This window comes from Streptomyces hundungensis (genome assembly GCF_003627815.1).
Lineage (GTDB): Bacteria > Actinomycetota > Actinomycetes > Streptomycetales > Streptomycetaceae > Streptomyces > Streptomyces hundungensis_A.
In genome coordinates this window covers 5999439-6055590 of the sequence record NZ_CP032698.1, presented here as the reverse complement: position 1 = coordinate 6055590, position 56152 = coordinate 5999439, and the positions used below count along the sequence as shown (strand labels likewise).

The following is a 56152-nucleotide window of genomic DNA, read 5'->3' as shown; positions in this document are numbered from 1 at the left end:
GGATCTCGCCGAGGCGCTGGCCGCCCTGGACTGGCGGGCCGAGGAACTCGACAGCGCGATCCCGCCCAGGATCGCCTTCGCCGGCGCCCGCCATCTCGTCCTGGGCGCGGCCACCCGCGAGCGTCTGGCGGACCTCGCGTACGACTTCGACCGGCTGACGGCGCTGATGCTGCGCCTGGACCTCACCACCGTCCAACTGGTGTGGCGGGCCTCGGATTCGGTCTTCCACGTCCGGGATCCGTTCCCCGTGGGCGGGGTGGTCGAGGACCCGGCGACGGGGGCCGCGGCCGCCGCGTTCGGGGCGTACGCGAGGGAACTCGGTCTGGTGGACGCGGAGTCTGAGCTGACGCTCCATCAGGGCGAGGACCTGGGCCGCCCCGGCGTGCTCACGGTGACACTGCGCGCGGGTGACTCACGGGTCCGGGTGAGCGGGGCGGGGACACGTATCGCCGGATGACGGGGGGGGTCGCCGCTGGGCCCGCAGCGCGGCGGGCGGGGCCCCTGCCCCCCGGGAGAGTCCGTCCGCCCCGAAGGGGGCCAGTACCCGGCGGCGACACGACCTCAGGCCTGCCCCGTTTCGAAGCGGCTGACCTTGCCTCCGTCCACGGTGAAGCGCCAGGACGTACGCATCTCGCCCCACGTGTCGTTGCGGTAGTTGGCGACCAGGCCGAGCCCGTCATGCGTCTGCTTCTCGATGTCCATGTGGCCGCCGGAGGAGAAGATCTCGCGCTCGGTCCAGTCGGCGACGTCACGGTCCGCGCCGTCGTCGGACATGGTGGCGTCCGCCGTCAGGGCGGCGGAGAAGGCCTCTCGGTCACCGGAGTTGAGCGCGCCGACGAAGGCGCGTACGGCCGGATCGGTCAGCTTGTCGAGGGCGATGGTCACGGTCTCTCCCGGTCGGTGGGCATACGGAACCTTCACCCCTCAGAACACCCCAGGACCCGGCACCGCGCCACCGGTGCGCTGCCGGATGACACCGTGGGCGCATGGACGACGCAAGCTGGCACTCCCCCTGGCCCACGATCACCGCGCTGCACGCCTGGCTGACCGAGCACAGCCCCGTACCGCCCGAGCAGCAGACGCTGCTCAGGATGCTCAAGCTGTCCGAGGAGGTGGGCGAGGTCGCCCAGGCCGTCATCGGCGCGACGGGCCAGAACCCCCGCAAGGGCGTCTCGCACAGTTGGCAGGACGTCGAGTCGGAGCTGTGCGACGTGATCGTCACCGCGATGGTGGCGCTGACCACCCTCACCCCGGACGCGGCGCACGTCTTCGACGCCCATCTGGCCAAGGTCGCCGCACGCTCGCTGACCGCCGACCAGCGGCGTCAGCCGAGTTGACGTCAGCCGAGTTGTCCGAGCATGCCGGTGACGGAGTTGAGCGCTGTGTGCAGCGAGGGGGCGACCGCCGTATCGGCGAGATAGAAGCCGAACCCGGCGCAGATGAGGGCGTGGGACAGCTTGGTGCCGCCTTTGCGGCAGAGGAAGAAGGCGCCCGCTGTGAGCGCGAGCATCACGGGAAAGTGCAGGGAAGGCACGGCGTTTCACCTCGTGTCCCCGAGTCGACGTGTGCGGTACTCCCGCCGCCTCGAAGGAGCGCGGGCTTCCGGTCGGTACCGGGAATCACGCTACGGCCACGGCTCGCGTTCCGCCACACGGAGGATGAGCAAACGACTACAAAGGGCGATGACCCCAGGTCAGGGCGGTAATCCCGGGTCAGGCGAGCGCCGAGCCTCCCGGCCAGGAAGGTCGCCAAAAAGGTCGCCGGGGAAGGGGGAAGGAGGTGGGGGTGGGTGGGGCAGACGAGTCGGGCTGTACGCCGGGTTCTGTACCCCGGGACCTCGCGGTCGTCGGGGTGACGGCCATCCATCTAGGACCGGCGTTGCCGCCGGCCTCGTGCGGTCTACCCGCGGACTCGGGCAGGCTGCCCTCGATCGTCCGCGCAGGGCCGCTTTTCACGGCGGCCCCTCTTGACCTTGCTCCGGGTGGGGTTTACCTAGCCGCCTGAGTCACCTCAGGCGCTGGTGGTCTCTTACACCACCGTTTCACCCTTACCGAGGACCGAAGTCCCAGGCGGTCTGTTCTCTGTGGCACTGTCCCGCGGGTCACCCCGGGTGGCCGTTGGCCACCACCCTGCCTTGTGGAGCCCGGACGTTCCTCGGGAAGATCGAAGATCTCCACGCGGCCGTCCGCCCGGCTCGTCTGCCGTACCGCCATGCTACCCGGCTCGGGACCGCACCCCCGCCGCCGGACCCGCCGCGGACCGGGGGCAGCGCGTACCGCTCAAGGAGGCCACCGCCCGCAGCCCCGGTCGCGGCGATCAAGGACGTTCGCCCTTGACCCTGCCGCAGCGTCAACGTTTCTAATGAGGCCATGCGGATCTCGGAGATCGCCGCGCTGGTAGGGGTGACCACGCGGGCCGTCAGGCACTACCACCACCTCGGGCTGCTGCCGGAGCCGGCCCGGCTCGCCAACGGCTACCGGCAGTATTCGGTACGGGACGCCGTGGCGCTCGCCCGGATCCGGCGCCTCACCGAGCTGGGCCTCGGCCTGGACGAGGTGCGGGACGAGATCGCCGACGACGCCGGGCACGAACTGGCTGACGTGCTGGCCGAGTTGGACGCGGATCTGGCGCGCCAGGAGAACGAGATCCGGGCCCGCCGGGCCCGCCTCGCCGCGCTGCTCGCCCGGGCCGCCGAGGGGCCGTTGACGACCGAGGACGAGCTCTCCCCCGAACTGGCGGCGTTCTTCGCGGAGTTGGGCCCCGGGGAGTCCACCTCCCCGATGGCCGCCAAGGACCGCGAGCTGCTGGCCCTCCTGGAGACGGCGGCGCCCGCCGAGGAGCGGGACCGGCTGATGGCCGCCGTACGGTCCACGGCCGCGTCACCCGGCGCCGTCGCGCAGGCGCACCGGGTGTACGCGCTGCTTGACGAGTTGGCGGACGCGGAGCCGTCGGACGCCCGGGTGGAGGTGGCGGCGCGGGCTCTGGCCGACTGCCTTCCGCCCGAGCTGACGGCGCAGATCACCGCGAACGCGGGGGCCGTCGCCACGGCCGACCAGGGGTTCCTCAAGGCCTTCCTCGCCGACTTCGCGCCCGCTCAGGCCGCGGCGGTCCGGCGGGCGATGGTGATCGTTTCGCAGGAGGGCGGATGAAGCCGATGGTGACGGACAAGAACGGGGGCGGCTGGATGAGACGATTCCTCCCCGAGCCGATACGACGACTGGCCGCGCACGAGGGCCGGGTCCTGGGAAGCTTCCCCCTCTGGATCGGCCGCCGGCGCCATCAAGTGGGGCCGGACGAGCGGGCGTTCGGGTATGCGAGCCCTCAGGCGGCGACGGTGTACGGACTGGCCTTCGTCTGCGTCGTCGAAACGGTGGGGGTGTCCTTCCTGGTGCGGGAGTGGCCCGCGGTGCACGCCGTCCTGCTCGTGCTGGACCTCTACACGGTCCTCCTGGTCCTGGGCATCCAGGCCGCCGCCGTGACCCGTCCGCACGTACTGACCGCACGGTCACTGCGGGTGCGCGCCGGCGCCCGGGTTGACCTGACCATCCCCTTGCACCAGATATCCGGCGTACGCAGGGAGTTGAGGTTCCAGGCGTCGGGCGGGGAGGCGCGGGACGACGTCCTGGAGCTGGCCGTCGGCGCCCAGACCTCCCTCACGCTGGAACTGACCGAGCCCGTCACTCACGTACCGCTCGTGGGAAAGCCGCGGGAGGTGACGACCGTACGCTTCCACGCGGACGAGTCCGGGGAACTGGCAAGGGCGCTGCGGTCGTTGGTCGCGTAGGGGCGGGGTCAGGCGGGGGTGAACAGGACCTTCGTGCTGCCGGGGTCGGCCTGGGCGAGACGGACCCTCAGGCGCTCGCCGAGCGGGAGCGGGCCGCCGCCCTCGACGCGGGCCACCACCGCCGGATCGCTCAAGTGGACTGTCCCGACGCTCGGTTGCTGCTCCTTCACGTCGACGACGGTCGCCTCGAACAGCTCGCCCACCCGGTCCTTGAGGAGCGCCGCCTCGACGATGTCCACGCACTCGCGCTCCACGGTGTTGGCGCGGCTGGTGCCGCGCGCCATCTCCTGGGGCAGCTCGGCGAGCGCGGACGTCACCCACTCCGGCGGATCCTGTCCCGCGACGGCCGCCAGGCACAGCTCGCCCGCGTACCGGTCCACGAGCCGGCGCAGTGGGGCGGTGCAGTGTGTGTACGGGGCGGCGACCGCGGCGTGCACGGCGAGCTCGGGCGCGGTGTGGCCGGTGAACACGGTGTACCCGGCGCCGCGCAGCAGCGTCGTGCACTCCTGGAGGAAGGCGGCGTGGTGCGGCCGGCGCGGGTCGAGGGAGCGGACGACCGCCGCGTACGGAACGTGGTGGGGCCAGTCGATGCCCAGCGCCTTCGCCGAGCGGCGCAACCTGGCGACCGCGCCGTCCGGGGCGCTGGGCAGGGTCCGCAGGATCCCGGTGCCGTACGTCAGCATGAGCTCGGCGCCGGCGATGCCGGTGAGCAGGGAGATCTGGGCGTTCCAGCCGTCGGCGGGCAGGGGCGCGCGGTAGGTGAGGTCGTAGCGGTGGTCGTGCTCGACGATCTCCTGCTCGGGGACGTTGAGCGAGATGCCGCCGCGGGCGACCTCCTGTTGTTCGCGCAGGGTCCCGATGTCGCGGAGCAGGGCGAGGGAGTCGGGGGCGGTACCGGCGTCGATCTGTTTCTGGACGCCCTCATAGTCGAGTTTGGCGCGGCTGCGGACCAGCGCGCGGCGCACGTCGGTGGCGGCGGTCGCGCCGTCCGCGTCCAGGTCGATGCACCAGAGCAGCGCGGGGCGGGCCCCGTCGGGGAGCAGGCTCGCGGCGCCCTCGGACAGGACGGCGGGGTGCAGCGGAGTCTTCCCGTCCGGGAAGTAGAGGGTGGTCACCCGGCGGTGCGCCTCGGCGTCCACGGCGCCGCCCGGCGTGACGAACGCGGCGACGTCCGCGATGGCGTAATACACCCGGTATCCGCCGCCCGCCCGGCGTTCCAGGTGCATGGCCTGGTCGAGGTCGGTGGAGGTGGGCGGGTCGATGGTGAAGAGCTCGATGCGGGTGGCGTCATAGGCCGGCAGCCGAGGCGCACCGGCCGCCCGCTCCGCCTCGGCGAGAACGTCGGCCGGAAACCCCGAGGGAACGTCCAACGAGGTCCGCAACGCGCTGAGCGCGGCGCGCAAGGGGGCTTGGGCGGCGCCCTGTACGTGGAGATGACGGCGGGGCATGTCTCCGAGCGTAGGGGCGGGCAGGGGGCCCGGCATGTCGTGCGGGTTCCCCTACGGGGTGGTGTGCTCGCGGTGGGGGCGACCTTTCTCCAGTGCCGGTGGTTCTTTGCGCAGTGCCGGTGGGCCTTTCCCTAGTACGGGTGGGCTGTGTGCGGCACGGGGAAGCCGAATCAGCCCCTCCGGCGTTTGAGGAGCGGGGTCCGGGGCGGAGCCCCGTGGGTCCTGGGAGCCGTCCCGCCTCCGGAGGCTCGGGAAGCCAATTCAGCCCCTCCGGCGCTTGAGGAGCGGGGTCCGGGGCGGAGCCCCGTGGGGTCCTGGGAGCCGTCCCGCCTCCGGAGGCTCGGGAAGCCGAAGCAGCCCCTCCGGCGCTTGAGGAGCGGGGTCCGGGGCGGAGCCCCGTGGGTCCTGGGTGCCGTCCCGCCTCCGGAGGCACGGGAAGCCAATCCAGCCCCTCCGGCGTTTGAGGAGCGGGGTCCGGGGCGGAGCCCCGTGGGGTCCTGGGAGCCGTCCCGCCTCCGGAGGCACGGGAAGCCAATTCAGCCCCTCCGGCGCTTGAGGAGCGGGGTCCGGGGCGGAGCCCCGTGGGGCCCCCGGAGGCTCTCCGGTGCTGGGCACCCCCGGCCAGGTCAAGCCCAGCGCAGCGCCCCCGTACCCTGGCCGCAAGGGGCCGCACCCCCTCCCCGTACGTACAAGAAGGAGAATCGCCGTGCTGGTGCTGTTGCCGCCCTCCGAAGGAAAGGCCGCGTCGGGGCGCGGGGCGCCCCTGAAAGCGGAGTCGCTGTCCCTGCCCGGGCTCGCACAGGCCCGCGCGGCCGTCCTCGACGAGCTCGTCGAGCTGTGCACCGGGGACGAGCACAAGGCCCGCGAGGTACTCGGTCTGAGCGAGGGCCTGCGCGGCGAGGTCGCCAAGAACGTCGAGCTGCGCACCGCTGGCACCCGCCCGGCCGGGGAGATCTACACCGGCGTGCTGTACGACGCCCTCGACCTCGCCTCCCTGGACGCGGCCGCCAAGCGCCGCGCCGCGAAGTCGCTCCTGGTCTTCTCGGGGCTGTGGGGCGCCGTGCACACCGGCGACCGGATTCCGTCCTACCGCTGCTCGATGGGCGTGAAGCTGCCTGGCCTCGGCGCGCTCGGTACGTACTGGCGTGGCGTGATGGACCCGGTGATGACCGAGGCCGCGGGCACGGGTCTCGTCCTCGACCTGCGCTCCGCCGCGTACGCGGCCGCCTGGAAGCCGAAGGGCGCCGTCGCGAGCCGCACCGCCACCGTCCGGGTGCTGCACTCGGCGGTCGTGGACGGGGTGGAGAAGCGGTCGGTGGTCAGCCACTTCAACAAGGCGACGAAGGGCCGGATCGTACGCGATCTGCTCACCGCCGGGGCCGCGCCCGCCGACCCGGCGGAGCTGGTCGAGACCCTGCGGGGCCTGGGTTACGTCGTGGAGGCGGAGCCTCCCGCCAAGCCGGGCCGGGCCTGGTCGCTGGACGTGGTCGTGACCCAGATCCACTAGGCCACTCATCTTCGTTGCACCATGCGCAACGACCGTTGCGCACTCCGCAGGGCCCCGGCAGGATGGCCGCATGACGCCGCCCGCCGTGCCCTCCCCCGCCGCTGCCTCCGTGCTGGATCTCGCCCCGGTCGTCCCCGTCGTGGTGATCGACGACGCCGCCGACGCCGTGCCGCTCGCGCGGGCGCTGGTGGCGGGCGGCCTCACGGCGATCGAGGTGACCCTGCGTACGCCGGCCGCGCTCGACGCCATCCGGGCCATCGCCGCGGAGGTGCCCGACGCGGTCGTCGGGGCGGGCACGGTGCTCACGCCGGGCGCGGTCGCCGACGCGGTGGACGCGGGGGCCCGCTTCCTGGTGAGCCCGGGCTGGACGCCGGGGCTGCTCGCCGCGATGCGGGCGTCCGGCGTGCCGTTCCTGCCCGGGGTCTCGACGACCTCGGAGGTCGTGGCCCTGCTCGAACAGGGCGTGCGCGAGATGAAGTTCTTCCCGGCGGAGGCGGCGGGCGGCACGGCCTACCTCGCCTCCCTCGTCTCACCGCTCCCCCGGGCCCGCTTCTGCCCGACCGGCGGCATCACCCTCGCCTCGGCCCCCGCGTACCTGGCGCTGCCGAACGTCGCGTGCGTAGGCGGAAGTTGGATGCTCCCCCGCCACGCACTGACCTCCCACAACTGGCCCCACATAGAAACCCTGGCCCGCAACGCCGCAGCCCTACGCCCCTGAACCCCCATACCCACCAAGGGAGTTGCTAGCGGGCGGCCCAAGGGGCGCGAGGAACTGCGCGACCAGCCCACCACGGCCCGAGGCCGAAAACGGGTGTCTTGGGGGCGCGAGGAACTGCGCGAGAAGCAAACACGGCCCGCAGACGAAAGCGGGTTGAAGGGGCGCGGGGAACTGCGCAAGAAGCGACCACGACCCGCGGCCGACAACGGGTTGAGGGGCGCGGGGAACTGCGCAACCCGCCCAACCGGCCCGCACCCGAAAGCGACAACCCGCCCCACCCCCAAGGCCCTACCGCAGGTGCCCCGTATCGTTCAACCCCCGCACCGACGCATTGCCATCCCCGTAATACGCCACCGTCGAGATCGAGGCCGCCGAGAGCTCCATGCGGAACAGGGACTCCGGGGGCGCCCCCAGGGCCAGCCTGACCAGGGTCTTGATCGGGGTCACATGGGTCACCACGAGCACCGTGCGCCGGGGATGCGCGGCGATCACCCGGTCCCGGGCCGCCGCGACCCGCCGCGCCACCGTGGCGAAGCTCTCGCCCCCGCCCGTCGGGGCCGCCTTCGCGGAGCCGAGCCAGGCGTCGAGGTCGTCGGGGTAGCGCTCGCGGACCTCGCCGAAGGTCAGCCCCTCCCACGCCCCGAAGTCCGTTTCGCGCAGGCCGTCTTCGATGCCCACGTCGAGTCCGAGGCGGGCCGCCACCGCGGCCGCGGTCTCGCGGCAGCGCCGCAGCGGGGAGGAGACGATCGCCTGGACGGTGCCGTGCTCGGCGAGGGCGGCGGCGACCCGCTCGGCCTGGCCGCGCCCGACGGCCGACAGCTCGGGGTCGGTACCGCCGCTGCCGGAGAACCGCTTGGAGGGCGTGAGCGCCGTCTCGCCGTGCCGCAGCAGTACGAACGTGGCGGGCGCCCCGAGATCGGCGGAGGCACCCCAGCCGACACTCGACGTGGCGTTCTCAACAGGCTTGCCCAGCACGGAAGTCGGGGCTACTCCCCCGACGCCGGCCGCCCCCGCCAGCGCCGCCCGAGCCCGCGCCGCGCCCGCCGCCGCATCGCCCACCACCCGAGCCGCGCCCGCGTCGGCCGCGTCGGACGTGGAGGCCAGGTCCGCCATGGAGGCCAGGTCCGCCATGGAGCGCGACGGCGACCACCGCTCGCCCCGCCCGCCCGCATCCATCGCCTCGTTGGCGAGCCGGTCCGCGTGCTTGTTGCGCTCGCGCGGGATCCACTCGTACGACACCTGCGAGGGCGGCAGGACCCGGGCCGCCTCCGCGGCGAGCGGCCTCATGTCCGGGTGCTTGATCTTCCAGCGGCCCGACATCTGCTCGACGACGAGCTTGGAGTCCATCCGGACCCGCACCCGCGCCGCCGGATCGAGCTCGCGCGCGGCACGCAGGCCCGCGATGAGGCCCTTGTACTCGGCGACGTTGTTCGTGGCGACGCCGATGAACTCGGCGGCCTCGGCGAGCGTCTCGCCGGTCGCCGGGTCGAGGACGACCGCCCCGTAGCCGGCGGGGCCCGGGTTGCCCCGGGAGCCGCCGTCGGCCTCGACGACGAACTGCCGGCCCACGACGGGCGAGGACGGCACTTACAGACCCGATTCCGAGGTGCGCACCAGGATGCGGCGGCAGTTCTCGCAGCGCAGGACGGTGTCCGGGGCGGCCGCCTTGACCTCGTTGACCTCGGTGATGTTGAGCTCCAGGCGGCAGCCCTCGCAGCGGCGCTGGAAGAGGCGGGCGGCGCCCACGCCACCCTGCTGGGCGCGCAGCTTGTCGTAGAGCTTGAGCAGGTCGGCCGGCACGGAACCGGCGACGACCTCGCGCTCCTTGGTCGTCGAGGCGATCTCCGCGTCGAGCCCGGCGAGCGCGGTGTCTCGGCGGGCGGTCGCGTCGTCGGCCTTGGCCTGGACGGAGGAGACCCGCTCGGTCAGCTCGGCGGCGCGCTCCTGCGCGGCCTCGCGGCGCTCCATGACTTCGAGGACGACGTCCTCCAGGTCACCCTGGCGCTTGGCGAGCGAGACGATCTCGCGCTGGAGGCTCTCCAGGTCCTTGGGCGAGGAGACCGCGCCCGAGTCCAGGCGCTGCTGGTCGCGGGCGGCGCGCTGGCGCACCTGGTCCACGTCCTGCTCGGCCTTGGTCTGCTCGCGAGCGGTGTCGCTCTCCTCGGTCTGCGAGGCGACCAGCAGGTCACGCAGTTGCGTGAGGTCCTTGTTGAGCGATTCGATCTCGGCGTGCTCGGGCAGCGACTCCCGCTTGTGGGCGAGCTGCGACAGGCGTACGTCCAGCGCCTGTACGTCGAGGAGGCGGATCTGGTCGGCGGGCGCGGCGTTCAGTTGGGGGCTCCATCAATAGAAGGGGAGGTGTGGTGGGCGGACCACGGGTCCGTGACCGTCTTCGAGACGTGGACCCTCAGGTCCCAGCCGTGGCGGTCGGAGATCTCGTCGAGCTGGGCGGCGGCCTGCTCGCACCAGGGCCATTCGGTGGCCCAGTGCGCGGCGTCGACCAGGGCGAGCGGTCCGTGCTGCACGACCTCCGACACCGGGTGGTGGCGCAGGTCCGCGGTGAGGAAGACGTCGGCTCCCGAGGCGCGTACGGCGTCGAAGAGGCTGTCGCCGGAGCCGCCGCTGACGGCGACCGTCCTGACCGGCGCGTCGGGGTCGCCCGCGACGCGCAGGCCCTGCGCGGTGGCCGGCAGCCGGGCCGCGGCGTGCGCGCCGAACTCGCGCAGCGTCATCGGGTGGTCGAGCTCGCAGACGCGGCCGAGTCCGCGACGGCCCGCGGGGTCGCTCGCGTCGGGCACCAGCGGACCGCAGACGCGCAGGTCGAGGGCGCCCGCGAGGGCGTCGCTGACGCCGGGGTCGGCGGTGTCGGCGTTGGTGTGGGCGACGTGCAGGGCGATGTCGTGCTTGATCAGGGTGTGCACCACGCGGCCCTTGAAGTGGCCGGCGGCGACCGTGGTGGTGCCGCGCAGATAGAGCGGGTGGTGGGTGACGATCAGGTCGGCGCCCAGCTCGACGGCCTGGTCGGCGATCTCCTGGACGGGGTCGACGGCGAACAGGACCCGGCGCACCTCGGCGTCGGGGTCGCCGCAGACGGTGCCGACGGCGTCCCACTTCTCGGCCCGCTCGGGTGGCCAGAGGGCGTCGAGCGCGGCGATGACTTCAGACAGACGGGGCACGCACACAGGTTACCTGCGCTCCGCGCCCCGCCGGTCGGCCGCCGGTGGCTACGCCCCGAGGACGTGGCCGCCGCGTCCTGTCGGCCCCTTTCGCGGGGGCGGATCCGGGACGACGGCGCCGCGGAGGAGGGTCGCTCCGGTACGTCCGACCTCGCCCTGATCGTTCCTGCACATCCGCCTCCCCGGCTACCGGCGAATCGCCCGACCGCCACCCTTTGGTGTGAAGCCAGTGGTCTCGTGTTGTCCGGCTCGCCGGGCGAAACCTAGCTTCGGTGGCCGGAGGTGAGCCATCTGATGACGGCTTTGGCCATCGAGACCGCTGCCGAGGGCGGTGCGGTCAGGAGTACGGGATTCGCGATCACGGCGAACGGTGCGTATGCCGCGAGGCTGGTGCGCGACGAGGGCGGGAGTGCGGCCTGGTTCCCGGAGCGGTGGACGCTCGACGGGCCCGAGCCGTACGCGGTGCCGCTGCCCGGCAACCAGCCGGAGGAGCCGGACACCGGGGTGCTGCCGATGGCGGACGGGCGGGTGCTCATCCACCGCCGGATCGGTGACCGGCACTCCTTCGCCCTGCTCTACCCCACCGGCCCCGCCACCGGCGAGCTGCCGCTGGGCGCCGTCGACGCCGGGGCGGGCGCGCTCACGCTGCTGCCCCCCTCCCCGGACGGCAGCTGTGCCTACGCGCTCGCGGTGGGCCCCGACTCCACCGCGCTGTGGCTGGTGGCCGGCGGCGCGTTCGGGCCCGAGCTGGTGGCCACGGTCGGCGGACGCTGTTCGGGCGGGGTGTGGCTGGACCGCACCGGCCGGATGCTCGCCCTCGACCGGGAGCTGGGGGGCCGTACCAAGACGGTCGCCGTCGACCTGGAGCGGGGCGGGGAGGTCACCGAGCTGCTCCAGATCACCGAGGACAGCGACGACCGGCTGCTGCTCGCGGACCCCGACAGCGGACTGCTCCTGATCCGCTCGAACGCCCCCGGCCACGACCGGCTCGGCTGGGGGGTGCTCGGCTCGGCGCTGCCGGTGCGCTTCCCCGAGTGCCTTCGCCTGGCGGACGCGGCGCTCACCCCGTTCGCCGTGCAGCCGGGCCAGGTGCTGATGCCGGAGTCCTGCGCGGTGGCCCTGCGCATCGACGCGGCGGGCGGCACCTGGGTCGGCGTGTGGCGTCCCGCGGGCCGCCATCTGCATCAACTGGCCGCCCCCCAGGGCTGGTTGGCGGGGGCCGGGGTCTGGACGTCCCAGGGCGTGCTGAGGCTTCCGTACGCCACGGACACGAACCCCTGCGCGGTGCTCGACCTGCCCGCCCCGCCGGATCCGCCGCCGGCTGCGGCCACCCCGTCGGCCGGGCCCGTGCGGCCCGCCGCGGCCAAGCCCGTACCGCTGGGACAGGCACCGCTGACCGGCCGTCGGCCGCCGTCGGGTGATCGTTAGAATCTGCGCGCAGTACCAGGCACACGCAAGACGACTACGGGGTGACCACAGCTCATGTCCAACCAGATCGACACCCGTCCGCAGGAGACGGGGTCCGACAGCGCGGGCCGGCACCGGGGTGGTGCGGCCTCCACCGAGGACTCGGCGACGCCGGCCCACGGCCGCCACCGGCGCGAGGAGAACGCGTCCGGGCGCGCCTGAACGGGCGCCGGCAGAGGCCCCCGGGGTGACCGTCCCCGGGGGCCTTTCGCATGGGTCCGGCCCGTTCAGCCCCGCTTGAGGGCGAGCACTTCGGCCGCCGCGAAGGTCTCGCCCGAGGGCCTGTCCGCGTAATAGGGGGTGAGCGACTCGTCGAGTTCCTCGTACGAGAAGACCTCCTTGGCGGTGTCGAACTTGGCGGCCACCCGCGGCCGTTCGACGATCGCGACCATCCCGCCGTGCACCACCAGGAGCTGCCCGTTGATCCGGCCGGCCGCGGGCGAGGCGAGATAGCCGACGAGCGGCGAGACGTGCTCGGGCGCCAGCGGGTCGAGCTGCCCCTGTTCCGGCTCCTGGAACCCCTGGAAGACGTCCTCGGTCATCCGGGTGCGGGCGCGCGGGCAGATCGCGTTCGCGGTGACGCCGTACTTGGCGAGCGCGAGGGCGGTCGAGGTGGTGAGGCCGACGATGCCGCCCTTGGCCGCCGCGTAGTTGGGCTGTCCGGCCGAGCCCGCGAGGAAGGCCTCGGACGAGGTGTTGACGATGCGGCCGTAGACCGGGCCGCCCGCCGCCTTGGACCGCTCGCGCCAGTGCGCGGCGGCGAAACGGGTGGTGTTGAAGTGGCCCTTGAGGTGCACATGGATCACCGAGTCCCATTCGGACTCGTTCATCGAGAAGATCATGCGGTCCCGCAGGATGCCCGCGTTGTTGACCAGGATGTCGAGCTTTCCGTAGGTGTCAATCGCCAACTGGACTAATTCTTGGGCCTGTTGGTGGTCGGCGACGTCGCCGGTGTGGGCGGTGGCCCGGCCGCCCGCGGCGCGGATCTCGGCGGCCACCTCCTCGGCGGGGCCCTTCGACGCCTGGCCGGTGCCGTCGCGGCCCGGCTGCCCGAAGTCGTTGACGACGACGGCCGCGCCGAGGCGGGCGAGTTCGAGCGCCTCGGCCCGGCCGAGCCCGCGTCCGGCCCCGGTGACGATCGCGGACAGGCCTTCAAGTGGCAGTGCTGCCATGCCGGTCGGTTCCTCTCGCAAGGGGGGTGGGGGCGGGTCAGATCTCGATGCAGGTGCGCAGGGCCTCGCCGCTGCGCATCTGGTCGAGGGCGTCGTTGATCTCGGCGAGCCGCACCCGGTGGGTGATCAGGCCCTCCAGGTCGATGCGGCCCGCCCGCCACAGCGCGATGGCCCGCTCGTAGGAGCGCAGCACGTCTCCGCCGCCGTACATGGACGGCAGGATGCGCTTCTCGTCGAAGAACAGCTCGAACATGTTGACCTGGAAGTAGTCGTCCATGGCGCCCGCGCCGACCACGCACAGGGTGCCGCCGCGCCGGGTGTTCTCGTACGCGGTGCGGGCGGTCGCCGAGCGGCCGACCACCTCGAAGACGTAGTCGAAGCCCTCGCCCGCGGTGATCCGCTGCCTGGCGTCGGCGAACTCCTCGGGAGAGACCGCCTCCGTGGCCCCGAACCTGAGCGCCGCCTCGCGGCGTGATGCGACCGGGTCGACGGCGACGATCTGGGCCGCGCCCCGCACCCGCGCGCCCTGGATGGTGGAGATGCCCACGCCGCCGCAGCCGATGACCGCCACGGAGGAACCGACCGCCACCTTCGCGGTGTTGATGGCCGCGCCGAGCCCGGTGGTCACCCCGCAGCCGATCAGCGCGGCGATCTCGTACGGCACGTCGTCGGGGATCGGGACGGCGCAGCCGGCCGCGACGACGACCTCCTCGGCGAAGGTCCCGGTGCCCGCGAAGCCGAACACATCGCCGCCCGAGCGACGGAAGTTGGGGGTCCCCGCGTTCATGAATCCGGCCAGACAGAGCTGGGTCTGACCGCGCTTGCAGGAGGGGCACGCCCCGCACGCGGGCAGCCAGCACATCAGGACCCGGTCGCCCTGCTTCAGGCCGGTCACCCCGTCACCGACGTCGATGACCTCGCCGGCCCCCTCGTGGCCGGGCACGAACGGCGCGGGCTGCGGCAGCACCCCGCTCATCGCCGAGAGGTCGGAGTGGCACAGGCCCGTGGCGCGGACGCGCAGCTTGACCTTGCCCGGGCCGAAGCCGGTCGCCTCCATGTCGTCGACCACGTCGAGCTTGTCCTGGCCTATCTCGTGCAGTACGGCTGCGCGCATGGTGCGGCTCCCCTCAAGTGCCGGAAAACATGGCTCAGTTGTGTTCCACGATCGTGTCGGCGAGGACCGGCGCGTCGTCGCGCTCGACGGCCGTGACCGTCACCTGGACGCGGCCGGGGCCCGACCACATCCGGATGCGCAGGGTCTCGCCCGGGAAGACGACTCCGGTGAAGCGGGTGGCGTACGACAGGACGCGGGTCACGTCCCCGTCGAGCGCGGTGTCCACGACCGCCTTCAGCGTCATCCCGTACGTGCACAGACCGTGCAGGATCGGCCGGTCGAACCCGGCGAGCTTGGCGAAGTCGGGGTCGGCGTGCAGCGGGTTCCAGTCCCCCGACAGGCGGTAGAGCAGCGCCTGTTCCTCGCGGACGGGGCGCTCGACGACCCGGTCGGGGGCCCGGTCGGGCTGCTCGACGCGGGCGGAGGGCCCCCGGTCCCCGCCGAAGCCGCCCTCGCCGCGCACGAAGATCTGCGCGTCACTGGTCCACAGCGGCCCGTCCGCGTCGGCCGCCTCGGTGCGCAGGACCAGGATGGCCGCCTTGCCCTTGTCGTACACGGCGGCGACCTTCGAGGTCGAGGTGGCCCGGCCGCTCACCGGCAGGGGCCGGTGCAGGGTGATGGACTGCCCGCCGTGGAGCACCGCCGCGAGGTCCACGTCGATGCCGGGCGCCGAGAGCCCGCCGACCACGCCCATGCCGGCGCCCGCGACGGTCGCGAACGAGGGCAGCACGTGCAGCCGGGACTCCAGGGTGTAGCGCAGCTCGTTCGGATCGGTGGCGGGGACGCCGGCTCCCAGGCCCAGGTGGTAGAGCTGTACGTCCTTGTGGTCCCAGGCGATCTCGGTGGACCGGGGCTCGGCGGCGACCGCCTTCGCGGCGTCAATGGGCATGTGGATGCTGCTCCTTGAGCGTTGTGCGGGCACGGAGGAAGACCTCGGTGCGGCCGTCCGCACCGTCGGCCGCACCGAGGTCGTACTGGACCGGACCGAGGACCCGCCCCTGGGTTCTAGAACGCGTTCTAGGCCGATGGCCCCCAGGTATAGCGCACGCCCCGGCAGTTGTGAAGGCTCCTGACGCCACGTCAGATCCGGTGGCGGGGCCGATGTCTGCCGGCTTGGGCGCGCCCGGCCCCTGCCGGATCCGGCGCGGCCGGCCCCGTGACATTTGTCCTGCCCGGCTCCGTACAAGCGGATCTGGGGCGGACCCCCTGCCGCTCCGTAGCGTTCGGGACATGACGCAGACGACGACACAGAGCGCCACCGCGGTCCGCTTCAGCGGGGTGGTCAAGTCCTACGGGGCGGTACGGGCCGTGAACGGGGCCGAACTGACCGTCGGGCGCGGCGAGACCGTGGCGCTGCTCGGCCGCAACGGGGCCGGCAAGTCCACCACCATCAGCCTGCTGCTCGGCCTGAACGAACCCGACGCGGGCGAGGTACGGATCTTCGGGCGGAGCCCCGAGCGGGCGGTGCGGGACGGACTTGTGGGGGCCATGCTCCAGGAGGGCAGCCCGATCCCCCGGGTGACCGTGCGGGAGCTGGTGTTCTTCATCGGCAGCATGTACCCGAAGCCGATGCCGGTCGCCGAGGCGCTCGCGTTCGCCGGGCTCACCGAGTTCGCCGACCGCCGGGTCGACAAGCTCTCCGGCGGCCAGACCCAGCGCGTCCGGTTCGCCATGGCCCTCGCGGGCAACCCCGAACTGCTGCTCCTGGACGAGCCGACGGCCGCGCTCGACGTCGAGGCGCGCCGAGCGTTCTGGGAGTCGATGCGCACCTATGCGGCCCGCGGCAACACGGTGATGTTCTCCACCCACTACCTGGAGGAGGCCGACGACAACGCGGACCGCATCGTCGTCATCGACCAGGGCCGCATCGTCGCCGACGGGCCCGGCGAGGCCGTCAAGCGGGCGGCGGGCGGCAGCCTCGTCTCCTTCGACCTGGCGGGCATGGCGACCGAACCCCTCTCCCTGCTGCCGGGCGTCGTCGCCGTCGAGGTCCACGGCGACCGGGCCCGGCTGCGCACCGACGACTCCGACGCCACCGTCGTCGCCCTCGCCGCGATGGGCGCCGTCCGCCGCCTCGAAGTGGCCCCGGCCAGCCTCGAAGACGCCTTCCTCTCCCTCACCACCCACGAAAGCGAGACCGCCCGATGATCGAGTACATCAAGCTGGAGATGCGGCGCACCCTCCGTGACGCCTCCTTCGTGATCTTCGGTATCGGCATGCCGGTGCTGATGTATCTGCTCTTCACCAACATCGGCGGCGGCCAGAACGACGGCGACGCGTGGAAGGTCTCCTCGATGGTGGGCATGGCCGCCTACGGGGCGCTGGGTTCGGCCCTCGGCATCGGCACCGGTGTCGCCTCCGACAAGTCGATCGGCTGGCTGCGGCAGATGCGGATCGCCCCGCTCCCGCCGGCCAAGGTGGTGGCCGGGCGCGCGATCAGCGGCTCGGTGACGGTGCTGCCCGGCATCCTCGCGGTGCTCCTGTCCGGTGCGCTGATCAACGGCGTACGCCTGGACGCCTGGCAGTGGGGCGCGCTCACGCTGCTCCTGTGGGTGGGGGCGCTGCCCTTCACGATGCTCGGCCTCGGCAACGGCTACCGCCTCTCGGCGCAGGCCACCGGCGTCGTCAACGTCGCCTGTCTGATGGGCCTCGCGATCCTCGGCGGCCTGTGGTTCCCGGTGTCCGCCTTCCCCGGCTGGCTGCGAAAGATCGCCGAGTACACTCCGACCCACCGCTTCGCCGACCTCGGCTGGACCACCTCGCAGGGCCACGCGCCGGGCGTCGTCACCCTTGTCTCGATGGCCTTCTGGCTGGTGGCCTTCGGCGGTTACGCCGTGGTCTCCTACCGTCGGTCCGCTCGGACCGCGTGACCCGCGGGCACCGGGACGGAGAAGTCCATGCACTGTCAGTACGGGGAGAACGCCATGCCATCACTGCTGCCGAAGCTGCCCCCGCGGGGCGCGAAGGGTGACGAGTTCCCGGGGCCGCCGTCCAACGGCTACACCTTCCTGCCCTGGCTGCTCATGGGCACCGGCGCGGCCGTCGCGGTGGCCAAGGGAGAGGTGGCCCAGCCGGTCCTCGGCGGCCTCGGCATCCTCGCCTTCGCCGTCCTGTACGCCCTCGTCGCCTTCCGCGCCTTCGACAAGCAGCAGCGCGCCGAACGCTCGACCCTGGTCATGCTCGGCGCACTCGCCGCCGTCACCTACGCACTCGGGCTCGGCTACGGCGGGGTCTGGCTGCTGTTCTTCCCCCTGCTCTCCCTGACCTGCGGCGCGGTGCTGCGGGACAGGCGGCTCGGCTATGTGATCATCACCCTCGCCGGCTCGGTGGGCATCATCTCGGGCGTCAAGACCGGCGACCCGTGGGACAACATGACCATCGCGTACGGGACGTTCCTGTCCGGCATGGTGATCGCCGCACTGCTCTCGCTCTCCGAGACGGTCCGTGAACTGCGCGATACCCGGCAGGAGTTGGCGCGTACCGCGGTGGAGAAGGAGCGGCTGCGCTTCTCGCGCGATCTGCACGACCTGCTCGGCCACACCCTGTCCGTGATCGTGGTCAAGTCGGAGGCCGCCCGCCGCATCGCGCCGCGCGACCTGGACGCGGCGCTCGGCCAGGTCGCCGACATCGAGTCGGTCGGCCGCCAGGCCCTCACCGAGATCCGCGAGGCCGTCACCGGCTACCGCGAGGGCAGCCTCGCCACCGAGCTCGACCGGGCCCGCTCGGCGTTGGGCGCCGCCGAAGTCGAGCCGGTGGTACGTCAGTCGGGGCCGCCGCTGCCCGCACAGGCCGAGGCGCTGCTTGGCTGGGTGGTCCGCGAGGCCGTCACCAATGTGGTGCGGCACAGCGCGGCGACCCGCTGCGAGATCGTGGTGGACGGCAGCGCGGAGCGCGTCACCCTCACGGTCACCGACAACGGGCGCGGCGCCCCCACCGAGCCCGCCCCCACCCCCCGCATCGGCGGCACCGGCCTGAAGGGCCTGACCGAACGCCTCGGAGCGGCAGGCGGCTCCCTGACCACGGGCCCCGCCCCCCGCACGGGCTTCCGGGTGAGCGCCGAACTCCCCGTGGACCCCGCGGACTCGGCGCTGGACGCGGAGCTGACCTGCGCACCCGAGCGCTCGTAGGACACCCGGCCCCCTGCCGCCGCGCCGGTGGGACGGGCCGTAGCCTGAGCCCATGGACGAGATGCCCCAGGACCACCGCGCCGCCAAGTCCGTACGCGTTCTCCTCGCCGAGGACCAGGGGATGATGCGCGGTGCGCTCGCCCTGCTGCTCGGGCTCGAGGAGGACATGGAGGTCGTCGCGCAGGTGTCCGCGGGCGACCGGATCGTCCCCGAGGCGCTGGTGTCGCGGCCCGACGTGGCGTTGCTCGACATCGAACTGCCGGGCATGAGCGGCCTGGACGCGGCCGCGGAGTTGCGCAGTGAGGTGCCCGACTGCCGGGTGTTGATCCTCACCACGTTCGGCCGGCCCGGCTATCTGCGGCGCGCGATGGAGGCGGGGGCCGCCGGGTTCCTCGTGAAGGACGGGCCGGTGGAGGATCTCGCGGAGGCGATCCGCCGGGTGCTGCGCGGCGAGACGGTCATCGACCCGGCGCTCGCCGCGGCCGCCCTCAGCGCGGGGCCCAGCCCGCTGACCGCGCGTGAACGCGACGTCCTGAACGCCTCGGTGGACGGGGCGACCGTCTCCGACATCGCGGGCAAGCTGCATCTGTCGGAGTCGACCGTACGCAACTACCTGTCGTCCGCCATCGGCAAGACGGCCACCCGCAACCGCATGGAGGCGGTGCGCTCCGCCCGTCAACAGGGCTGGCTGTAGCCCTCAGGCGCGGCGGGCCGGAACCGCCGCGCGGGGCAGCCAGACCAGGGCGATCAGCACGCTGGCCAGCAGGACGAGGCCGCCGACGCGGAAGGCGAGCGCGTATCCGGCGGTGAGGTTCTCCGCGCTCTGCACCGCCCCGGTGCGCGAGGCCGCGACCGTCGACAGCACGGCGAGGCCCAGTGCTCCGCCCATCGTCCGGGACGTGTTGATGAGCCCCGACACCAGCCCCGCCTCACCCGGCTCGGCCCCCGAAGTGGCCAGCGAGGCAAGGGGAGTTGTGGCGAGTCCGGCACCCGTCATCATCAGGATGCCGGGCACGAGGATGGACATCCAGTACGGGTCGTCCGCACGCATCGTGGACTGCCAGCCGAACCCGGCCGCGGTCACCAGGACACCCAGCACCGTCAGGTTCCGCGCGCCGGTCCTCGGCATGAGGCGCGGCGCCAGCTTCGAGCCGGCGACGACGCTGAGCGAGCTGGGGATCAGAGCGAGACCCGCGCCGAGCGGGGTGTAGCCCAGCACGTTCTGCGCGTACAGCGTCATGAAGAACCAGGTGCAGAACATCGCGGAGCCGCACACGAACATCACGGCGTTGGCGGCGGAGACGGCCCGCAGCCGGAACAGACGCAACGGCATCAGCGGCGCCGCGGTCCGGCCCTCGACGCCGAGGAAGGCCAGCAGCAGCGCGGCCCCGCCCAGCAGCGGAACGAGCGTCGCGGCGGCGCCCCAGCCCGAGGCCTCGGTCTGCACGATGCCGTACGAGAGGGTGGCGAGGCCGGCCGTGACGAGGACGGCGCCGGGCAGGTCCAGGCGGTGGCGCCGGCCGGCCCGGGACTCGGTGATCCACAGCGTGGCGCCGAGCAGGACGAGGGCGCCGATGGGGACGTTGATGAGCAGCACCCAGCGCCACGACAGGGCGTCGGTGAGCACTCCGCCGACGAGTCCTCCCGCGGCTCCGCCGCCCGCGCCGACCGCGGCCCAGGTGCCGATCGCCCGGGTGCGGGCGGCGCCCTCCGGGACGGCGGCGGTCAGGATGGTGAGGGTGGCGGGCGCGAGGACCGCCGCCCCGAGGCCCTGGGCGGCGCGGGCCGCGAGCAACTGCCAGCCCTCCTGGGCGAGTCCCCCGCCGAGGCTGGCGGCGGTGAACAGGCCGAGCCCCACGAGGAACATCCGCTTGCGTCCGTACAGGTCGCCTGCGCGGCCGCCGAGCAGCATGAACCCGGCGAAGGCGATGGCGTACGCGTTGACCACCCACTGCAATCCGCTCGCGCTCATGCCGAGGCCCGTCCGCATGGAGGGGAGGGCCACGTTGACGACGGACACGTCCAGCACGACGAGGAACTGGCCTGCGCAGGCGGCGAGGAGGACGGGCCAGGTGCGGGGGGTTGTGGCAGGGGTGGATATGTGGGTGTCTGGGGACGCGTGAGCCATACGAGCCATGCTCGCACGCCCGCCCCCCTGGGGCTCCGCCCCAGACCCCGTTCGCGCCTAAAGGGCGCTCGTCCTCAATCGCCGGACGGGCTGGGGTGCTGGCCAGCGCCGAGCATTTAAGGGGCGCGGGGAACTGCGCGACCAGCCACGCACGGCGTGCAGACAAAAACGGGTTTAGGGGCGCGGGGAACGGCGCGAGAAGCGACCGCGGCCCGCAGGGGCGTCGCTGCCCCCGGAGGGTCTCGGGAAGGGGCGGGGTGGGGAATGACCTACCGGCGCAGCACCGTCACCACCGCCGCGCCCCCCAACCCGATGTTGTGCGCGAGCCCAACCCCCGCCCCCTGGACCTGCCGACCCCCCGCCTCGCCCCGCAACTGCCACACCAGTTCCGCCGCCTGCGCCAGCCCCGTCGCTCCGAGCGGGTGGCCCTTGGAGATCAGGCCGCCGGAGGGGTTGACCACCCAGCGGCCGCCGTACGTCGTCGCACCGGATTCGATGAGCTTTCCGGACTCCCCCACCCCGCACATCCCCAACGCCTCGTACGTGAGCAGCTCGTTGATGGAGAAGCAGTCGTGCAGCTCGATCACGTCGACGTCCTCGATGCCCACGCCCGCGCGGGCGAGCGCCTGGCGGCCGGCCTCGCGGGACATGGGCGCCCCCACCGCGTCGATGCAGCTGCCCGACGCGAAGGACTCCTCGGTGTCGGTGGTCATCGCCTGGCCGGCGATCTCGACCGCCTTGTCGCCCAGACCGTGCCGCTCCACGAACCGCTCCGAGACGACCACGGCCGCCGCCGAACCGTCCGACGTCGGTGAGCACTGGAGTTTGGTCAGCGGCCGGTGGATGGTCCTGGCCGCAAGGACCTCCTCCACCGAACAGGGCTCCTGGAACTGGGCGTTGGGGTTGTTGACCGAGTGCCGGTGGTTCTTGGCGCCCACCGCGGCGAGCTGCGCCGCGGTCGTCCCGTACCGCTCCATGTGCTCGCGCGCCGCGTTGCCGAAGATCTGTGCGGTGGGCGGGGTCATCTCGAAGCCGTGGCGGGCCGCCATGACGCCGTAGTGGCGGGCCACGGGTGAGCTCGCGAAGTCGCCGCCGTCCGAGCCGCCGCCGAGCGCGCCCCGCTTCATCTTCTCGAAGCCGAGCGCGAGGACGCAGTCGCTGGCCCCGCCCTCCACGAACTGCCGCGCCAGCATCAACGCGCTGGCCCCGGTCGCGCAGTTGTTGTTGACGTTGTAGACGGGGATTCCCGTCAACCCCAGTTCGTAGACGGCTCGTTGGCCTGCCGTGGAGGGCTGGAAGCAGTAGCCGACCGGGACCTGTTCGACGAGGTCGTAGGCGAGGCCCGCGTCGGCCAGTGCCGCGCCGCCCGCCTCCTTCGCCATGTCCCAGTACTGCCAGTCGCGGGACTCCGGCTTCTCGAACCTGGTCATGCCCACACCGACGATGTAGCTCTTTCCGGCACTGTTCCCGGCACGCTTCGCGGCACTGTTCACGGCAGACGGACCCTTCAGTCTCGGGGCAGGCCGAGGATGCGCTCGGCGACGACGTTGAGCTGGACCTGGGTGGTGCCGCCCGCGATGGTCAGGCAGCGCGACATGAGGAAGCCGTGCATGGCGCGCTCGGCGGGGCCTTCGGCGGTGGCGCCGAGCGGGCCGAGGAGTTCGAGGGCGAGCTCGGCGATCTTCTGCTGGTGCGGGGTCTGGACGAGCTTGCGGACGCTGGCCCCCGCGCCGGGTTCCAGGCCCGACACCTGCTGCATGGTGGTGCGCAGCCCGATGCAGGCCAGCGCGTGCGCCTCGGCGGCCAGCGCCCCGATCCGCGCCCGGTACGCCCCGTCGAGCTCCCCGGCGCGGGCGATCAGCGCTTCGAGCCCGGTGTCGAAGGCGACCTGGTCGGCCATGTGGACGCGTTCGTTGCCCAGGGTGGTGCGGGCGACGGGCCAGCCGCCGTTCACCTCGCCGACGACGGCGTCGGCGGGCAGCAGCGCCCCGTCGAAGTAGACCTCGTTGAACAGGGAGTCCCCGGTGATCTCCTTCAGGGGGCGGATGTCGATGCCCTCGGTCCGCTTCATGTCGACGAGGAAGTAGCTGAGCCCCTGGTGCTTGGGGGCCGCCGGGTCGGTGCGGGCCAGCAGGATGCCGTAGTCGGCCCACTGCGCGGCGCTCGTCCACACCTTCTGCCCGGTGACGCGCCAGCCCCCGTCGGGGGTGCGCTCGGCCCGGGTGCGCAGCGAGGCGAGGTCGGACCCGGCGCCCGGCTCGGAGAACAGCTGGCACCACAGGATTTCGCCGCGCAGGGTGGGGCCGAGGAAGCGGTCCTGCTGGGGTCCCGTGCCGTGGGCGATGAGCGAGGGCACCACCCAGGTGGCGATCCCGAGGTCGGCGACCTTGACGTCGGCGCGCCTCAACTCCTCCTGGATGACGAGCTGTTGGACAGGTCCTGCGCCCAGGCCGTACGGGGCGGGCAGATGCGGGGCCGCGTACCCGGTGGGGGCCAGCGCCCGGCGGGCCGCGCCCGGATCGAGGCCGCGCGCCCTCTCGATCGCCGCGCGGGCGGGGGCGCGGAAGTTCTCGGCCTCGGGCGGCAGCTCCATGCGCAGCTCGCGGCGGGCGCCTTGACTCGCCAGGCGTACGGCCCGCAGCCGGTGGGTGTCCCCGGCGCCGAGGAGCTGGCGGGCGACCAGGGCGCGGCGCAGATACAGATGGGCGTCGTGCTCCCAGGTGAAACCGATGCCGCCGAGGATCTGGATGGCGTCCTTGGCGCAGGAGCAGGCGGCGTCCACGGCGGTGGCGGCGGCGAGCGAGGCGACCAGGCCCCGCACCTCGGCGGGCTCGTCCACGGCCCGGGCCGCGTCCCACACCAGGGCGCGGGCCTGTTCGAGGCGTACGAGCATGTCCGCGCAGAGGTGTTTGACCGCCTGGAACCGGCCGATGGGGCGACCGAACTGCTCGCGGACCTTGGCGTGTCCGGTGGCCGTCTCCAGGGCGCGGGCCGCCGTGCCGCAGGACTCGGCGGCCAGGACCAGGGCCGCGAGGTCCTGGACCAGGGCCAAGTCCAGGTCCAGTAACCGGTCTTGGGGAACGACGACGCCCTCGGCCCGCACCTCCGCGGTGGGGCGCGTCGGGTCGGCGCCGCGGTGCGGGCGTACGACCAGCGCCTCGGCGTCCACCACGAACCAGAGCGTGCGGTGGTGCGCCTTCGCCGCGAGGACCACCAACTCGGCCTGTCCCGCTGCCAGTACGGGCGGCGCCGTACCGTCGAGCAGCCAGCCGCCCGCATCCTCGACGGCGGTGAGCGTCCCGGCGCCGAGCGCCACGGCCGCGGTCGCGCGCCCCTCGGCGATGTCCGCGACCAGGGCCTCGTGGCGTCCGTCGCGGCGCAGCAGTTCGGCGGCGAGCACGCCCGGCAGATAGGGCCCCGGCAGCAGGCCGCGTCCGGCCTCCTCCAGGACGACGGCGAGCTCGATCAGCCCGCCCCCGCCGAACTCCTCGCCGAGATGGATGCCGAGCAGCCCCTGTTCGGCGAGCCCGTCCCAGAACGGCGGGCGGCCGACGGCGGCCTCGGGCGCGTCGAGGAGCTTGCGCGTCTGCTCGACGGGCACGGTCCGCGCCAGCCAGCCGCGCACCGCCTCGGCCAGCTCCCGCTGTTCTTGTGTGATCGCGATGCCCATGGAGGCCCTCACCCCGTCGCCGGTCCCGGAACGGCGCAAGAGTAGAACACGTTGCAATCTGACGGAAGGTCAGATGACGATTATGCCCGGGCCCCCTCACGCCCGGCAGGTCACCCCCGCCCGCCCGGACCGGCCCCCACCGCGTACGGCACCATGGATCGCCCACACACCTATGACCCCAAGGAGCCGGGCCGTGGCCTCTCCCCAGCCTCAGATCCTGGCCGCCTTCGAGGCGGCCAAGGGCTTCATGCCCGTACGGGAAGGCCTCGCGCTGTACGAGGCGGCGGTCGCCGCCGGGGCGCTCGGGCTGCCGCTCCTGGAGGTCGGCACCTACTGCGGGCGCTCCACGATCCTGCTCGCCGACGCCGCCCGCGCGAGCGGCACCGTCGCCGTCACGGTCGACCACCACCGCGGCAGCGAGGAGCAGCAGCCGGGGTGGGAGTACCACGACACGACGGTCGTCGACCCGGAGGTGGGCCGCATGGACACCCTGCCCACCTTCCGGCGCACCCTGCACGCGGCCGGTCTCGAGGACCACGTGATCGCGGTGGTCGGGCAGTCTCCGCAGGTGGCGCGGGTGTGGGGCGGGCGGCTCGGCTTCGTCTTCATCGACGGCGGCCACACCGACGAGCACGCGAGCGCCGACTACGAGGGCTGGGCGCCGAAGCTCGCCGAGGGCGGCACGCTGGTGATCCACGACGTCTTCCCGGACCCGGTCGACGAGTTCACCGGCCAGGCGCCGTACCGCGTCTATCTGCGGGCGCTGGAGTCCGGCGCGTTCACCGAGGTCTCGGCGACCGACTCGCTGCGGGTGCTGCGCCGCACCTCCGCCGCGCTCTGACACGTCGCGGCGCGCTGGGACACGTCGTGGCGCGCAGCGCCCGGGCCGGGCGGGGCCGCGCGGTTAGCATCGCCCTCGTGTCGTACGACAGCGAGTCATCGAACCCGGACAGCCGGTCGCGCCGCGTGCGCGGGCGGGCCCTCCTCACCCTCGCCGCGCTCGCGCCGGCCGCCCTCGCGGGATGGCTCGTGTGGCAGGCGGCGGGCGGGCCCGGCGAGCAGGACGACAAGCCGCCGAGCGCGCTGCCCAGCCGTGGCGAGCGGCCCGCACCTCCGGGGGCGGGCGCCGCGACCATGACGGTGTCGGGCACCCCCCGCCCCGTCTCTCCCGGCGCGCCCTCGCCGTCGGCCCCGCCGGCGGGTGGATCGGGTGCCGGATCGCTCGCCGGAAAGACCGTCGTCATCGACCCGGGTCACAATTCGAATAATTTCCGGCATACAACAGAGATCAATGAGCCGGTGGACATCGGAACGAACAAGAAGGAATGCGACACCACCGGTACCGAGACCAACGACGGTTATACGGAAGCCGAGTTCACGCTCGACGTGTCGCACCGAATCCGGGCGATCCTCGAAAAGCAGGGCGCGAAGGTCGTCTTCACCCACGACGGCGACCGGGCCTTCGGGCCGTGTGTGGACGAGCGGGCCCGCATCGGAAATCAGGCGAAGGCGGATGCCGTCGTGTCGGTGCACGCGGACGGCGCCGCCGAGGGCCAGCGCGGATTCCACGTCATCCTGCCCGCCAAGGTGAAGGGCGGCGCGGCCGACACCGCCCCGATCGTGGGGCCTTCGCGTGAACTCGGTGTGCGGATCGCGGGGAAGTTCGTCCTGGACACGGGCATGAACGCGTCCAACTACGTGGGTGAGGGCACCGGCCTGGACACCCGTAGCGACCTCGGCGGGCTCAACCTGTCGACGGTTCCCAAGGTGTTCATCGAGTGCGGCAACATGCGCGATTCCCGGGACGCGGCGCTTCTGAAAAGTGCGGACTGGCATCAGAAGGCGGCCCGGGGCATCGCCGACGGCATTACGGCGTTCCTCGGCGGGTAGGCTCCCGACCCGCCGTACGGCCCACAGGCGCAGACGATAGATTCTTCCGCACAGGGGGAACCACCTAGAGCTTCACGCCGTGTGCACGTACACCGGCGGCAGCGATGACCGCCCCGACGAGACGACATAAAAGAGGACTTTTACGTGAACATCCGCTCCCTCACACGAGGCGACGGCGTGGTGATCGGCGCAGCGGTGGTGCTGTTCATCGCCTCGTTCCTGAGTCTCACGTCCGCTCCGAGCTGCGCCGGCCAGTTCTGCCCGCGCGCCGACGAGCCGAACGCCTGGGACTCTCTCTCGCTCCTGATGAGCATGTTCCTGGCCGGCATCATCGGTGCGGTGCTGGTCGTCGTCGGCCGTTCGCTGCCGCAGCCGAAGAAGGTCGCGGGTCTGGACCTCACCCAGTTCGGTGTCGCGTTCACGATCTTCGCCGCGTGGACCGCCTTCTGGACGATCATCGACGCGCACGGCTCCGGCGCCGGCATGATCCTCGGTCTCATCGCCACGCTGGTGCTGGCCGCGGCCGCCGTCGCCTCGCCGCTGATCGGCGCGTTGAAGGCGCCGCTGATGGGCACCCCGAGCCCGGCCGCCCCGCAGCCCTACGGCTACCCCGGCGTGGCCCAGCCGGCCGGTGGCTACGGCTACCCCGCCGCCCAGCAGCCCTACGGCGCCCACCCCGGCGACCCGAGCCTCGGCGGTCAGCCGGCGGCCCAGGCCCAGCCGTTCGGCGCGCAGGCCCCGGCGGCCGACCCGAACAAGGACAGCCAGGCGCAGCCCGCCGCCGCCCCGGCCGGCGACTTCGCCCCGTTCTGGTTCGCGGTCCCGGTGGCCCGTCCGCTGTACGCGGAGGACGGCTCGCCCACCCCGATCGCCGAACTCGCCCCCGGCACCTGGTACCTGGCCGTCGACCAGCGCGGCCCCGCCCTGGTGGCCCAGACGCAGGACGGCCGGCGCGGCGTCCTCCAGGACACCACCGGGATCCAGCGCGGCTGATCCCCCGGCGTCACGACGGCCCCTCGCCCTTCCGGGCGGGGGCCGTTGCTCTACAGTCCCCTGACGGTTCGTCAGATCTGGTGGAGGGGACGGCACATGCGCCTGGGTCTCGCACTCGGCTACTGGGGGCGGGGACCGAACCCCGCCCATCTCGAACTGGCGCGGGCCGCCGAGGAGTTCGGCTACCACTCGGTGTGGACGGCCGAGGCCTGGGGCTCGGACGCCTTCACGCCGCTGACCTGGATCGCCGCCCACACCTCGACGATCCGGCTGGGCACCGCGGTCGCGCAGATGGCCGCGCGCACCCCCACCGCAACCGCCATGCACGCCCTCACCCTCGACCACCTCTCGGGCGGCCGGATGATGCTGGGCCTCGGGCTCTCGGGGCCCCAGGTCGTCGAGGGCTGGTACGGGCGGCCCTTCCCGTCGAGCCCGCTCACCGCGACCCGCGAATACGTCGAGGTGATCCGCCAGGTGCTGCGCCGCGAGGGTCCGGTGGAGCTCGACGGGCGCTTCCACGCGCATCCCTACGGCGGCGCGGACGGTACGGGTCTGGGCAAGCCCCTCAAGGCCATCACCCACCCCCTGCGCCCCGACCTTCCCGTACTCCTGGGCGCCGAGGGCCCCAAGAACATCGCGCAGACGACCCGCATCGCGGACGGCTGGCTCCCGCTGTACTGGTCGCCCACCCGCACGGACGTCTACGAGGCCTCGCTCACGGGGCTGCGCGAGGGCTTCCTGGTGGCCCCGATGGTGCGGGCCCAGGTGTGTGACGACGTCGCCGAGGGTCTGCTGCCGGTGAAGGCGATGCTGGGTTTCTACATCGGCGGCATGGGCCACGCCGCCCGCAACTTCCACGCCGACCTGATGGCCCGCATGGGGTACGGGGACGCGGCCCACCACATTCAGGAGCTGTTCCTGGCGGGCCGGCGCGACGAGGCCGTACGGGCCGTGCCGGACGCCTTCGCCGACGAGATCTCCCTGGTGGGCCCGCGTCAACGCATCGCGGAGCGGCTTGAGTTGTGGCGTGCGGGCCCGGTGACGGACCTGCTGGTCACCTCACCGGACCCCACGACCCTGCGCGTCCTCGCGGAGCTGAACACATGAGGACGCGCCCGCTCAGCCGCCGCTGAGCTGCCCGGCCGAGGGCACCTGGTCCTTGACCGGCGCACCCGCCTTCTGGCCCGCGTCCTTGACGCCGTTGATCATCTTCTCGAACATGCCGACGTCCGCGTCGCCCGCGTCGCCCTTGCGCAGCTTGCCGCCCAGGCCCTTCAGCGATTCGATGCCGGAGGTGAGCGGGGCGACGGCCTTGGAGAGCAGCGGGTCGCCCTTGGCGTTCTCGGAGGCGGCCTTCAGACGGTTGTACGTGAACGCACCGGCCAGGCCCGCCTTGACGAGGGCGAAGGTGCGGCCCTTGGCGCCCTTCTTGAACTTGCCCGCCTTGTACGGCTTGACGATCCATTGATAGGCGGCGCCGGCGGCGAGTCCCGCGTTGGCGACGAAGCGGGTCTTGGCGAGCTTCTGCCGCTCGGCCGACGCGCTCGGCGAGGGGCTGCTCTCCGCCGCCGTGAGGGCGGCGCTCTGGGTGGACCGGGTCTCTCCTCCGCAGGCGGTCGTCGACACCAGGACGGCGCAGGAAAGGACGACCGCCACGACTATGCGGCGGATGGGGAACGTACTGGCCACGATGACCTCCGGGGGGGATGTGTCGGCCTCCCCGGCAGCCTCACCCGGCCCGCCGCACTGCGCCACCCGGGCGACTCCGTACGGGCGGGGGCGCCTCAGCCGCAGCAGTAGGGCGCCAGGCCCCGGGGCAGCCGTTCCCCGCCGAAGACGGCGCCGGTCGCCTCGTCGCCGCCGAGCGCCGCCACCGCGAGCAGCAGCGAGCCCGCCGTCCACGTCGTGAGCTCCTCCGGCCAGACCGCACGGTTGCCCTCGAAGACGTACCCCGTCCAGTACATGCCGGTCGCGGGGTCGCGCAGGTGCTGGATGGACTGGAGGATCTCCAGGGCCCGGTCGGACTCGCCCGTCGCCCAGAGCGCGAGGGCCAGCTCGCAGCTCTCGCCGCCGGTCACCCACGGGTTGGGCAGCACACAGCGCACCCCGAGGCCGGGCACCACGAACTCCTCCCACCGGGAGTCGATGCGGGCCGTGGCGGCGGCGCCGGTGACCGCGCCGCCGAGGACCGGGTAGTACCAGTCCATCGAGTAGCGCGCCTTGTCGAGGAAGCGCTCGGGGTGGTGCTGGATGGCGTGGGCGAGGGCGCCGGTCGCCAACTCCCAGTCGGGCTGCGGCTCTTCGCGCTGTTCGGCGATGGCGAGCGCGCAGCGCAGCGCGTGGTGGACGGAGGAGCTGCCGGTGAGCAGCGCGTCGGTGACGGGCGTGCCGTCCTCCTCGCGCTTCCAGCCGATCTGCCCGCCGCCCTGCTGGAGGGCGAGGACCCATTCCACGGCCGCGAAGACGGTGGGCCACATCCGGTCGAGAAAGGTGTCGTCGCCGGTGGCGAGGTAGTGGTGCCAGACGCCGACCGCGACGTACGCGACGAAGTTGGACTCCCGGCAGCCGTCGGTGACCCGGTCGTGCTCGCCGTCGTGGTAGGCGGCGTACCAGGATCCGTCGGTGTTCTGGTGCCGGGCGAGCCACTCGTAGGCGCGCTCGGCGGCGGCGTGTTCGCCCGCGGCGTCCAGCGCCATCGCCGCCTCGGTGTGGTCCCAGGGATCCAGGTGGTGCCCGCGGAACCAGGGGATCGCGCCGTCCGCGCGCTGCGCGTCGAGCAGGGCCGAGACCGTCTGCCCGGCCTGTTCCGCGGTGAGCACCCCGGGAAGCACGAGGTGTTCGGTGCGCTCCGGAGAGGTCACTTGGCGGCACTCTTTTCCGGCAGCGCGGGCAGGTGCGGCTTGGTCGCGTACGCCACGAAGCTCTTGCCGACGACCGGGTTGAGGGCCCGCTCGGCGAGCCGGGTGACGGTGCTGATGCCGGGCGTCTTCATGATGTCCCAGACCAGCAGCTGGTGGTACGCCCGCACCGGCAGCGCCTTGTCGTTGTCGACGCCGAAGGCGCACTTGAGCCACCAGTACGGCGAGTGCAGCGCGTGCGCGTGGTGGGTGCCGTACGGCTTGAGTCCGGCCTGCCGCATCTTGCCGATGAGCTCGTCCGCCTTGTAGATGCGGATGTGGCCGCCCTCGACCTCGTGGTACGCGTCGGACAGCGCCCAGCACACCTTCTCGGGTCCGTAGCGCGGCACGGTGACCGCGATGCGGCCGCCGGGCTTGAGGACGCGGACCATCTCGGCGAGCACGCCCTTGTCGTCAGGGATGTGCTCCATGACCTCGGAGATGATCACGACGTCGAAGGACTCGTCGGGGAAGGGCAGGTTGAGCGCGTCGCCCTCCATCGCGGTGGCGGTCGCCCCCTCGGGTGCCTCGCCGGCCTCCTTCATTGCGGCGAACCACGTGGCGACCTCGCGGATCTCCTCGGCGTTCTGGTCGAGCGCCACGACCTGGGCGCCGCGCCGGTAACACTCGAAGGCGTGCCGGCCCGCGCCGCAGCCCAGGTCGAGCACACGGTCGCCCGGGGCGAGCGGGAAGCGGGAGAAGTCGACGGTCAGCACGGAGGCCTGCTTTCGCGGACGGGGGGATGGGGTCGGCCGGGGTGTGGGGGGCGCCGCGTCACCAGGCACCCCCCGGGGCCGCGGTGCGGCCGCACACCGGGGACGCGGGGCGGCACCGGGGGTCGGGCGCGGGGCGCCCGGGGTTCGTGCTCCGGCTCACCTGGCTGCCTTCCGGGCCGAGCGGCCCTGGGCGGCGATGGCGGAGCGGTAGAGGTCGGCGGTGCCGAGGGCGGCGCGGCGCCAGGTGAAGCGCTCCAGGACCCGCTCGCGTCCGGCGGCGCCGAGGCGGCGGCGCAGGGCCGGGTCGCCGAGGAGGCGGGCGAGTCCGGCGGCCAGCGCCCCCGCGTCGCCGGGCGGCACCGCGAGGCAGGTCTCGCCGTCGGGGCCGGCCACCTCGGGGATGGCGCCGCCGGTGGTGGCGAGGAGCGGGGTGCCGGTCGCCATGGCTTCGGCTGCGGGCAGCGAGAAGCCCTCGTACAACGAGGGCACACAGCTGACCTGCGCGGAGCGTACGAGGTCGACGAGTTCGGCGTCGGTGATGCCCTTGACGAACTCCACGGCGTGGCCGAGCCCGTACTTCTCGATGGCCTGGGCGACGGGTCCGTCCTCGGCGCGCTTGCCGACGACGACGAGATGGGCGTCGGGGTGCTCGGTGCGCAGCTTGGCGAGGGCCTCGACGAGGAAGACCAGGCCCTTGAGCGGCACGTCCGCGCTGGAGGTGGTCACGATCCGGCCGGGCACCTCGGCGACGGCCGCATCCGGTGACCACAGGCCGGTGTCGGCGCCGATGTGGACGACCTCGATGCGCTCCTCGCGCACCCCCAGGTGGTCGACGATCTCGCCCTTGGAGGTGCCGGAGACGGTGAGCACCGAGGGCAGCCGGCGGGCGACCCGCTTCTGCATCTGGGTGAAGCCGTACCAGCGGCGCACCGAGGCGCGGCGCTTCCAGTCGGGTGCGGCGTCCAGTTCGAGCCTGCGGTCCACGGTGATGGGGTGGTGGATCGTGGTGACCAGGGGCGCGCCGACGTCGCCGAGCAGTCCGTAGCCGAGCGTCTGGTTGTCGTGGATGACGTCGAACTCGCCCCGGCGGGCGGCCAGATGGCGCCGGGCGCGCAGCGAGAAGGTGAGCGGCTCGGGGAAGCCGCCGGTGCGCATCGCCGCGACTTCCAGGCGGTCGATCCAGTCCCGGTACTCGTCCCTCGCGGGCGTACGGAACGGGTCGGGCGAGCGGTAGAGGTCCAGGCTGGGGAGCTCGGTGAGCGGGACGCCCTCGTCGAGCACCGGGTAGGGCTGGGCGCCGATGACCTCGACGCTGTGCCCGAGCCGGGCCAGTTCGCGCGAGAGGTGGCGCACATAGACGCCCTGGCCGCCGCAGAACGGGTTGCCCTTGTACGTCAGGAGCGCGATCCTCAGCGGACGCTCGCCCGCGCGGTCGTCGCCCCCGGTGCGGGGGCTTGCCTCTATGGCCTCAGCGGTCACTCGCGGCCCCCTTCATCACTGCGTTTCGCCGGAGCGTAACCGCTGGCGCTAATCTAGAACAAGTTCCAGACTTGATCCTTCTCGAGCGTTCGTCGATCACTCGAGAAGCTTCGAATCTACCGGCAGGTAGCGCGACTGTAAGAGCCGGATCAGGTGATTCGCGCCACGACGGGGCCCCTGCCATGCTGGGCCGCCGAACACCGTGGTGGAGAACGCCGGAGAACCGGACAAACGGAACGGGACACATGACAGCGGAAGCCAAGGCGGCCATCCCGGCCACCCCTCCCCTGACGGAACGCCAGGAGGCCCGGCGCCGGCGCATCCTGCACGCGAGCGCCCAGCTGGCCAGCCGCGGCGGCTTCGACGCGGTCCAGATGCGCGAGGTGGCCGAGGCGGCGGGCGTCGCGCTCGGCACGCTGTACCGCTACTTCCCCTCCAAGATCCACCTCCTGGTCGCCACCATGCAGGACCAGCTCCAGCATCTGCACGGCACGCTGCGCAAGCATCCGCCTTCGGGCGCGGGGTCGGCGGAGCGGGTGGCCGAAACCCTCATGCGGGCCTTTCGCGCGCTCCAGCGCGAGCCGCATCTGGCGGACGCGATGGTGCGGGCGCTCACCTTCGCGGACCGATCGGTCAGCCCCGAGGTGGACACGGTCTCGCGGCAGACCACGGCGATCATCCTGGACGCGGTGGGGCTCGAACACCCCACGCCCGAGCAGCTTTCGGCGGTACGGGTCATCGAGCACACCTGGCACTCGGCGCTGATCACCTGGCTGTCGGGGCGGGCGTCGATCGCGCAGGTCAAAATCGACATCGAAACGGTCTGCAAACTCATCGACCTCACGACCCCGCCCAACCCCTGACCCCGCGCCCGGGTCGGCCTGCGCCTTATGACCGCGCCGACCCCCACCCCGCCAGGGGGCGCCCGGTCCTGGCCCGCCCTCACGAACGCGCCAACCACCAGCCCTGCCAGGGGCGCGGGGCCGGCCTGCGCCTTATGACCGCCCCGCCCCCCACCCCCTAGGGGCGCGGGGAACTGCGCGAACGGCCCCCACCGGGCCGCAGGTGAAAGAGGGCTTGAGGGTCCGGTGCCCCAGGAGGGGGCGACTTCTTCGTCCGCGGACCGTGCGTGGCTGGTCGCGCAGTTCCCCGCGCCCCTAGGGGGTTGCGGGGGGCCCGGGGGGGTTAGTCCTCGGGTGGGAAGACGGTTTCGCCGGAGCCGAGGAGGGTGATCAGGATGGCCTCCACGGGGCAGCCCTCGGCCGCGGCCAGGACCTGTTCGCCCGCGTCGGTGTCGGGCTCGCGCGGCTGGGACTGCCGTGCGGAGTCGAGCTCGAACGCGGCGGGGGCGTGGTTCACACACATGCCGGAGCCGATGCACACACTCCGGTCGACCTCCACGTGCCAGCGGTCGCCCATCACTCGCCCCCGTGGCCGGCGGGCAGGTGGATCATCTTGTGCTCCAGGTACTCCCCGAAGCCCTCGGGCCCGAACTCCCGGCCGAGACCGGAGGACTTGTAGCCACCGAACGGGCCCAGCATGTCCAGGCTGAAGGTGTTGACGTTGAAGGTGCCGGTGCGCACCCGGCGCCCGAAGTCGATGCCGTGCTCCACGTCCCCGGTCCACACGCTGCCGCTGAGCCCGTACTCGGAGTCGTTGGCGATTCCGAGCGCCTCCGCCTCGTCCCCGTACGGCAGGAGGCAGATGACCGGCCCGAAGATCTCCTCCCGGGCGATGCGCATCGTGTTGTCGACCCCGCCGAAGAGGGTGGGCTCCACGTACCAGCCCCGCTCCAGACCGGCCGGACGCCCGCCGCCGCTGAGGATCTTGGCGCCCTCCTCCTGGCCGATGCGGATGTAGTCGAGCGAGCGCTGCCGCTGCCGCTCGGCGACCAGCGGGCCGACCTGGGTGGCCGGGTCCAGCGGGTCCCCGACGACCAGCGCCCCCGCCGCCGCCGCGAACGCCTCCGCGAACTCCTCGTAACGGGCGCGCGGCGCCAGGATGCGGGTCTGGGCCACACAGGCCTGCCCGTTGTTCATCCAGGCGGCCGAGGCCACGCCCGCCACCGTCGTCTCCAGGTCCGCGTCGGGCAGGATCACCGCCGCGGACTTGCCGCCCAGCTCCAGGGTGACCCGGGTCAGGTTGCGCGCGGCGACCTCCATCACGCGCTTGCCGGCCGCGACGGACCCGGTGAAGGACACCTTGTCGACGCCGGGGTGCCCGACGAGGTATTCACTGACCTCGCGGTCCGCGGGCAGGATGGAGAGCACGCCCTCCGGGAGCCCGGCCTCGGCGGCGATCTCACCCAGGATGTAGGCGTCCAGGGGGGTTTCGGGGGACGGCTTGAGGATCACCGAGCAGCCGGTGAGCAGCGCGGGCCCCAGCTTGGCGGCGGCCACGAACTGCGGCACGTTCCACGGCACCACGGCGGCCACCACCCCGACCGGTTCGCGCCGCACCAGCAGGGGGCCGAGCGCACCCGACCGCCGCTCCTCGTAAGGGAATCGGCGGGCTACGGTAATGGCGGAATCCCACACCATCATCGCGCCGAGCGCCTGGGCGAGCACGCTCCAGGAGTACGGGGAGCCGTTCTGCGCGCTGATGCAACGGGCGATCTCCTCGTGCCGCGCGAGGATCGCGTCCTTGATGCGGGACACCACCTCGATGCGCTCCTCGGGTGTGGCCCGCGCCCAGGGGCCCGTGTCGAATGCCGTGCGGGCGGCGGCCACGGCACGGTCCACATCCGCCCGGCAGGCGTGCGGGACGCGGCCGATGACCTGCTCGGTGTGGGGCGAGATCACCTCGATGACGTCGGAGCCGAGGGGGTCGGTCAACTCCCCGCCGATGAAAAGCTGTCCGTGTTCCACGAGCTCGGTCATGCCGGGTGCCTCCTGCGGCGCGGGCTTGGCTGCTGCCTGGACGTGCGGGTGCGGTGCGGGATGTGCGGGGCGGGCCCCCTCCCCAGAACTGATACCAGTTCTAGTTGCAGGAGTCCACGGGTGGAGCGGGGCCGGGGCGGGAGCGGTCAATGAGGGGTCCGGCCGGGGCAGTTGTGTGATCGGGGCGTGGATTGAAACCGGTTCTAGTTATAGTGACCGGGAGGGCGGGCCGCCGGACACGCACCCCTGGGGTCCCGCCGCGAGCCCCGGAGAGACGAGGACTCCATGCCGCAGGAGCCAGCCGCGCCTCAGGTGAGCGACCACGGGGGCGGGGTCCACTCCATCAAGGTGCCGATCCCGGACAACCCGCTCGGGCACACCCTGGTGCACCTCGTCGACACGGACCGGGGCCCGGTACTCATCGACACCGGCTGGGACGACCCCGCCTCCTGGAACACCCTGACCGCGGGACTGCGCGCCCTCGGTACGGACGTCTCCGCCGTGCACGGGGTGGTCATCACCCACCACCACCCCGACCACCACGGGCTCTCCGGCCAGGTCAGGGAGGCCTCCGGCGCGTGGATCGCGATGCACGCGGCCGACGCGGCCGTCGTACGCCGCACCCGGGAGGCCCAACCGGGCGTCTGGCTGGACTACTTGTGCGCCAAACTCACCGCGGTCGGCGCGCCCGACGAGCACATCGCCCCGCTGCGGCAGGCCCGCGCGTCCGGCCGTGCGCGCACTCTGCCCGGGCTGCGGGCCGCGCTGCCGGACCGCGAGATCGTGCCGGGTGACCTGCTGCCGCTGGCCGGGCGCCGACTGCGCGCGATCTGGACGCCGGGGCATACGCCGGGCCATGTCTGCCTGCACCTGGAGGAGGCGCACCCCTCCCAACTCCCGGGCCACGGGCGGCTGTTCAGTGGGGACCATCTGCTGCCCGGCATCACGCCGCACATCGGCCTGTACGAGGACCCCGACGACGGCGAGTCCACCGACCCGCTCGGCGACTACCTCGACTCCCTCGAACGCGTCGGCCGGCTCGGGGTGGCCGAGGTGCTGCCCGCGCATCAGCACGCGTTCGCCGAACCGGGGGTGCGGGTGCGGGAGTTGCTGGCGCACCACGAGGAGCGGCTGGCGGGGCTCCTTTCCCTCCTTTCCGCACCGCTCACGCCGTGGGAGCTGGCGGAACGCATGGAGTGGAACCGGCCCTGGGGGCAGATTCCGGACGGGTCGCGGACGATTGCGGTGTCGGAGGCGGAGGCGCATGTGCGGCGCCTGGAGAAACTGGGCCGCGTCGTGCGGGTGGGTGGCAGCCCGGCGCGCTACCACGCCGTGTAGCCCCGGGGCCCGTTTGCCCACCCACCCGCCCGTTGGACAGCCCGGCTCCCTGGGGCTCCGCCCCAGACCCCAAGGCACCTTCCCCACCCACCCGCCCGTAGGCGCAGGGTTGGATGGCCCGGGCCTCCTGGGGCTCCGCCCCAGACCCCGTTCGCGCCTTAAGGGCGCTCGTCCTCAATCGCCGGACGGGCTGAGGTGCTGGCCAGCGCCGAGTAGTTAAGGGGCGCGGGGAACTGCGCGACCAACCCTCACGCGGGCCAGCACGAGTACTGCCAGGGGCGCGGGGAACTGCGCGAGAAGCGGGCACGGTCCGCACACGAAGGCGGGTTTCATGGGGGCGCGGGGAACTGCGCGGGACAAGGGGTCTCGGGGGGCGTGTCCCCGGGGGGATCGGGGTGGAAGGGGGGCGGGTAGGGTGGGTGGGTCGTCGTCGTGCCCGTACGGGGGGAAGCCGGGGCAATCCCGGCGCCGAGATCTCGGCTCAGCCCGAGCAGAGGCGATCCGTAACGCCGCCCACCACGGCGACCGCGGAACGCCCCGTCACCGCATGACAGGCTCACCGTCACCCGCACACCGCAGGTGACCCCGCACCGTCGAGGCATACGGAGCAGAGCCGGGTGCAGCGCGCCCGTGCCCGCGCTCCACCGCAGGAGAGGCACCGCCCGCCATGACCGTACGCCGCAGCGCCGCAGCGCTCACCGCCGCGCTCGCCGCCGCCACCGCCGTCCTGGGCGGTGCCGCCCCGGCGGCATTCGCCGACGGCACGCCCTCCCCCGCGGCGCTCCCGCCGGGCCTGTACGGCACGAAGGACCCCCAGTTCGACGGCGTCTTCCGGCAGTCCCTCGCCTTCCTCGCCCAGGAGAAGACCAACGTCAAGCCCGCCGAGCAGGCCATCGCCTGGCTGGCCGGGCAGCAGTGCGCGGACGGCTCGTTCACGTCGTTCCGCGCGGACACCGCCACGGCGTGCGACCCGAAGAAGCTCGACACCAACGCCACCGCCGCCGCGGTGCAGGCGTTCGTCGCGGTCGGGGGTCACGCCGACGCCATCAAGAAGGGCGTCAGCTGGCTGAAGTCGGTCCAGCAGGACGACGGCGGCTGGCCGTACACCCCGGGCATGGGCGGCAGCGACTCCAACTCCACGGCCATCGTGGTCGGCGCGCTCGCCGCCGCGGGCGAGAAGCCCGCCGACGTGAAGTCGGCCAAGGGCGGCAAGACCCCCTTCGACGCGCTGCTCACCTTCGCCCTGCCCTGCGACGACCCCGCCGGCCCGGGCGCCTTCGCCTTCCAGCCGGACCCCAAGACGCAGAAGCTGTACGCCAACGCGGACGCCACCGCCGCCGCCGTGACCGGCGCGCTCGGCAAGGGCCTCACCGCCGGCGCGGGCCCGGCCGACGCCAAGGGCACCGCCTGCGAGAGGGCCACCACCCCCGAGCAGGCCGCGCACAACGGATCCGCCTACCTCGCCAAGACGCTGGCCCCGACCGGGTTCCTGAAGTCGGCGATGCCGGGCGCCACCGACCAGCCCGACTTCGGCAACACCGCGGACGCGGTGGTCGCCCTCGCCGCGGCCGGCCAGACCCAGCAGGCGAAGGCGTCCGCCGACTGGCTGGCCAAGAACGCGGGCGCCTGGGCCAAGGAGAACGGCCCCGCCGCCTACGCCCAGCTCGTCTTCGCCGCGGACGCGACCGGCGCCGACCCGAACAACTTCGGCGGCCTGAACCTGGTCACGTCCCTCAACGCCACGGGCCCGGCGCCGCAGACCGCGGTCACCTCCACCCCTTCCGCGCAGACGTCGCACTCCAAGGACGACGACGGCATCTCCGTCTGGTGGATCGTCGGCGCCGGCCTGGTCGCCGGCATCGGCGTCGGCTTCCTGATCAGCGGCCGCAAGAAGAACCAGCGGCTGTGATGCGGACGCGACTCGCCGCGTTCGCCGCGCCGCTCCTCGCCCTGGTGGTCCTCGCCACCGGCGCGGGACCGGCGCAGGCGGCCGGCTACCGGTACTGGGCGTTCTGGGACCTGGCGGGCGACGCGTGGACGTACGCCACCCAGGGCCCGGCGTCCGCGCACCCCGGCGACGGCTCGGTGCAGGGCTTCCGTTTCGCGGTGAGCGCGGACTCCAGGGACGCCTCCCAGCCGCGTACGGCGCCCTCCTTCGAGGCGGTGTGCGGTACGACGCCGACCAAGGACGGCACGAAGCGGGTCGCGCTCGTCATCGACTTCGGCACGCCCGAGGACGCCACCCCGGGCGAGACCCCGCCCGCCGCGCGCAACGCCTGCGCCCAGGTCCCGCCGGATGCCACCACCGCGGACGCGCTCGCCGCCGTGGCCAAGCCGCTGCGCTACAACAGCGCGGCCCTGCTGTGCGCGATCGGCGGCTATCCGCGCACGGGCTGTGGCGAGCAGGTGGCCGACCCGTCGGCGCCGAAGGCCGAGCCCGCGAACACCGGGCACGACAGCGGCCCCTCGGTCGGCCTGCTGGCCGGAGTCGCCGCGGTGTTGGCCCTGGGCGCGGCCGCGATCTGGCAAGCCCGCCGCCGCAGGAACTGACGCCGGGAATGTTCGCTCAGGAACCGGGGGCGCCCGCTCGGACAACGGGAAGGCCGGCTCGGGAAACGGGAACGCCCGCTCGGGAGGCCGCGGCGCCGCGGCGCAGGCCCAGCCGGCGGCTGGCCGCCCCCGAAGCGAGCCGGAGCAATGCCGTGCACCCCGGCGCCTGGTGGCTCTGGGCGCTGGGTCTGGCCACGGCCGCTTCGAGGACGAACAATCCGCTCCTGCTCGGCCTCCTCGTCGGCGTCGCCGGTTATGTCGTGGCCGCCCGCAAAACCGACGCCCCCTGGGCCCGCTCGTACACCGCCTTCATCAAGATCGGGCTGTTCGTCGTCGGCATCCGTCTCGCGTTCAACGTGGTCCTCGGCTCGCCGATCCCCGGCAGCCACACCCTGTTCACGCTCCCCCAACTCCCGCTTCCCGACTGGGCGAAGGGCATCCGCGTCGGCGGCCGGGTCACCGCCGAGGGGATGCTGTTCGCCCTGTACGACGGCGCGCGCCTCGCCACCCTGCTGATCTGCGTGGGCGCGGCGAACGCGCTCGCCAACCCCGCCCGTCTCCTCAAGTCGCTGCCCGGCGCCCTGTACGAGGCCGGCGTCGCCGTGGTCGTCGCCATGACGTTCGCGCCGAACATGGTCGCCGACGTCGTACGGCTGCGGACCGCGCGAAGGCTGCGCGGCCGCCCCACCGGGGGCCTCCGGGCCATCGCCCAGATCGGCCTGCCGGTCCTCGAAGGCGCCCTGGAACGTTCGGTCGCGGTGGCCGCCTCGATGGACGCACGGGGCTACGGCCGCACCGCCCAGGTCCCCGCCCCCGTCCGCCTGACCACCACCGTCCTCACGCTCGGCGGACTGTTGGGCGTGTGCGCGGGAACGTATGGACTGCTCGCCTCCGAAGGCGCCGGGTACGGCCTTCCCGTGCTGGCCGGTGGGGTGCTCGCCTCCCTGGCCGGGCTCCGTCTCGGAGGCCGCCGCCAGCTGCGTACCCGCTACCGGCCCGACCGCTGGGGCGTCCGGTCCTGGCTGGTGGCCGGGTCCGGGGTCGCGGTCGCCGGGCTGCTCCTGTGGACCGGTACGTACGCTCCCGAGGCGCTCACCCTCGGGGTCGTACCCCTGGCCGCACCGAGCCTGCCGCTGTGGCCGGCGCTGTCGCTGCTCGCCGGTCTGCTCCCGGCGTTCGTCGCACCCGTACCACCGAAGGAATCCCCGTGATCCGGTTCGAGAACGTGTCGGTCACCTACGACGGCGCCGACGAGGCGACCGTGCGCGACGTCGAACTGGCCATCCCCGAAGGGGAGTTGGTCCTGCTCGTCGGTCCGTCCGGGGTCGGCAAGTCGACGCTGCTCGGTACGGTCAGCGGACTCGTCCCGCACTTCACCGGCGGCACCTTGCGCGGCCGCGTCACCGTCGACGGCCGCGACACCCGCACCCACAAGCCGCGCGAACTCGCCGACCTGGTCGGCACGGTGGGTCAGGATCCGCTCGCCCACTTCGTCACCGACACCGTGGAGGACGAACTCGCCTACGGAATGGAGTCGTTGGGGCTCGCCCCGGCCGTGATGCGCCGCCGGGTCGAGGAGACCCTGGATCTGCTGGGCCTCGCGGAGCTGCGCGACCGGCCCATCGCCACGCTCTCCGGCGGCCAGCAGCAGCGGGTCGCGATCGGGTCGGTCCTCACTCCGCATCCGAAGGTGCTGGTCCTGGACGAGCCGACGTCGGCCCTGGACCCGGCCGCCGCGGAGGACGTCCTGTCGGTCCTCCAGCGCCTCGTCCACGACCTGGGCACGACGGTGCTGCTGGCCGAGCACCGCCTGGAGCGGGTGGTCCAGTACGCGGACCAGGTGGTCCTCCTCCCCTCCCCCGGCGCGCCCCCGATGATGGGCACCCCCGCCGACATCATGAAGGTCTCCCCCGTCCACCCCCCGGTGGTGGCCCTGGGCCACCTGGCGGGCTGGACCCCCCTCCCCCTCTCGGTACGCGACGCCCGCCGCAGATCAGGCCCCCTGCGCACCGAACTCTCCACCCGGGTCGCCGCCGAACCCCGCACTGAAGCCCGGCCCGCCGAACCCCGCCCCCGCGCCGCGGCACCCCGCACGCTGACCCGCTTCTTCCGCCGCCCGCAGACGCCCCCCGCCCCCACCGGCACGGCGACCGCCACCGCCCTGGGCGTACGCCGCGGCCGCGTGGAGGCGCTGCGCCGGGTGGACCTCACGGTCGCCCCGGGCGAGATCATCGCCCTGATGGGCCGCAACGGCGCCGGGAAGTCCACCCTCCTCAACACCCTCGTCGGCATGGTCGAGCCCACCACGGGCTCGGTCACCGTGGGCGGCCGCACCCCCCACCGCACCCCGCCGGCCGAACTGATCCGCGAGGTCGGCCTCGTACCCCAGGAGCCGCGGGACCTGCTGTACGCCAACACCGTCGCCGCCGAGTGCGCCGCCGCGGACGCCGATGCGGGGGCGGCCCCGGGCAGTTGCCGGTCGCTGGTCTCGGCGCTGTTGCCGGGCGTACGCGACGACACGCATCCCCGTGATCTGTCCGAGGGCCAGCGCCTGGCCCTCGCCCTCGCGATCGTCCTGACCGGCCGTCCTCCCCTGCTCCTCCTGGACGAGCCGACCCGCGGCCTGGACTACGCGGCCAAGGCCCGTCTGGTCGAGGTACTGCGGGCGCTCGCCGCCGAGGGGCACGCCATCGTGCTGGCCACCCACGATGTGGAGCTGGCCGCCGAACTCGCCCACCGGGTCGTGATCCTCGCGGGCGGCGAGGTCGTCGCGGACGGCCCCACCGCCGAGGTGGTCGTCTCGTCGCCCGCCTTCGCCCCGCAGATCGCCAAGGTCCTCGCGCCCCAGCACTGGCTGACCGTCTCCCAAGTACGCGAGGCGCTGTCGTGACGCACACCACGGAGCCGCCCGAGCCCACCGGGCCCGCCAAGCGCACACGACCCGACCATGCCGGGCGGGCCGTACCGGCCGTACGGCTCGGCCCCCGCGCGGTGGTGGCCCTGAGCCTCATCACCCTCATCGGCATCGCCGTCTTCGGCTGGCCGCTGCTGGCCGACGCCAACTCCGGCCTGGCGCACGCGAGGGACGCCCCCTGGCTCTTCGCCGCGCTGCTTCCGCTCCTTGTGGGTGTGGTGATCGCCACCATCGCCGACGACGGCATGGACGCCAAGGCCGTCGCGATGCTCGGCGTCCTCGCCGCGGTGGGCGCGGCGCTGCGTCCGCTGGGCGCGGGCACGGCGGGCCTGGAGCCGATGTTCTTCCTGATGGTGCTGAGCGGCCGGGTGCTCGGCCCCGGCTTCGGCTTCGTGCTCGGCTCGGTGACGATGTTCGCCTCCGCGCTGCTGACCGGCGGGGTCGGACCGTGGATGCCGTTCCAGATGCTCGCGATGGGCTGGTTCACGATGGGCGCGGGTCTGCTGCCGGGACCGCACCGGCTGCGCGGCCGGGCCGAGTGCGCACTGCTCGCCCTCTACGGCGCGCTGGCCTCGTTCGCGTACGGGACGGTCATGAACCTCCAGGGCTGGACCTTCATCGGCGGCCTGTCCTCGGGGATCTCCTTCCACCCCGGCGACCCGCTGCACGACAACCTGATCCGGTTCTTCGCGTACTGCGCGGCCACCTCGCTCGGCTGGGACCTGGGGCGGGCGGCGCTCACCGTGGTGCTGACGCTGACCCTCGGGACCACCCTGCTCAAGGCGTTGCGGCGGGCGACGCGTCGCGCGGCCTTCGAGGCCCAGGTCACATTCGAGGACTGAACGGCGTCCCCGCGGGGTGAGGCCGCCCACAGGCCGATGGTCCTCTACGAGGCGCGATAGTGGCCCTGGGACGTGCTCCAGGCGCCCCCGCGCGACCGGGCTGACCTGGGCTTCACCCCTGCTTGCACGGCGCGGGTCGTTGCACCCCGAGTGCGACTCCCACTAGTACACGGGGTCATTGCGGGCCGCCCCCAAGGCCCGTTACAACTGTGCGAGTCGCCGGAACCAACCGGTCCGCTTCCTGGGCCGACGCATGACGGGTTCCCTCGCCGTGGAGGTCTTCGAAACCTCCGGCGGAGTGCGGCGCCCATGCCCCCGAGGTTAGGTTTCGCGTTGTCTTTCGCCGCCCGTTTCACCGCTCGCAAGAAGTCCGTCGCCGCCGCCGGTGCCACGCTGCTGGCCGCCTCCGGGGTCGCCCTCGCCGCCGTGCCGGCCCAGGCCGCGCCGACCAGTGCGCAGGCGATTGCGCGGCAGATGATGCCGTCCGATCAGTTCCAGTGCTTCAGCAAGATCGTGAACCATGAGTCCGGCTGGAATCCGTCGGCCACGAACGCGTCCTCCGGGGCGTACGGGCTCGTGCAGGCTCTGCCCGGCTCGAAGATGGCGTCTGCGGGGGCGGACTGGCAGACGAATCCGGCGACCCAGATCAAGTGGGGGCTGGGTTATATGAACGAGCGGTACGGCAGCCCGTGCGGCGCCTGGAGTTTCTGGCAGCAGAACAACTGGTACTGACCCACCCCCAACCCCGGGGATTCGCCCCGGACCCCGGGCCCCTTTTGCCCACCACCCACCCGTGACGGGGGTTGGCTGGCCCGGGCCCCCTGGGGCTCCGCCCCAGACCCCGACGCGTTTTCCCACCCACCCGCCCGTGCGGCGCGTTGAACGGGCTGAGCCCTGGGGCTGCGCCCCAGACCCCCGCGGGGGCTCCGCCCCCTGCACCCCCGTTCGCGCCTGAACGGCGCTCGTCCTCAATCTCCCCCAAGGCCTTAAGGGCCAGGGGGGACCCCCATGACAGGCTGAGGTGCTGGCCAGCACCGAGTAGCTAGGGGCGCGAGGAACTGCGCGCCCAAGTCCCGTCCGGGCCGGCACCAGTCCTGCCAGGGGCGCGGGGAACTGCGCGACCAGCCACGTACGGCCCGCAGACGAAAACGGGTTTCTTGGGGGCGCGAGGAACTGCGCGAGAAGCGACCACGGCCCGCAGGTTCGGGAGGGTTTAGGGGCGCGGGGAACTGCGCAACAGCAGGCCCGGGTGGGGAGGCCTGGAGCCCTGAGGGCCGGCCGGGGGGCCGGGGGCGAGGCGCCCGGGGGCTATAGGCGTTGGAGGATGGTGGCTGTGGCCAGCGCCCCGCCCGCACACATCGTCACCAACGCAAACTCCTTCCCCCGCCGCTCCAGCTCGTGCAACGCCGTCGCGATGAGTCGAGCCCCGGTCGCCCCGACGGGATGCCCGAGCGCGATCGCACCCCCGTTCACGTTCACCTTCTCCAGGTCCTGCTCGAAGACCTGCGCCCAGCTCAACACCACTGACGCGAACGCCTCGTTGATCTCGACGAGGTCGATGTCGCGCAGGGACATCCCCGCCTTGCCCAGCACCGCGCGCGTCGCGTCGATGGGCCCGTCGAGGTGGAAGTGCGGGTCGGCCCCGACCAGCGCCTGGGCCACGATCCGGGCCCGGGGCTTGAGCTTCAGGGCGCGGGCCATCCGCTTGGACGCCCACATGATCGCGGCCGAACCGTCGGAGATCTGCGAGGAGTTGCCCGCCGTGTGGACCGCCGTCGGCATCACCGGCTTGAGCCGGCCCAGTGCCTCCATCGAGGTGTCGCGCAGCCCCTCGTCGCGGTCGACGAGCCGCCACATGCCCTGCCCGGCCGCCTGCTCCTCCTCGGTCGTGGGCACCTGCACCGCGAACGTCTCGCGCTTGAAGCGTTCCTCGGCCCAGGCGACCGCCGCCCGCTCCTGCGACATCAGGCCGAGGGCGTCGACGCGCTCACGGGTCAGGCCCCGGTTGCGGGCGATCCGCTCCGCCGCCTCGAACTGGTTGGGGAGGTCCACGTTCCACTCGTCGGGCCAGGGCTTGCCCGGGCCGTGCTTGGAGCCGGAGCCGAGCGGCACCCGCGACATCGCCTCCACGCCGCAGCTGATGCCGACGTCGATGACCCCCGCCGCGATCATGTTGGCGACCATGTGGCTCGCCTGCTGCGAGGATCCGCACTGGCAGTCGACGGTGGTCGCGGCGGTCTCGTACGGAAGGCCCACCGCGAGCCAGGCGTTGCGCGCCGGGTTCATGGACTGCTCGCCGGCGTGGGTGACCGTACCGCCGACGATCTGTTCGACGCAGTCGGCGTGGATGCCGGTGCGGCCGAGGAGTTCGCGGTAGGTCTCGCCGAGCAGATAGGCGGGGTGCAGATTGGCGAGCGCGCCCCCGCGCTTGCCGATGGGCGTGCGTACGGCTTCGACGATGACGGGTTCCGCGGCCATGAGCTCGTCCTCTCCTGACACAGCCGCTGGGTGTCCCGGCACCGCACGGCCAAACGAACTGATACGCGTTCTAGTTCTGAGTGCAGTCTTATGAGAGCTACCCCCGGTACGCAAGGGTTGTGCACGGCCCGCGTGGGGAGTTCGGTGCGCAACAGATGCTGCCGCGAGCCTTGCTTGTTGTAGAACCCGTTATTACCTTTCCCACAAATTCTGATGGGCCGTCAGACATGGAGTGGCCGATGCGTTGCCCCCACCTGCCCGACGGGTTCGACTTCACCGACCCCGACCTGCTCCAATCCCGCGTACCGCACCCGGAGTTCGCCGAGCTGCGACAGACCGCACCGGTCTGGTGGTGCGCCCAGCCGACCGGCATCTCCGGCTTCCAGGACGACGGCTATTGGGCGGTGACGCGGCACGCGGACGTCAAGTACGTCTCCACCCACCCGGAGTTGTTCTCCTCCCACACCAACACCGCGGTGATCCGCTTCAACGAGTCGATCAGCCGGGAGCAGATCGACGTCCAGAAGCTGATCATGCTGAACATGGACCCGCCCGAACACACCCGGGTCCGTCAGATCGTCCAGCGCGGCTTCACCCCGCGGGCGATCCGCTCCCTGGAGGGCGCGCTGCGCGACCGGGCCCGGGGCATCGTGGACGCGGCCTTGTCGGAGGCCGACAAGAACGACGGCGCCTTCGACTTCGTCACCCAGATCGCCGTCGAGCTCCCGCTCCAGGCGATCGCCGAGCTGATCGGCGTCCCCCAGGAGGACCGGACCAAGATCTTCGACTGGTCCAACAAGATGGCCGCGTACGACGATCCCGAGTACGCGATCACCGAGGAGATCGGCGCCGAGGCGGCGATGGAGCTGGTGTCGTACGCGATGAACCTGGCGGCGGCGCGCAAGGAGTGCCCGGCCAAGGACATCGTCTCGCAGCTGGTGGCGGCCGAGGGCGAGGGCAATCTGCTCTCCGACGAGTTCGGGTTCTTCGTGATCCTGCTCGCGGTGGCCGGCAACGAGACCACCCGCAACGCGATCAGCCATGGGATGCACGCCTTCCTGACCCATCCCGACCAGTGGGAACTCTACAAACGCGAGCGCCCGGTCACCGCGGCCGAGGAGATCGTGCGCTGGGCGACCCCGGTCGTCGCCTTCCAGCGCACGGCGACCCAGGACACCGAGCTCGGCGGCCAGAAGATCAAGGCGGGCGACCGGGTCGGCATCTTCTACTCCTCGGCCAACAACGACCCGGAGGTCTTCGAGGAGCCGGACCGTTTCGACATCACCCGCGACCCCAACCCCCACCTCGGCTTCGGCGGCGGCGGTCCGCACTTCTGTCTGGGCAAGTCCCTGGCCGTGCTCGAAATCAACCTGATCTTCAACGCGATCGCGGACGTCCTGCCCGATCTGCGCCTGGCGGGCGACCCCCGCCGTCTGCGGTCTGCCTGGCTGAACGGGATCAAGGGCCTCCGGGTGATTCACGGCTGACCCTTTTCACGACCGGGAGGCAGGGGCCGTCCCCCTACGCCCCGCCCCTGTCTCCTCCCGGAGCCCCCTCCGCTCGGGAGCGCGCCCGATGCCGGTCGGCCGCTGCCCCTTGTCCGCTTACCCGTCCTGCTGAAACAGTTGCGTCAGTACTCCTTCGCAACGGAATCGGCAGGGAAATGGACGTACAGCAACCGGATCAGCACGCCCGACCTGAGCCGGCCGCGCCGGTCGGGCTGGCCGTCACCGAGCGGACCCGGCACCGGCGGCTTCGCGAGCAGGGCAGCACCCGGGTCGAGGACCTCGACGCGATCCTCAAGGCCGGCTTCGTGTGCCATCTCGGGGTCGTCGTGGACGGCACACCGATGGTGGTGCCGACGGTGTACGGGGTGGACTTCGCGACCCGGACGCTGTTCCTGCACGGCTCGGTCGCCTCCCGCAGCATCGTGGCCGCGCCCCGGGCGACGGTCTGCGTCACCGTCACCCACATCGACGGGCTCGTGCTGGCCCGGTCGGTCTTCGAGCACGGCGTCAACTACCGCAGCGCGATGGTGTACGCCGTGCCCCGGCTGATCACCGAGGGGGACGAGCTGCTGCACGGGCTCCGCGTCCTGACCGAGCACTGCGCCCCAGGACAGTGGGACTACGCCCGGCGCCCCAACTCCAGGGAACTGGCGGCCACTTCACTCCTGGCCCTCTCCTTGGAGGAGGCGTCCGTGAAGACCGCGTCGGGCCCGCCCGAGGACGGGCAGGGGCCCGACGGGGAGCTGGGGCTGTGGGCCGGGGTGGTGCCGTTGCACAGCCACTTCGGACCGCCCGAGCCCGATCCCGCCCTCGCCGCCGGCATCGCGATGCCGGGTCACGTCGCGCTGCTCGGAACGGGACGCGACACGAGGCCGTAGCGGAACCGAAGGCGCCGCCACGCCGTCGTACCTCCCGTCGGTCGATCACACGGGGGTACGCGGACATGCGGGACGGCACGGGACGACTGCGGCGCACAGGGGACGGCCGGCGGCCGTGGCGACGGGTGCTGCTGGTGGCGCTGGCGCTGGTGGCCTTGCAGTTGGGCTCCCTCGTGGCACCGGCGTACGCCTGCGGGTGCGGGGCGATGGTGCCGCAGAGCGGACGGCAGCTCAGCGTGCGCCAGGAGACGTCGGCGGTGCGCTGGGACGGCCACCACGAGCAGATCGTGATGCGCCTGACCGTCGACGGGAACGCGCCGCAAGCCGCGTGGATCATGCCGGTGCCGAGCCGGGCGACGGTGAAGCTCGGCGACCGGCAACTCTTCGATGAGCTGGAGCGGCTCTCCGCGCCGGTGCACCGCACCCGCACCTACTTCTGGCCCCGCAGCGGCGACTGGCCGCTCGCCCGGGACCGCAGCGTCGGCGACGGCGCGCCCCGGCCGGCCGCCAAGCCGCCCGTGGAGGTGGTCGGCAGGGAGCGGCTCGGCCCCTTCGACGTGGCCCGGCTGACCGCCTCCGACCCGACGGCGCTGCGCGACTGGCTGAGCCGCAACGGCTTCCAGCTCCCGCCCGCCCTCTCCACCGAGCTGCGCCCCTACGTCGACCAGAAGTGGGAGTACGTCGCGATCCGTCTGGCGCCCGACCGTCCGGGCCGGGCCCTCGGCGGCCCGCTGGACCCGCTGAGCCTGAGCTTCGCCAGCGACCGGCTCATCTATCCGATGCGCCTGTCGCGCCTGGCGAAGACGCCGCAGACCCTGGACCTGTACGTGCTGGCCGACCACCGGATGGAGACGGCCTCCACGATCGGGGGTGACCGGCCCGAGACCCTGTTCGCGGGCGATGTCGAGCACCCTTCGGGCCCTCTGGCCGAGCTGACGGGAGGCACCGGACCGGTCTATCTGACCGCCCTGACGCAGTTCTTCACCCGGCCCTCGCGCATCACGGGCGACCACGAACTGACCCGGGCCGCCGATGACACGGGCTTCCAACGGACCTGGTACACCGATGAGTTGATGACGGTGGGCGGGGCTCCGCTGTGGCTGGTGACGGTGGGCGGCGCGCTGGCGGTCCTGCTCGCGGGGGCTCTCGGAACAGTCCTGGCCGTGCGCGGCCGACGCAGGCGACGGGGGGACGCCCAACTCCCGGAGCCCGTCTCGCACAGCCGCCCGGCCTAGCCCTCCGCCGCACGCTCGGGGCACGCCGCCTCACACCGTCTTGACCCGGCCATGGAGCACACTGCTCTTTCATGGACGATCCGAAGGCCTCCGCCCCGGCGGCCTTCTGACGAGAGGTGTCGCGTGCCCAGCGTCGTAAAGATCAACGTACTGACCGTGCCGGACGAGCAGCGGGAGGTTCTGGAGAAGCGGTTCGCCTCGCGGGCGGGTTCGGTGGAGGGCTCGGACGGGTTCGAGTGGTTCGAGCTGCTGCGGCCCGTGGAGGGCACCGACCAGTACCTCGTCTACACGCGTTGGCGCAGCGAGGAGGACTTCCAGAACTGGATGGCGACCTCCATGCGCGGCTCCCACGGCGGCGCTCAGGGCGAGGGCGGCGAGCGGCCCAAGCCCGCCGCTTCGGGGTCCACGCTGTGGTCCTTCGAAGTCGTGCAGCAGGCCGCGCCCACGGAGTGAGCCCCGGCCGGTTCCGTCGTGAGCCCCGGCCGGTTCCGTCGTGAGCCGAGCCGCAGCCGTGGCGCGGCGGGGCCGGATTTAATTCGGTGGTCAGGGCCCCCGCCGCCGGGATAGTCAGTGATCCATGAGCTGGATCATGGCTGTTGAGCGGCCCGACACCCCCGACGCGAGCCTGTTGAGGCGCGACTACTACGACGAGGTGGCGAGCCGCTGGTACGGCCGGGCCGCCACCGATGAGGAGATCGAGCAAGGCCTCACCGACGACGGCGCGGACCGCCTCTGGCCGCCGACGGGGGACTTCGTGGTCGGCCGCTTCCAGGGGCGGCCCGCGGCGTGCGGGGGCGTACTGCTGTGTGCGAAGGCCCCCGTCATCGACGGCACGGCTCCGGCGACGGCCGAGCTCACCCGTGTGTTCGTCCGCCCCTTCGCGCGGGGGACCGGGGGCGGCGGGGCGCTCCTGTCGGCCCTGGAGGACGCGGCGCGTCGCCTGGGCGCCCGGCGGATCGCGCTGGACACCCGGCACGATCTGGTCGAGGCGCGCGGCCTGTACGCCAAGCACGGCTATCGCGAGATCGACCCGTACAACCAGGGGCCCTACAGCGAGCGCTGGTTCGCGAAGGAGCTGTGACAGCGGGGCTCAGGCCCTGCCGCCGTGGTGGGGCGCGGGGCCCGTCGGCTGCTCGCCGTCCGAGCCGGACAGTTCCGAGGACAGCTCGGCGATCAGTTTCACCAGGTCCCGGGGCCGGTTCGGGCCCCACCAGTCGCCGAGCAGTTCGGCGAGCGACTCCTCACGCGCCGCCACGAGCCGCACCGCGACCTCGCGGCCCGGCTCGGTCAGCACCAGGGGCAGGCCCTCGCGCCGGGCGAGCCCGCGCTCCTCGACCTGGCGGGCGGCCTCGGTGATGACCTGGATCGGTACGGGGCTGCGTTCGGCGAGCATGGCGGGTTCGGCGGAGCCGTACTTGTTGATGCGCAGCAGCAGCCAACTCGCCGCCGGGAGCAGGTCCAGGTCCGCCTTCTTGGTGATCGTCCGGTAGATCTCCCGGCGTCCCTCGCGGGTGCCGAGCACCGACAGGGCCCGCGCGCACTCGTCGTACGAGGAACGCTCGACGGGGTTGGACGCGAGGGTCTGGCTGGTGTCGGGCGCGGTGACCGCCCCGCGCAGCTTGTCCTCCCGCAGGAACCACGCCGTCACGAAGGCGAGGAGTACGACCGGGGCCGCGTACAGGAAGACGTCGGTGATGGACGAGGCGTAGGCGTGCAGCACCGACGGCCTTGCTGCGGGCGGGAGTTGGGCGATGGTGTGCGGGTCGGCGGCGATGGTGGCGGGGCCGGTGCCGGGTGGCAGCGGCTGTCCGGCCAGGGCGTCGGAGAGCTTGCCGGTGAGCCGGTTGGTGAAGATCGTGCCGAAGATGGCCACGCCGAACGAGGCTCCGATGGAGCGGAAGAAGGTGGCGCCGGAGGTCGCGACGCCCAGGTCCGCGTAGTCGACGGCGTTCTGCACGACCAGCACCAGGACCTGCATGACCAGGCCCAGGCCGGCGCCGAAGACGAAGAAGTAGAGGCTCATCTCCCATGTGGAGCTCGTCTCGGTGAGCCGGTGCAGGAGCAGCAGGCCGATCGTGGTGAGGGCCGTGCCCGCGATGGGGAAGACCTTCCAGCGTCCGGTGCGGGAGACGATCTGGCCGGACGCCGTCGAGGTCAGCAGCATGCCGAGGACCATCGGCAGCATGTGCACCCCGGACATGGTGGGTGAGATGCCCCGCACGATCTGGAGGAACGTCGGCAGGTACGTCATCGCGCCGAACATCGCGAAGCCCACGATGAAGCTGATGACCGCGACGAGGGTGAAGGTGCGCACCCGGAACAGCTTCAGCGGCAGGACCGGCTCGGCCGCCCTGCGCTCCACGGCGACGAAGACCACGAGCAGCAGCACACCGAGCACCGCGAGCCCGATGATCCGCGCCGAGGCCCAGGGCCAGGTCGTGCCGCCGAGCGAGGCGACCAGGACCAGACAGGTCGCGACGGAGGCGATGAGGAAGGTGCCCAGGTAGTCGATGGTGTGCCGGGTGCCGCGCGCCGGAATGTGCAGCACGGCGGCGATGACGAGGAGCGCGATCACCCCGATGGGCAGGTTGATGTAGAACACCCAGCGCCAGCTGAGCTGTTCGGTGAAGAACCCGCCGAGCAGCGGGCCGAGCACGCTGGTCGCGCCGAAGACCGCGCCGAACAGGCCCTGGTACTTGCCGCGTTCGCGGGGCGAGACGATGTCGCCGACGATCGCCATGGACAGCACCATCAGGCCGCCGCCGCCCAGGCCCTGGAGCGCGCGGAAGCCGATGAGCTCGCCCATGTTCTGCGCGATGCCGCACAGCCCCGAGCCGATGAGGAAGATGAGAATCGCCAGCTGGAACAGCTTCTTGCGGCCGTACTGGTCGCCGAGCTTGCCCCACAGCGGGGTCGCGGCGGTCGCGGCGAGCATGTACGCGGTGACGACCCACGACAGGTGTTCCATCCCGCCCAGGTCGCTGACGATGGTCGGCAGCGCGGTCGACACGATGGTCTGGTCGAGCGCGGCGATCAGCATGCCGAGGAGCAGCGCGCCGATGGCGACCAGTACGTTCCGCCGTTCGTGCCCCGCGCCGGGGGCGACGGCGGCGGGGGCGGTTCGCTGAGCCATGGCCACGTCCCATCGGTGTGTGTGCGGCGACTCGTCGTAGGTGCTGCGACTCGTCCCCCCATCTTGATCGGAATGTACGGAAATGGCCTGCCGGGCTCGGCCAGGCGCCCCGGGGCCGCCCGGGCGGCCCCGGCACAGCGGCTCGGGCCGCCCGGCATAATCGCTCGCAGCCCATGGGGAGGGAACCCGACGATGACCGGACACGGCTGTCCTGAATGTGGTGCGGAACGCGGGGTGGACGGCAGACCCGGCTGTGTCTGCGCCGAGCGCGCCGCCCAGACGCTGCACGCCGAACGCTCGGCACAGGCCGCCGCGACGGAGGAGTTCGACCCGCTGCGGATCCGCCCGTATGTGATGCTGCCGAACGCCTCGGCGGCGCCGGACGAGGGCCCCTCGGGCGTCGTGGGCGTCCCCGACGCCGAGCGGACGATGCGGCTGGGCGCGGTGGTTGCGGCGGCGCGGCCCGATCCCGTGCGGGCTCCGCGTCCCACCGTGCCGGACGGCGCGGGGGCGCCCCGCAGGCGTCGCCGTCTCGTCGCGCTGACCGCGGGCGCGGCCGCCGCGGTCGTCATCGCCACGGCGGCCTTCGCCAGCACCCTGTTCGCCGACGACGCCACGCCGAAGCGGGCGCTGCCGGACGCGGCGGACACCGGCCTGCCCTACAGCGGCGGCGACACGGCGCCCGCCGGGACCCCGTCGGCCTCCGCGAGCCCTTCGAAGAAGGCCACCCCGAGCCGTTCCCCCTCCGCGCGGCCCTCGCCGACGCCCTCCGCCTCCGCGTCCAGGGCCGCCTCGCCGACCCCGTCGAAACACACCCCGACGCCCTCGCCCTCCGCGCCAGGACCCTCCGCCTCCACCGGTGGCAAGCCGGTGGCGCCCCCGCCGAGCACGACGCTGCGGCGCGGCGACAGCGGACCGGGCGTTCTCGAACTCCAGGAGCGGCTGGCCCAGTTGGGGCTCTACAGCGGCCATGCGGACGGCACCTTCGGCTCGCGCACCGAGCGCGCGGTGCGTGACTTCCAGTCGTACACGGGGGTGAGCGGCGACCCGGCCGGGGTCTACGGCCCGCCGACCCGTCAGGCCCTGGAGTCGATGACCGATCAGCCCTAGGGCCTGTCCGGCGGATCTCGTCCGGGACGCGGGCTCACACCGCAGGGAGGAGCGCGCCCTCGCGGCCCGGCCTGGCGACGGCCTCGCGGCCCTGGGGAGGGGGCGGGTGGCGCAACACCCCCCGCGTTTTGTATCGTGGAGAAACAAAGTGATCCCTGCCTGTTTCCTCCCTGACCGGCGGGCGGGGGTCACCTTTGTGTTTCCGTGCCCCCCCACTCCCGTGACCTGGAGTTCGCCGATGCCGGCCAGCGCTACGACGACCACCGTTCTGACCGCCCGCGCCCTCCTCCTGGACATGGACGGGACGATCGTGAACTCGGACGCCGTCGTGGAGCGCTGCTGGCGCGGCTGGGCGGAGCGCCACGGCCTCGACCCGGAGGCCGCCCTCAAGGTCGTGCACGGCCGCCAGGGGTACGCGACGATGGCCCTGCTGCTCCCGGACCGGCCGATGGAGCAGAACCACGCCGACAACAAGGTGATGCTCGCCGAGGAGACCGCCGACACCGACGGCGTCGTCCCGGTCCCCGGGGCGCCCGCCTTCATGGCCTCCCTCGCCGGCCTGCCGCACGCGCTGGTCACCTCCGCCGACGCGGCGCTCGCCCGGGCCCGTATGACGGCCGCGGGTCTGCCGATGCCCGACGTGCGGGTCACCGCCGAATGCGTCGGCGCGAGCAAGCCGGACCCGGAGGGCTTCCTCAAGGGCGCGGCCGAGCTGGGCTTCGACCCGGCGCAGTGCGTCGTCTTCGAGGACTCCGAGGCCGGCATCGCGGCGGGCCGGGCGGCCGGGATGCGGGTCGTGGGCGTGGGCCCGCGCGCCAACGCCCACGAGCCCACCGCGTACGTCCCCGACCTCACGCACGTCACCGTCACCGCCGAGGCGGACGGCACCCTGCGCCTGGAGATCGCCGGCTGACCTCTCCGCGAGGCCCGCCCCGGCCACGCTGCCCCCTTCGCGAGGCCCCGCCCGGCCACGCCGATCCCTTCCGCGAGGCCCGCCCGGGCCACCACGGACCAACGGCCCCCGTCCTACCACGGGGGCCGTTTCCGTAGGCGCACGCTCGCGTGCACGACGGCGGTGCGGACGGCCCGCGCTCGCCGCCGTGCGGGCGGCCTCAGCCCGTGATCGCCTCGAAGAGGCTGAAGCCGGCCAGGGCCAGCATCAGGCAGGCCGCGACCTTGGTGATCAGGCGCAGAGGCACCCGCTTCATCAGCGCGCGGCCTCCCACGATGCCGAGGCCCGCGACCGCCCACAGGGCGAGCACCGCGCCGATGCCGACGGAGAGCGGGTTGTCGTAACGGGCGGCGAGATTGGCGGTCATGATCTGGGTCAGATCGCCGAACTCGGCGACCAGGATCAGCATGAAGCCCGCCCCCGACACCTTCCAGAACGACTGGTCGGAGGGGGCCTTGACCTCCTCGTCGTCCTCGTCCTTCTTGAAGAGCAGCATCGCCGCGCCCGCCAGGAAGAGGACGCCGACGATCGCCTGGAGCAGCCGGTGCGGCAGCAGGGTGAGCACGCTGCCCGCCGCGATGGCGAGGACGACGTGCACGGCGAAGGCGGCCGCGACGCCGACGAAGACGTAGGAGGCCTTGTAGCGGGTGCCGAGCATCAGTCCCGCGAGCGCGGTCTTGTCGGGGAGTTCGGCGAGGAAGATCACACCGAAGGTGATCGCCATGATCGTGAAGCTGAGCACGGAAGGGGTTCCTCAATCGGTTCGGGCGCGTCCGCTCCGAGAGCGGTTCCACCGGATCCGGGGTCGCTTCGGCTCGGCAGCGCCATGAAGGGTCAGGTCACTGCGGCCGAAGGTCTCGCTGGCGGGGCCCTCGCGGGCACTCGCCTCCGGGCGCCGGCCAAGAACCCCTGGGGGACTCGGCAGTATGTCGACGTTCCGGCGAAGAGCTACTCCCCTTCTGCGTCATCCAGGGTACGGCACGCCGCGCGCGCCCCATCAGGGACCGAGCTCCCGGACGTCGCGGTGCACCCTGCCGCGCGCGACCAGCTCCAGCACCACCGAGACCGCGACGGCCTGTACGGCCATGAGCGCGACCAGGACGAAGAGCTGGACCGCGCCCGCCTGCACGGGTGAGGCGCCGCCCAGCAACATGCCGACGAACGCGCCCGGCAGGGTGACCAGGCCCACCGTCCTGGTCTGGTCGAGACCGGGAAGCAGCGCGTCGGACGCGGCCGGCCGGGCGATCTCCAGGCGTGCGTCGCGGTCGAGCAGGCCGAGCGCCATCGCGGCCTCCACCTCGCCGCGCCGCGCGGTCAGCTCGTCCAGGGCGCGGCGCCCGCCGAGCACGGTCGCGGTGAGCGCGCCGCCGATGAGGATGCCGGTGACCGGGATCAGCGCGATGCCCTTGACCGGGACGAGCCCGGTGAGCAGCAGCGCCACCACCACGGGCAGGACGCCGGCCGCGATGGGGGCGGCCGCCCACCACCAGGTGCGGTTGGCGGTCAGGCGGCGGCCCGCGGTGCGTACGGCGACGGCGTACATCAGGGCGAGGAACCCGAGCAGCAGCGGTACCGAGCCGACCACCCAGTGGATCACCAGGGCGACCACGGCGAGCTGAACCGCCGCCCGCACCCCGGCGACCAGGATCTCGCGATGCCGCCCCAGCCGCGCGGCCGCGGCGACGCCGGCGGCCGCGAGGAGCAGGACGGCGAGGACGACCCCGAGCGTGACGTTCACGGGCAGCAGCACGGGCCCACGGTACGGCGCGGGAAGTGTCGCGCCGGTACGTCATTCCCTGACGGGGCCGGGTGTCGTCCGGGCCCGCCCCAGGACGATGACCACCCGCGGCCGCTTCCCGCGCAGTTCCCCGCGCCCCAAAACCCGTTTTCGTCTGCACGCCGTGCGTGGCTGGTCGCGCAGTTCCCCGCGCCCCTTAACTACTCGGTGCCGGGGGGCACCTACAGCCCGTCCGGCGATTGAGGACGAGCGCCCTTAAGGCGCGAAACGGGGTTTGGGGCGGAGCCCCAAGGCGTTTCGGGTGCGGGCCG

53 protein-coding genes and 1 other RNA gene (1 of these 54 running past the window's edge) are annotated in these 56152 nt (G+C 72.8%); 31 read left to right on the top strand and 23 right to left on the bottom strand.

Going from position 1 to position 56152, the window contains the following annotated elements; genetic code table 11:
• Window positions 1-457 carry the end of a PhzF family phenazine biosynthesis protein gene (locus DWB77_RS26840; protein ID WP_120723863.1) on the top strand. It extends 476 nt beyond the left edge of the window, so the window shows 457 of its 933 coding nt (coding positions 477-933); the start codon falls outside the window, past its left edge; its stop codon occupies window positions 455-457.
• A gap of 104 nt (window positions 458-561) precedes the next feature.
• Here DWB77_RS26840 and DWB77_RS26835 read toward each other — a convergent pair whose 3' ends face one another.
• Window positions 562-885 carry a nuclear transport factor 2 family protein gene (locus DWB77_RS26835; RefSeq protein ID WP_120723861.1) on the bottom strand — a complete coding sequence of 108 codons (324 nt, stop codon included), beginning with the start codon at window positions 883-885 and terminating at the stop codon, window positions 562-564.
• Between the two features lie 101 nt (window positions 886-986).
• Between DWB77_RS26835 and DWB77_RS26830 the strand changes: the two genes are divergently transcribed.
• Window positions 987-1337, top strand: coding sequence for a MazG-like family protein (locus tag DWB77_RS26830; protein WP_120723859.1), 351 nt, complete (start codon window positions 987-989; stop codon window positions 1335-1337).
• Between the two features lie 2 nt (window positions 1338-1339).
• Here the strand turns inward: DWB77_RS26830 and DWB77_RS37990 are convergent, their stop codons facing one another.
• Entirely contained in the window at window positions 1340-1534 is a 195-nt protein-coding gene (locus DWB77_RS37990; RefSeq protein ID WP_162952285.1) for a hypothetical protein, read from the bottom strand.
• 261 nt (window positions 1535-1795) lie between these two features.
• Window positions 1796-2197: RNase P RNA component class A (gene rnpB, locus DWB77_RS26825), an RNA gene on the bottom strand.
• 172 nt (window positions 2198-2369) lie between these two features.
• Here rnpB and DWB77_RS26820 point away from each other — a divergent pair.
• Window positions 2370-3149, top strand: a complete 780-nt coding sequence (locus tag DWB77_RS26820) for a MerR family transcriptional regulator (protein WP_120723857.1) — start codon at window positions 2370-2372, stop codon at window positions 3147-3149.
• Window positions 3146-3784, top strand: a complete 639-nt coding sequence (locus DWB77_RS26815; protein ID WP_246033650.1) for a hypothetical protein — start codon at window positions 3146-3148, stop codon at window positions 3782-3784. Before DWB77_RS26820 ends, DWB77_RS26815 begins: the two co-directional genes overlap by 4 nt.
• A gap of 8 nt (window positions 3785-3792) precedes the next feature.
• Here the strand turns inward: DWB77_RS26815 and DWB77_RS26810 are convergent, their stop codons facing one another.
• Complete coding sequence (locus DWB77_RS26810; RefSeq protein ID WP_120723855.1) at window positions 3793-5232, bottom strand: RNB domain-containing ribonuclease; 1440 nt, start codon at window positions 5230-5232, stop codon at window positions 3793-3795.
• A 706-nt stretch (window positions 5233-5938) separates the two neighbouring features.
• Between DWB77_RS26810 and yaaA the strand changes: the two genes are divergently transcribed.
• Window positions 5939-6739 (top strand): peroxide stress protein YaaA, encoded by an 801-nt coding sequence (gene yaaA / locus DWB77_RS26800; RefSeq protein WP_120723851.1) that lies wholly within the window; start codon window positions 5939-5941, stop codon window positions 6737-6739.
• Between the two features lie 70 nt (window positions 6740-6809).
• On the top strand, window positions 6810-7457 hold the full coding sequence (gene eda, locus DWB77_RS26795; RefSeq protein WP_120723849.1) for a bifunctional 4-hydroxy-2-oxoglutarate aldolase/2-dehydro-3-deoxy-phosphogluconate aldolase: 648 nt from the start codon (window positions 6810-6812) through the stop codon (window positions 7455-7457).
• 288 nt (window positions 7458-7745) lie between these two features.
• Here the strand turns inward: eda and DWB77_RS26790 are convergent, their stop codons facing one another.
• The 3 genes from DWB77_RS26790 to DWB77_RS26780 are packed head-to-tail and all read right to left on the bottom strand — an operon-like array spanning window position 7746 to window position 10633.
• Window positions 7746-9026: a bifunctional RNase H/acid phosphatase gene (locus DWB77_RS26790; RefSeq protein WP_120728301.1), complete on the bottom strand. Its 1281-nt coding sequence runs from the start codon at window positions 9024-9026 to the stop codon at window positions 7746-7748.
• A gap of 18 nt (window positions 9027-9044) precedes the next feature.
• Entirely contained in the window at window positions 9045-9788 is a 744-nt protein-coding gene (locus DWB77_RS26785) for a DUF7581 domain-containing protein (RefSeq protein ID WP_120723848.1), read from the bottom strand.
• The gene (locus DWB77_RS26780; RefSeq protein WP_120728299.1) at window positions 9785-10633 is read right to left on the bottom strand and encodes a Nif3-like dinuclear metal center hexameric protein; all 849 of its coding nucleotides are present in this window, start codon (window positions 10631-10633) and stop codon (window positions 9785-9787) included. The genes DWB77_RS26785 and DWB77_RS26780 overlap by 4 nt, the downstream gene beginning before the upstream one ends.
• Window positions 10634-10927: 294 nt before the next feature.
• On the opposite strand from DWB77_RS26780, the gene DWB77_RS26775 reads away from it, so the two are divergent.
• Complete coding sequence (locus DWB77_RS26775; RefSeq protein ID WP_120723846.1) at window positions 10928-12061, top strand: hypothetical protein; 1134 nt, start codon at window positions 10928-10930, stop codon at window positions 12059-12061.
• Between the two features lie 54 nt (window positions 12062-12115).
• On the top strand, window positions 12116-12262 hold the full coding sequence (locus DWB77_RS37985) for a hypothetical protein (protein WP_162952625.1): 147 nt from the start codon (window positions 12116-12118) through the stop codon (window positions 12260-12262).
• Window positions 12263-12327: 65 nt separating this feature from the next.
• Here the strand turns inward: DWB77_RS37985 and DWB77_RS26770 are convergent, their stop codons facing one another.
• From DWB77_RS26770 to DWB77_RS26760, 3 genes are read right to left on the bottom strand one after another with little or no spacing between them, the layout of a single operon-like run.
• A complete protein-coding gene (locus DWB77_RS26770) occupies window positions 12328-13272 on the bottom strand; it encodes a 3-oxoacyl-ACP reductase (protein WP_120723844.1) in 945 nt (314 codons plus the stop codon).
• 37 nt (window positions 13273-13309) lie between these two features.
• Entirely contained in the window at window positions 13310-14386 is a 1077-nt protein-coding gene (locus DWB77_RS26765) for a Zn-dependent alcohol dehydrogenase (RefSeq protein ID WP_120723842.1), read from the bottom strand.
• 34 nt (window positions 14387-14420) lie between these two features.
• Window positions 14421-15275: a MaoC/PaaZ C-terminal domain-containing protein gene (locus DWB77_RS26760; protein ID WP_120723840.1), complete on the bottom strand. Its 855-nt coding sequence runs from the start codon at window positions 15273-15275 to the stop codon at window positions 14421-14423.
• A 341-nt stretch (window positions 15276-15616) separates the two neighbouring features.
• Between DWB77_RS26760 and DWB77_RS26755 the strand changes: the two genes are divergently transcribed.
• From DWB77_RS26755 to DWB77_RS26740, 4 genes are read left to right on the top strand one after another with little or no spacing between them, the layout of a single operon-like run.
• Window positions 15617-16534, top strand: coding sequence for an ABC transporter ATP-binding protein (locus DWB77_RS26755; RefSeq protein WP_120723838.1), 918 nt, complete (start codon window positions 15617-15619; stop codon window positions 16532-16534).
• Window positions 16531-17256 (top strand): ABC transporter permease, encoded by a 726-nt coding sequence (locus tag DWB77_RS26750; RefSeq protein ID WP_120723836.1) that lies wholly within the window; start codon window positions 16531-16533, stop codon window positions 17254-17256. The genes DWB77_RS26755 and DWB77_RS26750 overlap by 4 nt, the downstream gene beginning before the upstream one ends.
• 54 nt (window positions 17257-17310) lie before the next feature.
• Window positions 17311-18513: a sensor histidine kinase gene (locus tag DWB77_RS26745; protein WP_120728297.1), complete on the top strand. Its 1203-nt coding sequence runs from the start codon at window positions 17311-17313 to the stop codon at window positions 18511-18513.
• A gap of 52 nt (window positions 18514-18565) precedes the next feature.
• Window positions 18566-19207 (top strand): response regulator transcription factor, encoded by a 642-nt coding sequence (locus tag DWB77_RS26740; protein WP_174248627.1) that lies wholly within the window; start codon window positions 18566-18568, stop codon window positions 19205-19207.
• A gap of 3 nt (window positions 19208-19210) precedes the next feature.
• Here the strand turns inward: DWB77_RS26740 and DWB77_RS26735 are convergent, their stop codons facing one another.
• The 3 genes from DWB77_RS26735 to DWB77_RS26725 all read right to left on the bottom strand — a co-directional run bounded on the left by DWB77_RS26735 (window position 19211) and on the right by DWB77_RS26725 (window position 24311).
• On the bottom strand, window positions 19211-20650 hold the full coding sequence (locus tag DWB77_RS26735; protein ID WP_428985153.1) for an MFS transporter: 1440 nt from the start codon (window positions 20648-20650) through the stop codon (window positions 19211-19213).
• A 260-nt stretch (window positions 20651-20910) separates the two neighbouring features.
• Window positions 20911-22134 (bottom strand): thiolase C-terminal domain-containing protein, encoded by a 1224-nt coding sequence (locus tag DWB77_RS26730; RefSeq protein ID WP_174248498.1) that lies wholly within the window; start codon window positions 22132-22134, stop codon window positions 20911-20913.
• 14 nt (window positions 22135-22148) lie between these two features.
• Entirely contained in the window at window positions 22149-24311 is a 2163-nt protein-coding gene (locus DWB77_RS26725; RefSeq protein ID WP_120723832.1) for an acyl-CoA dehydrogenase, read from the bottom strand.
• Window positions 24312-24483: 172 nt separating this feature from the next.
• Here DWB77_RS26725 and DWB77_RS26720 point away from each other — a divergent pair, with 172 nt between their 5' ends.
• From DWB77_RS26720 to DWB77_RS26705, 4 genes are all read left to right on the top strand, one after another.
• The gene (locus tag DWB77_RS26720) at window positions 24484-25152 is read left to right on the top strand and encodes a class I SAM-dependent methyltransferase (protein WP_120723830.1); all 669 of its coding nucleotides are present in this window, start codon (window positions 24484-24486) and stop codon (window positions 25150-25152) included.
• 77 nt (window positions 25153-25229) lie between these two features.
• Window positions 25230-26201, top strand: a complete 972-nt coding sequence (locus DWB77_RS26715) for an N-acetylmuramoyl-L-alanine amidase (protein WP_120728291.1) — start codon at window positions 25230-25232, stop codon at window positions 26199-26201.
• Window positions 26202-26345: 144 nt separating this feature from the next.
• Complete coding sequence (locus DWB77_RS26710; protein ID WP_120723828.1) at window positions 26346-27194, top strand: DUF5336 domain-containing protein; 849 nt, start codon at window positions 26346-26348, stop codon at window positions 27192-27194.
• Window positions 27195-27290: 96 nt separating this feature from the next.
• Window positions 27291-28301 carry an LLM class F420-dependent oxidoreductase gene (locus DWB77_RS26705; RefSeq protein WP_120723826.1) on the top strand — a complete coding sequence of 337 codons (1011 nt, stop codon included), beginning with the start codon at window positions 27291-27293 and terminating at the stop codon, window positions 28299-28301.
• Window positions 28302-28313: 12 nt separating this feature from the next.
• On the opposite strand, the gene DWB77_RS26700 is transcribed toward DWB77_RS26705, so the two are convergent.
• From DWB77_RS26700 to DWB77_RS26685, 4 genes are all read right to left on the bottom strand, one after another.
• Window positions 28314-28883: a hypothetical protein gene (locus tag DWB77_RS26700; RefSeq protein WP_120728289.1), complete on the bottom strand. Its 570-nt coding sequence runs from the start codon at window positions 28881-28883 to the stop codon at window positions 28314-28316.
• 95 nt (window positions 28884-28978) lie between these two features.
• Window positions 28979-30055, bottom strand: a complete 1077-nt coding sequence (locus tag DWB77_RS26695) for a prenyltransferase (RefSeq protein ID WP_120723824.1) — start codon at window positions 30053-30055, stop codon at window positions 28979-28981.
• Window positions 30052-30807: a class I SAM-dependent methyltransferase gene (locus DWB77_RS26690; protein ID WP_120723822.1), complete on the bottom strand. Its 756-nt coding sequence runs from the start codon at window positions 30805-30807 to the stop codon at window positions 30052-30054. The genes DWB77_RS26695 and DWB77_RS26690 overlap by 4 nt, the downstream gene beginning before the upstream one ends.
• Window positions 30808-30963: 156 nt before the next feature.
• Window positions 30964-32286, bottom strand: a complete 1323-nt coding sequence (locus tag DWB77_RS26685; protein WP_120723820.1) for a glycosyltransferase family 4 protein — start codon at window positions 32284-32286, stop codon at window positions 30964-30966.
• Window positions 32287-32531: 245 nt separating this feature from the next.
• On the opposite strand from DWB77_RS26685, the gene DWB77_RS26680 reads away from it, so the two are divergent.
• Window positions 32532-33149, top strand: a complete 618-nt coding sequence (locus tag DWB77_RS26680; protein WP_120723818.1) for a TetR family transcriptional regulator — start codon at window positions 32532-32534, stop codon at window positions 33147-33149.
• Between the two features lie 322 nt (window positions 33150-33471).
• Here DWB77_RS26680 and DWB77_RS26675 read toward each other — a convergent pair whose 3' ends face one another.
• Window positions 33472-33705, bottom strand: coding sequence for a ferredoxin (locus tag DWB77_RS26675; RefSeq protein ID WP_120723817.1), 234 nt, complete (start codon window positions 33703-33705; stop codon window positions 33472-33474).
• Window positions 33705-35165 carry an aldehyde dehydrogenase gene (locus DWB77_RS26670; protein WP_120723815.1) on the bottom strand — a complete coding sequence of 487 codons (1461 nt, stop codon included), beginning with the start codon at window positions 35163-35165 and terminating at the stop codon, window positions 33705-33707. The genes DWB77_RS26675 and DWB77_RS26670 overlap by 1 nt, the downstream gene beginning before the upstream one ends.
• Before the next feature lie 285 nt (window positions 35166-35450).
• On the opposite strand from DWB77_RS26670, the gene DWB77_RS26665 reads away from it, so the two are divergent.
• The 7 genes from DWB77_RS26665 to DWB77_RS26635 all read left to right on the top strand — a co-directional run bounded on the left by DWB77_RS26665 (window position 35451) and on the right by DWB77_RS26635 (window position 43541).
• Window positions 35451-36503: an MBL fold metallo-hydrolase gene (locus DWB77_RS26665; RefSeq protein WP_120723813.1), complete on the top strand. Its 1053-nt coding sequence runs from the start codon at window positions 35451-35453 to the stop codon at window positions 36501-36503.
• Between the two features lie 667 nt (window positions 36504-37170).
• Window positions 37171-38412, top strand: coding sequence for a prenyltransferase/squalene oxidase repeat-containing protein (locus DWB77_RS26660; protein WP_120723811.1), 1242 nt, complete (start codon window positions 37171-37173; stop codon window positions 38410-38412).
• Window positions 38412-39053, top strand: coding sequence for an SCO2322 family protein (locus tag DWB77_RS26655; RefSeq protein WP_120723809.1), 642 nt, complete (start codon window positions 38412-38414; stop codon window positions 39051-39053). Before DWB77_RS26660 ends, DWB77_RS26655 begins: the two co-directional genes overlap by 1 nt.
• Window positions 39054-39061: 8 nt before the next feature.
• Window positions 39062-40264, top strand: coding sequence for an energy-coupling factor transporter transmembrane component T (locus tag DWB77_RS26650; RefSeq protein WP_120723807.1), 1203 nt, complete (start codon window positions 39062-39064; stop codon window positions 40262-40264).
• Window positions 40261-41943 (top strand): ABC transporter ATP-binding protein, encoded by a 1683-nt coding sequence (locus tag DWB77_RS26645; RefSeq protein ID WP_120723805.1) that lies wholly within the window; start codon window positions 40261-40263, stop codon window positions 41941-41943. Before DWB77_RS26650 ends, DWB77_RS26645 begins: the two co-directional genes overlap by 4 nt.
• Window positions 41904-42809, top strand: coding sequence for an ECF transporter S component (locus DWB77_RS26640; RefSeq protein ID WP_428985197.1), 906 nt, complete (start codon window positions 41904-41906; stop codon window positions 42807-42809). The genes DWB77_RS26645 and DWB77_RS26640 overlap by 40 nt, the downstream gene beginning before the upstream one ends.
• 309 nt (window positions 42810-43118) lie before the next feature.
• Entirely contained in the window at window positions 43119-43541 is a 423-nt protein-coding gene (locus DWB77_RS26635) for a transglycosylase SLT domain-containing protein (RefSeq protein ID WP_120723801.1), read from the top strand.
• 576 nt (window positions 43542-44117) lie between these two features.
• On the opposite strand, the gene DWB77_RS26630 is transcribed toward DWB77_RS26635, so the two are convergent.
• A complete protein-coding gene (locus DWB77_RS26630; RefSeq protein ID WP_120723799.1) occupies window positions 44118-45287 on the bottom strand; it encodes a steroid 3-ketoacyl-CoA thiolase in 1170 nt (389 codons plus the stop codon).
• Window positions 45288-45526: 239 nt separating this feature from the next.
• Here DWB77_RS26630 and DWB77_RS26625 point away from each other — a divergent pair, with 239 nt between their 5' ends.
• The 5 genes from DWB77_RS26625 to DWB77_RS26605 all read left to right on the top strand — a co-directional run bounded on the left by DWB77_RS26625 (window position 45527) and on the right by DWB77_RS26605 (window position 49989).
• Window positions 45527-46774, top strand: a complete 1248-nt coding sequence (locus DWB77_RS26625) for a cytochrome P450 (protein ID WP_120723797.1) — start codon at window positions 45527-45529, stop codon at window positions 46772-46774.
• A gap of 176 nt (window positions 46775-46950) precedes the next feature.
• Window positions 46951-47673 (top strand): pyridoxamine 5'-phosphate oxidase family protein, encoded by a 723-nt coding sequence (locus tag DWB77_RS26620; protein WP_120723795.1) that lies wholly within the window; start codon window positions 46951-46953, stop codon window positions 47671-47673.
• Between the two features lie 65 nt (window positions 47674-47738).
• Window positions 47739-48908, top strand: coding sequence for a DUF2330 domain-containing protein (locus DWB77_RS26615; RefSeq protein WP_120723793.1), 1170 nt, complete (start codon window positions 47739-47741; stop codon window positions 48906-48908).
• A 123-nt stretch (window positions 48909-49031) separates the two neighbouring features.
• Window positions 49032-49361 (top strand): antibiotic biosynthesis monooxygenase family protein, encoded by a 330-nt coding sequence (locus tag DWB77_RS26610; RefSeq protein ID WP_246033648.1) that lies wholly within the window; start codon window positions 49032-49034, stop codon window positions 49359-49361.
• A gap of 124 nt (window positions 49362-49485) precedes the next feature.
• Window positions 49486-49989, top strand: coding sequence for a GNAT family N-acetyltransferase (locus tag DWB77_RS26605; RefSeq protein WP_120723789.1), 504 nt, complete (start codon window positions 49486-49488; stop codon window positions 49987-49989).
• 9 nt (window positions 49990-49998) lie between these two features.
• Here DWB77_RS26605 and DWB77_RS26600 read toward each other — a convergent pair whose 3' ends face one another.
• Window positions 49999-52041, bottom strand: coding sequence for an MDR family MFS transporter (locus DWB77_RS26600; protein ID WP_120723787.1), 2043 nt, complete (start codon window positions 52039-52041; stop codon window positions 49999-50001).
• Window positions 52042-52275: 234 nt separating this feature from the next.
• On the opposite strand from DWB77_RS26600, the gene DWB77_RS26595 reads away from it, so the two are divergent.
• Window positions 52276-53151, top strand: coding sequence for a peptidoglycan-binding protein (locus DWB77_RS26595; protein ID WP_246033647.1), 876 nt, complete (start codon window positions 52276-52278; stop codon window positions 53149-53151).
• A 238-nt stretch (window positions 53152-53389) separates the two neighbouring features.
• Complete coding sequence (locus DWB77_RS26590) at window positions 53390-54064, top strand: HAD-IA family hydrolase (protein ID WP_120723783.1); 675 nt, start codon at window positions 53390-53392, stop codon at window positions 54062-54064.
• Between the two features lie 199 nt (window positions 54065-54263).
• Here the strand turns inward: DWB77_RS26590 and DWB77_RS26585 are convergent, their stop codons facing one another.
• Entirely contained in the window at window positions 54264-54845 is a 582-nt protein-coding gene (locus DWB77_RS26585) for a TMEM165/GDT1 family protein (RefSeq protein WP_120723781.1), read from the bottom strand.
• 255 nt (window positions 54846-55100) lie between these two features.
• Window positions 55101-55853, bottom strand: coding sequence for an ABC transporter permease (locus tag DWB77_RS26580; protein ID WP_120723779.1), 753 nt, complete (start codon window positions 55851-55853; stop codon window positions 55101-55103).
• Between the last annotated feature and the right edge of the window lie 299 nt (window positions 55854-56152).

Excerpts from the sequence above, each read along its gene's own strand:
- DWB77_RS26830 (WP_120723859.1), top strand. The coding sequence starts at position 987 with ATGGACGACGCAAGCTGGCACTCCCCCTGGCCCACGATCACCGCGCTG.
- DWB77_RS26820 (WP_120723857.1), top strand. The coding sequence starts at position 2,370 with ATGCGGATCTCGGAGATCGCCGCGCTGGTAGGGGTGACCACGCGGGCC.
- DWB77_RS26815 (WP_246033650.1), top strand. The coding sequence starts at position 3,146 with ATGAAGCCGATGGTGACGGACAAGAACGGGGGCGGCTGGATGAGACGA.
- DWB77_RS26810 (WP_120723855.1), bottom strand. The coding sequence starts at position 5,232 with ATGCCCCGCCGTCATCTCCACGTACAGGGCGCCGCCCAAGCCCCCTTG.
- eda (WP_120723849.1), top strand. The coding sequence starts at position 6,810 with ATGACGCCGCCCGCCGTGCCCTCCCCCGCCGCTGCCTCCGTGCTGGAT.
- DWB77_RS26775 (WP_120723846.1), top strand. The coding sequence starts at position 10,928 with ATGACGGCTTTGGCCATCGAGACCGCTGCCGAGGGCGGTGCGGTCAGG.
- DWB77_RS37985 (WP_162952625.1), top strand. The coding sequence starts at position 12,116 with ATGTCCAACCAGATCGACACCCGTCCGCAGGAGACGGGGTCCGACAGC.
- DWB77_RS26770 (WP_120723844.1), bottom strand. The coding sequence starts at position 13,272 with ATGGCAGCACTGCCACTTGAAGGCCTGTCCGCGATCGTCACCGGGGCC.
- DWB77_RS26765 (WP_120723842.1), bottom strand. The coding sequence starts at position 14,386 with ATGCGCGCAGCCGTACTGCACGAGATAGGCCAGGACAAGCTCGACGTG.
- DWB77_RS26760 (WP_120723840.1), bottom strand. The coding sequence starts at position 15,275 with ATGCCCATTGACGCCGCGAAGGCGGTCGCCGCCGAGCCCCGGTCCACC.
- DWB77_RS26755 (WP_120723838.1), top strand. The coding sequence starts at position 15,617 with ATGACGCAGACGACGACACAGAGCGCCACCGCGGTCCGCTTCAGCGGG.
- DWB77_RS26750 (WP_120723836.1), top strand. The coding sequence starts at position 16,531 with ATGATCGAGTACATCAAGCTGGAGATGCGGCGCACCCTCCGTGACGCC.
- DWB77_RS26745 (WP_120728297.1), top strand. The coding sequence starts at position 17,311 with ATGCCATCACTGCTGCCGAAGCTGCCCCCGCGGGGCGCGAAGGGTGAC.
- DWB77_RS26740 (WP_174248627.1), top strand. The coding sequence starts at position 18,566 with ATGGACGAGATGCCCCAGGACCACCGCGCCGCCAAGTCCGTACGCGTT.
- DWB77_RS26735 (WP_428985153.1), bottom strand. The coding sequence starts at position 20,650 with ATGGCTCGTATGGCTCACGCGTCCCCAGACACCCACATATCCACCCCT.
- DWB77_RS26725 (WP_120723832.1), bottom strand. The coding sequence starts at position 24,311 with ATGGGCATCGCGATCACACAAGAACAGCGGGAGCTGGCCGAGGCGGTG.
- DWB77_RS26720 (WP_120723830.1), top strand. The coding sequence starts at position 24,484 with ATGACCCCAAGGAGCCGGGCCGTGGCCTCTCCCCAGCCTCAGATCCTG.
- DWB77_RS26705 (WP_120723826.1), top strand. The coding sequence starts at position 27,291 with ATGCGCCTGGGTCTCGCACTCGGCTACTGGGGGCGGGGACCGAACCCC.
- DWB77_RS26680 (WP_120723818.1), top strand. The coding sequence starts at position 32,532 with ATGACAGCGGAAGCCAAGGCGGCCATCCCGGCCACCCCTCCCCTGACG.
- DWB77_RS26675 (WP_120723817.1), bottom strand. The coding sequence starts at position 33,705 with ATGGGCGACCGCTGGCACGTGGAGGTCGACCGGAGTGTGTGCATCGGC.
- DWB77_RS26670 (WP_120723815.1), bottom strand. The coding sequence starts at position 35,165 with ATGACCGAGCTCGTGGAACACGGACAGCTTTTCATCGGCGGGGAGTTG.
- DWB77_RS26665 (WP_120723813.1), top strand. The coding sequence starts at position 35,451 with ATGCCGCAGGAGCCAGCCGCGCCTCAGGTGAGCGACCACGGGGGCGGG.
- DWB77_RS26660 (WP_120723811.1), top strand. The coding sequence starts at position 37,171 with ATGACCGTACGCCGCAGCGCCGCAGCGCTCACCGCCGCGCTCGCCGCC.
- DWB77_RS26655 (WP_120723809.1), top strand. The coding sequence starts at position 38,412 with ATGCGGACGCGACTCGCCGCGTTCGCCGCGCCGCTCCTCGCCCTGGTG.
- DWB77_RS26650 (WP_120723807.1), top strand. The coding sequence starts at position 39,062 with ATGTTCGCTCAGGAACCGGGGGCGCCCGCTCGGACAACGGGAAGGCCG.
- DWB77_RS26635 (WP_120723801.1), top strand. The coding sequence starts at position 43,119 with ATGCCCCCGAGGTTAGGTTTCGCGTTGTCTTTCGCCGCCCGTTTCACC.
- DWB77_RS26630 (WP_120723799.1), bottom strand. The coding sequence starts at position 45,287 with ATGGCCGCGGAACCCGTCATCGTCGAAGCCGTACGCACGCCCATCGGC.
- DWB77_RS26625 (WP_120723797.1), top strand. The coding sequence starts at position 45,527 with ATGCGTTGCCCCCACCTGCCCGACGGGTTCGACTTCACCGACCCCGAC.
- DWB77_RS26620 (WP_120723795.1), top strand. The coding sequence starts at position 46,951 with ATGGACGTACAGCAACCGGATCAGCACGCCCGACCTGAGCCGGCCGCG.
- DWB77_RS26615 (WP_120723793.1), top strand. The coding sequence starts at position 47,739 with ATGCGGGACGGCACGGGACGACTGCGGCGCACAGGGGACGGCCGGCGG.
- DWB77_RS26605 (WP_120723789.1), top strand. The coding sequence starts at position 49,486 with ATGAGCTGGATCATGGCTGTTGAGCGGCCCGACACCCCCGACGCGAGC.
- DWB77_RS26600 (WP_120723787.1), bottom strand. The coding sequence starts at position 52,041 with ATGGCTCAGCGAACCGCCCCCGCCGCCGTCGCCCCCGGCGCGGGGCAC.
- DWB77_RS26590 (WP_120723783.1), top strand. The coding sequence starts at position 53,390 with ATGCCGGCCAGCGCTACGACGACCACCGTTCTGACCGCCCGCGCCCTC.